Origin of the sequence: Desulfopila sp. IMCC35008 (assembly GCF_010646885.2) — a bacterium.
Taxonomy (GTDB): Bacteria; Desulfobacterota; Desulfobulbia; order Desulfobulbales; family Desulfocapsaceae; genus Desulfopila.
In genome coordinates this window covers 470,001-527,671 of record NZ_CP050700.1, presented here as the reverse complement: position 1 = coordinate 527,671, position 57,671 = coordinate 470,001, and the positions used below count along the sequence as shown (strand labels likewise).

The 57,671-nt window shown below is 47.6% G+C and carries 43 protein-coding genes and 2 tRNA genes (2 of these 45 cut by a window edge); 24 read left to right on the top strand and 21 right to left on the bottom strand.

Going from position 1 to position 57,671, the window contains the following annotated elements; genetic code table 11:
• The 4 genes from GA520_RS02295 to GA520_RS02280 form a co-directional block, all read right to left on the bottom strand.
• Positions 1–511, bottom strand: the 5' portion of a protein-coding gene (locus GA520_RS02295) for a lipopolysaccharide assembly protein LapB (protein WP_163339967.1). Its footprint begins 83 nt before the window's first position; the window shows 511 of its 594 coding nt (coding positions 1–511); the start codon lies at positions 509–511; its stop codon lies beyond the left edge, outside the window.
• A gap of 2 nt (positions 512–513) precedes the next feature.
• Positions 514–1,650 (bottom strand): DVU0298 family protein, encoded by a 1,137-nt coding sequence (locus tag GA520_RS02290; RefSeq protein ID WP_163339966.1) that lies wholly within the window; start codon positions 1,648–1,650, stop codon positions 514–516.
• 4 nt (positions 1,651–1,654) lie between these two features.
• Entirely contained in the window at positions 1,655–2,290 is a 636-nt protein-coding gene (locus GA520_RS02285; RefSeq protein ID WP_163339965.1) for a tetratricopeptide repeat protein, read from the bottom strand.
• Between the two features lie 185 nt (positions 2,291–2,475).
• Complete coding sequence (locus GA520_RS02280; RefSeq protein ID WP_163339964.1) at positions 2,476–3,447, bottom strand: bifunctional riboflavin kinase/FAD synthetase; 972 nt, start codon at positions 3,445–3,447, stop codon at positions 2,476–2,478.
• A gap of 86 nt (positions 3,448–3,533) precedes the next feature.
• On the opposite strand from GA520_RS02280, the gene GA520_RS02275 reads away from it, so the two are divergent.
• The 7 genes from GA520_RS02275 (at position 3,534) to hflC (ending at position 13,579) form a co-directional block, all read left to right on the top strand.
• Positions 3,534–3,620 (top strand) — tRNA-Leu (locus GA520_RS02275).
• A 634-nt stretch (positions 3,621–4,254) separates the two neighbouring features.
• Positions 4,255–5,292 carry an ABC transporter substrate-binding protein gene (locus GA520_RS02270; protein WP_163339963.1) on the top strand — a complete coding sequence of 346 codons (1,038 nt, stop codon included), beginning with the start codon at positions 4,255–4,257 and terminating at the stop codon, positions 5,290–5,292.
• A 46-nt stretch (positions 5,293–5,338) separates the two neighbouring features.
• Positions 5,339–7,861, top strand: coding sequence for an ATP-binding protein (locus tag GA520_RS02265; protein WP_163339962.1), 2,523 nt, complete (start codon positions 5,339–5,341; stop codon positions 7,859–7,861).
• 473 nt (positions 7,862–8,334) lie between these two features.
• Positions 8,335–10,290, top strand: coding sequence for a phosphoenolpyruvate carboxykinase (GTP) (locus tag GA520_RS02260; RefSeq protein ID WP_163339961.1), 1,956 nt, complete (start codon positions 8,335–8,337; stop codon positions 10,288–10,290).
• A gap of 143 nt (positions 10,291–10,433) precedes the next feature.
• Positions 10,434–11,327 (top strand): rhomboid family intramembrane serine protease, encoded by an 894-nt coding sequence (locus GA520_RS02255; RefSeq protein WP_163339960.1) that lies wholly within the window; start codon positions 10,434–10,436, stop codon positions 11,325–11,327.
• Positions 11,328–11,504: 177 nt separating this feature from the next.
• Positions 11,505–12,617: an FtsH protease activity modulator HflK gene (hflK, locus tag GA520_RS02250; RefSeq protein ID WP_163339959.1), complete on the top strand. Its 1,113-nt coding sequence runs from the start codon at positions 11,505–11,507 to the stop codon at positions 12,615–12,617.
• A 23-nt stretch (positions 12,618–12,640) separates the two neighbouring features.
• Positions 12,641–13,579, top strand: a complete 939-nt coding sequence (hflC, locus tag GA520_RS02245) for a protease modulator HflC (protein WP_163339958.1) — start codon at positions 12,641–12,643, stop codon at positions 13,577–13,579.
• Positions 13,580–13,677: 98 nt separating this feature from the next.
• Here hflC and GA520_RS02240 read toward each other — a convergent pair whose 3' ends face one another.
• A complete protein-coding gene (locus tag GA520_RS02240) occupies positions 13,678–14,370 on the bottom strand; it encodes a hypothetical protein (RefSeq protein WP_163339957.1) in 693 nt (230 codons plus the stop codon).
• Positions 14,371–14,816: 446 nt separating this feature from the next.
• On the opposite strand from GA520_RS02240, the gene GA520_RS02235 reads away from it, so the two are divergent.
• The gene (locus GA520_RS02235) at positions 14,817–16,109 is read left to right on the top strand and encodes a citrate synthase (protein ID WP_163339956.1); all 1,293 of its coding nucleotides are present in this window, start codon (positions 14,817–14,819) and stop codon (positions 16,107–16,109) included.
• 143 nt (positions 16,110–16,252) lie between these two features.
• Here the strand turns inward: GA520_RS02235 and polA are convergent, their stop codons facing one another.
• The 3 genes from polA to GA520_RS02220 all read right to left on the bottom strand — a co-directional run bounded on the left by polA (position 16,253) and on the right by GA520_RS02220 (position 19,849).
• Positions 16,253–18,925 carry a DNA polymerase I gene (polA, locus tag GA520_RS02230; RefSeq protein WP_163339955.1) on the bottom strand — a complete coding sequence of 891 codons (2,673 nt, stop codon included), beginning with the start codon at positions 18,923–18,925 and terminating at the stop codon, positions 16,253–16,255.
• A 169-nt stretch (positions 18,926–19,094) separates the two neighbouring features.
• Positions 19,095–19,625, bottom strand: coding sequence for a cold shock domain-containing protein (locus GA520_RS02225; protein WP_163339954.1), 531 nt, complete (start codon positions 19,623–19,625; stop codon positions 19,095–19,097).
• Entirely contained in the window at positions 19,616–19,849 is a 234-nt protein-coding gene (locus tag GA520_RS02220) for a hypothetical protein (protein WP_163339953.1), read from the bottom strand. The genes GA520_RS02225 and GA520_RS02220 overlap by 10 nt, the downstream gene beginning before the upstream one ends.
• 236 nt (positions 19,850–20,085) lie before the next feature.
• Here GA520_RS02220 and hemH point away from each other — a divergent pair, with 236 nt between their 5' ends.
• Positions 20,086–21,009, top strand: a complete 924-nt coding sequence (gene hemH, locus GA520_RS02215) for a ferrochelatase (protein WP_304511284.1) — start codon at positions 20,086–20,088, stop codon at positions 21,007–21,009.
• Positions 21,010–21,015: 6 nt separating this feature from the next.
• Here hemH and rodA read toward each other — a convergent pair whose 3' ends face one another.
• The 5 genes from rodA to GA520_RS02190 all read right to left on the bottom strand — a co-directional run bounded on the left by rodA (position 21,016) and on the right by GA520_RS02190 (position 26,648).
• Entirely contained in the window at positions 21,016–22,143 is a 1,128-nt protein-coding gene (gene rodA, locus GA520_RS02210; RefSeq protein ID WP_163339951.1) for a rod shape-determining protein RodA, read from the bottom strand.
• A 50-nt stretch (positions 22,144–22,193) separates the two neighbouring features.
• On the bottom strand, positions 22,194–24,080 hold the full coding sequence (gene mrdA / locus GA520_RS02205) for a penicillin-binding protein 2 (protein ID WP_163340052.1): 1,887 nt from the start codon (positions 24,078–24,080) through the stop codon (positions 22,194–22,196).
• A 24-nt stretch (positions 24,081–24,104) separates the two neighbouring features.
• Positions 24,105–24,635 carry a hypothetical protein gene (locus GA520_RS02200; RefSeq protein WP_163339950.1) on the bottom strand — a complete coding sequence of 177 codons (531 nt, stop codon included), beginning with the start codon at positions 24,633–24,635 and terminating at the stop codon, positions 24,105–24,107.
• A gap of 9 nt (positions 24,636–24,644) precedes the next feature.
• Positions 24,645–25,523 (bottom strand): rod shape-determining protein MreC, encoded by an 879-nt coding sequence (mreC, locus tag GA520_RS02195; RefSeq protein WP_163339949.1) that lies wholly within the window; start codon positions 25,521–25,523, stop codon positions 24,645–24,647.
• An 87-nt stretch (positions 25,524–25,610) separates the two neighbouring features.
• Entirely contained in the window at positions 25,611–26,648 is a 1,038-nt protein-coding gene (locus tag GA520_RS02190; protein WP_163339948.1) for a rod shape-determining protein, read from the bottom strand.
• Between the two features lie 278 nt (positions 26,649–26,926).
• On the opposite strand from GA520_RS02190, the gene GA520_RS02185 reads away from it, so the two are divergent.
• From GA520_RS02185 to GA520_RS02175, 3 genes are all read left to right on the top strand, one after another.
• Positions 26,927–27,002: transfer RNA gene (locus tag GA520_RS02185), tRNA-Ala, on the top strand.
• Between the two features lie 365 nt (positions 27,003–27,367).
• The gene (locus GA520_RS02180; RefSeq protein ID WP_240910241.1) at positions 27,368–27,532 is read left to right on the top strand and encodes a helix-turn-helix transcriptional regulator; all 165 of its coding nucleotides are present in this window, start codon (positions 27,368–27,370) and stop codon (positions 27,530–27,532) included.
• Positions 27,533–28,127: 595 nt separating this feature from the next.
• Positions 28,128–28,628: a hypothetical protein gene (locus GA520_RS02175; RefSeq protein WP_163339947.1), complete on the top strand. Its 501-nt coding sequence runs from the start codon at positions 28,128–28,130 to the stop codon at positions 28,626–28,628.
• A 251-nt stretch (positions 28,629–28,879) separates the two neighbouring features.
• Here the strand turns inward: GA520_RS02175 and GA520_RS02170 are convergent, their stop codons facing one another.
• The 3 genes from GA520_RS02170 to GA520_RS02160 all read right to left on the bottom strand — a co-directional run bounded on the left by GA520_RS02170 (position 28,880) and on the right by GA520_RS02160 (position 32,975).
• On the bottom strand, positions 28,880–29,749 hold the full coding sequence (locus tag GA520_RS02170) for a hypothetical protein (RefSeq protein ID WP_163339946.1): 870 nt from the start codon (positions 29,747–29,749) through the stop codon (positions 28,880–28,882).
• Positions 29,750–30,017: 268 nt separating this feature from the next.
• Positions 30,018–30,608, bottom strand: coding sequence for a carbonate dehydratase (locus GA520_RS02165; protein WP_163339945.1), 591 nt, complete (start codon positions 30,606–30,608; stop codon positions 30,018–30,020).
• Between the two features lie 300 nt (positions 30,609–30,908).
• Positions 30,909–32,975 (bottom strand): methyl-accepting chemotaxis protein, encoded by a 2,067-nt coding sequence (locus GA520_RS02160; protein WP_163339944.1) that lies wholly within the window; start codon positions 32,973–32,975, stop codon positions 30,909–30,911.
• A 232-nt stretch (positions 32,976–33,207) separates the two neighbouring features.
• Between GA520_RS02160 and zwf the strand changes: the two genes are divergently transcribed.
• The 3 genes from zwf (at position 33,208) to GA520_RS02145 (ending at position 38,066) form a co-directional block, all read left to right on the top strand.
• On the top strand, positions 33,208–34,671 hold the full coding sequence (zwf, locus tag GA520_RS02155) for a glucose-6-phosphate dehydrogenase (protein WP_304511283.1): 1,464 nt from the start codon (positions 33,208–33,210) through the stop codon (positions 34,669–34,671).
• A 1,063-nt stretch (positions 34,672–35,734) separates the two neighbouring features.
• Complete coding sequence (locus tag GA520_RS02150; protein ID WP_163339942.1) at positions 35,735–37,804, top strand: PAS domain-containing sensor histidine kinase; 2,070 nt, start codon at positions 35,735–35,737, stop codon at positions 37,802–37,804.
• Positions 37,805–37,877: 73 nt separating this feature from the next.
• On the top strand, positions 37,878–38,066 hold the full coding sequence (locus tag GA520_RS02145) for a hypothetical protein (RefSeq protein ID WP_163339941.1): 189 nt from the start codon (positions 37,878–37,880) through the stop codon (positions 38,064–38,066).
• Between the two features lie 309 nt (positions 38,067–38,375).
• Here GA520_RS02145 and GA520_RS02140 read toward each other — a convergent pair whose 3' ends face one another.
• Positions 38,376–40,841, bottom strand: a complete 2,466-nt coding sequence (locus GA520_RS02140) for an AAA family ATPase (protein WP_163339940.1) — start codon at positions 40,839–40,841, stop codon at positions 38,376–38,378.
• A 113-nt stretch (positions 40,842–40,954) separates the two neighbouring features.
• Positions 40,955–41,080 carry a hypothetical protein gene (locus tag GA520_RS02135; protein WP_255494428.1) on the bottom strand — a complete coding sequence of 42 codons (126 nt, stop codon included), beginning with the start codon at positions 41,078–41,080 and terminating at the stop codon, positions 40,955–40,957.
• Positions 41,081–41,097: 17 nt separating this feature from the next.
• Here GA520_RS02135 and aat point away from each other — a divergent pair, with 17 nt between their 5' ends.
• Both aat and GA520_RS02125 read left to right on the top strand, forming a co-directional pair.
• Positions 41,098–41,790: a leucyl/phenylalanyl-tRNA--protein transferase gene (aat, locus tag GA520_RS02130; protein ID WP_163339939.1), complete on the top strand. Its 693-nt coding sequence runs from the start codon at positions 41,098–41,100 to the stop codon at positions 41,788–41,790.
• On the top strand, positions 41,774–42,307 hold the full coding sequence (locus tag GA520_RS02125) for a hypothetical protein (protein WP_240910240.1): 534 nt from the start codon (positions 41,774–41,776) through the stop codon (positions 42,305–42,307). The genes aat and GA520_RS02125 overlap by 17 nt, the downstream gene beginning before the upstream one ends.
• A gap of 64 nt (positions 42,308–42,371) precedes the next feature.
• Here the strand turns inward: GA520_RS02125 and GA520_RS02120 are convergent, their stop codons facing one another.
• Entirely contained in the window at positions 42,372–44,477 is a 2,106-nt protein-coding gene (locus tag GA520_RS02120; RefSeq protein ID WP_163339938.1) for an HD domain-containing protein, read from the bottom strand.
• A gap of 170 nt (positions 44,478–44,647) precedes the next feature.
• Between GA520_RS02120 and rnr the strand changes: the two genes are divergently transcribed.
• The 5 genes from rnr to GA520_RS02095 all read left to right on the top strand — a co-directional run bounded on the left by rnr (position 44,648) and on the right by GA520_RS02095 (position 52,631).
• Positions 44,648–46,855, top strand: a complete 2,208-nt coding sequence (gene rnr / locus GA520_RS02115) for a ribonuclease R (protein WP_163339937.1) — start codon at positions 44,648–44,650, stop codon at positions 46,853–46,855.
• 175 nt (positions 46,856–47,030) lie between these two features.
• Complete coding sequence (locus GA520_RS02110) at positions 47,031–47,543, top strand: hypothetical protein (RefSeq protein WP_163339936.1); 513 nt, start codon at positions 47,031–47,033, stop codon at positions 47,541–47,543.
• A gap of 125 nt (positions 47,544–47,668) precedes the next feature.
• Entirely contained in the window at positions 47,669–48,406 is a 738-nt protein-coding gene (locus GA520_RS02105; RefSeq protein WP_240910239.1) for an RNA methyltransferase, read from the top strand.
• 96 nt (positions 48,407–48,502) lie between these two features.
• A complete protein-coding gene (locus GA520_RS02100) occupies positions 48,503–51,820 on the top strand; it encodes a winged helix-turn-helix domain-containing protein (protein ID WP_163339934.1) in 3,318 nt (1,105 codons plus the stop codon).
• Between the two features lie 457 nt (positions 51,821–52,277).
• Positions 52,278–52,631, top strand: a complete 354-nt coding sequence (locus GA520_RS02095) for a flagellar basal body rod C-terminal domain-containing protein (RefSeq protein WP_163340051.1) — start codon at positions 52,278–52,280, stop codon at positions 52,629–52,631.
• Positions 52,632–52,655: 24 nt separating this feature from the next.
• Here the strand turns inward: GA520_RS02095 and GA520_RS02090 are convergent, their stop codons facing one another.
• Positions 52,656–53,315, bottom strand: coding sequence for an endonuclease III domain-containing protein (locus GA520_RS02090; RefSeq protein ID WP_163339933.1), 660 nt, complete (start codon positions 53,313–53,315; stop codon positions 52,656–52,658).
• A gap of 9 nt (positions 53,316–53,324) precedes the next feature.
• The gene (locus GA520_RS02085) at positions 53,325–54,434 is read right to left on the bottom strand and encodes a 6-phosphofructokinase (RefSeq protein WP_163339932.1); all 1,110 of its coding nucleotides are present in this window, start codon (positions 54,432–54,434) and stop codon (positions 53,325–53,327) included.
• A gap of 364 nt (positions 54,435–54,798) precedes the next feature.
• Here GA520_RS02085 and GA520_RS27010 point away from each other — a divergent pair, with 364 nt between their 5' ends.
• Positions 54,799–55,137, top strand: coding sequence for an IscA/HesB family protein (locus GA520_RS27010; RefSeq protein WP_370362737.1), 339 nt, complete (start codon positions 54,799–54,801; stop codon positions 55,135–55,137).
• A gap of 246 nt (positions 55,138–55,383) precedes the next feature.
• A protein-coding gene (clpB, locus tag GA520_RS02070) for an ATP-dependent chaperone ClpB (RefSeq protein ID WP_163339929.1) crosses the window boundary here: on the top strand, positions 55,384–57,671 show its 5' portion. 316 nt of this gene lie beyond the right edge of the window; 2,288 of the gene's 2,604 nt are visible here — the first part of the coding sequence; its start codon is at positions 55,384–55,386; the stop codon falls past the right edge of the window.

The following is a 57,671-nucleotide window of genomic DNA, read 5'->3' as shown; positions in this document are numbered from 1 at the left end:
CAATGGTCATGCAGGTATCGGCTGCCTTATCCTTTTGACCGGCAAGGAGGTAGATATCCGCCATTTTTTCCATTACTTCGATAGCACCACGCGGATCGTTGTTGCCGCGGTATACATCGAGATTATCAAGACAGGTATTGATCGCCTTGTCATATTTCTTCTGGCCAATATACACATCAACAAGGACCTTGGACAGAGCAAAAAGGCTCAACGGGTCGTCCAGCTTTTCACACAACTCCCTGGTCCGGCCATAATGCTCTTCTGCTTTATCAAAATCTTCCCTGGCCACACAGAGATGCCCCAGCTGATTGGACGCGTTAGCCATCCCGACTTCATCATTTTTCTCTTCATAACCGAGGAGGGCGTTGTGGAGGGCTACTGCCGCTTCACCATGCTTCCCCTGTTCAAGCAACTTCTTACCCTTCTCATACTCAGTCTTGATCGGGCCTTGCTCTCCTGCGTCGCCACCGGCCATCGGGCCAATAGATTGAATGTCTTGCAACTTATTCATCTTTACTCTTTACCTCCCTGAATTGCCTCAAGTGCATTTTTCGCCTCAGCGGCAACAGTTGTCGATACCATCCTGCCATCATCCCAGATTACCAACTCCGCCTCATCACCTGTTAACGGCAACATTTGCATCGTCGCTTCAGTGGCGTTAATGCGCCCAAGCAATCGGACCAACATCCCTCGAACCTCAGCATCCGGATGCTGCAGAAAATGAAAAAGTGAGAAAAACGGAGTATCCCGTATCAAATCAGGCCGTGTCTTGGCAATCTCAGCCAGTGCCCAAAGAACCTGACTGCGCGTGGAATCTTGATTAATGAAATTTAACAAATAACGGGTGAAGGCACCGAAGACATCAGGCCTTTCGGATATAACTGCGCCGAGAGTTTCCACCATTCCCCAGTGGGTTGCCGCCGAATCATTACAGGCCTCAAACATCCTGTGTAACAACTCGGACACCTGGCCCGGATCGCGTGTGGACACACGCGATGTGGTCTTACCGATCAACCATGCGACCTTCCACCTTTGCTCATCACTTGGAGCGTAGAGAAGCCGCTGCATGAGCCTCAGCGTCTTCCTATCATCAAGGCAGAGGCCCACCAGTTCATCAACATCTTCCTCATCAACAAGCTTCTTGACAAGTCGTTTGTTGGCCTTTTTTTTCGGCCTGCCAGGATCAGGTGCAGGCTCGACAACCGGTTTGTTTTGCTCGATCAAACGGTTAACATCGCCGGCTACTTCACCTTCCCGTTCTTTACGGTCCTTGATTCGTCTGGCCAGTTCGGCTATTTCGGTATGCAGGCGGACAAAATAAAGTACCCCCCGCACCGGTCGGCCATCCACATTGCCTTTATCAAAAACCTGATGGCTCTCTTCATCGTAATTTTCGATACGTCCCGTCAGGTAATCGTCTTCCGGCAAAAGTTCCCAGGCGAAATCCCAGTTTTCGTTACAGGCATATACAAGAGCCTCCACCATGGCAGCTCCGACATTATGACCGGTAACATCGCAGGCAAAAACAGCTCCGCAACTACACTGGCCAACCGGAAACTCTCCAAGTTTTCGATGAGGAGCCTCAACAGGTTTCCCAACCTTGTGACCACAGAAAGGACACCAGGGGGGATTCTTGATTTTTTCACTCATCCGTTTATGCCTGGTCGGCCTGTTCCTGCAGTCTTGCAGCAAAGGTTGGATCAACAGAATAGCCTAGTTCCTTGGCCCTCTTCATGTGGGTTAATGCTTCCTGGAATTGTTCGCTAAAGTAGAGGGCTACAGCAAGGTTATTGTGGCCCAGTGGAGAATCCGGTTCGATTTCCAGCCCTTTCCTGGCAGCTTTAATAGCCCTTTCATCATCACCTCGCATGGTAAGTACCGATGTGAGGTTTAACCAGGCAGATACCAGTTTCGGATCATACTGCAACGCCTTTTCATAAGCCGCAATTGCCTTTTCCAGTTCATTGCGCTGTTGCCATATAAGTCCGAGATTGGCGTGTCCCTGTGCTGACTCCGGCTGTACTTCAACTGCCTGCTGGTTCAGTTCGAGTGCCTCATCGAGCTTGCCCTGACCAAAATAGACAGCACCCAGGTTGATCATGGAATCGCCATTCAACGGATCTATCTTGATAGCTTGCTTAAGAGAAGCGATAGCATCCTCGATACGGCCTGCTTTCATGTAGACAAGTCCAAGGTGGTGATGTGCCATCACCGAATCCGGATGTTGCTCACATTTCTTTTCAAGTTCTTCAAGGACCTTCTCAAGATCTTCTTTCAGCTGTTCAGTCATAACTCACCTATAATATATTGTTGGAACGCCAATGGTGAATTCCACATCACCCATTGTTACGTTTCATTTATTATTGCTTGAAGTTATCCCGCAATCACCCGGAAAAGCGGCCGAAGATATGCAGATATAAAGCGGACTACAATATAGACACCCTTGATCGACTTGCAAGCAGAAAAGGATTTTGGCTATTGATTAAACTCATCCCCACAGGACAGTACCAGTTCCTTCTGGTGTTCAGAGAGAACCTGCTTTGCCCGTACCACATCTTTTGAAATTTGGGTCGCCAGCTCCTCGATTCCGGAAAATCTTGTTTCGTCCCGCAGAAAATCAAGCAGGTTCACCTTAATCGGTTTACCATATATGTCCTCGTTGAATTCAAAAATATGGGTCTCAGCCACTACTGACTGTTCCCCAAACGTAGGATTGCAACCGATATTAAGCACACCACCGTAACATTTACCGTCACAGATGACCTGCGAGACATACACCCCATGGCGTGGAACCAGATCCTCCTCTGAAAATTTCAGATTAGCCGTGGGAAACCCTATTTCCTTGCCTCCCCGCTGTTTCCCTACCTGAACCTGCCCCCTGATCTGGTAATGCCTGCCAAGCAACTTTCCTGCCTCGACCATATTGCCTTCAGCGAGCAATCGCCGGATCTGGGAAGAACTGACAAGTGTTCCATCCTTAAAATGGGCATCGACAACCGTGACCGAGAACCCGTGCTCCTCACCCTTATTCTGTAAAAACGGGATATTCCCGGCACGCCCTTTGCCAAAAGCATAGTCATACCCTACAACCAGTTCTTCAATACCTATCTTCTGTACCAACAGCTCATCAACAAAAGTGTCGGCACTTGTTGCGGCAAATTCCCTGGTAAAGGGAACAACGACCAGTACATCGATTCCCGCCATACGGATCAGCTCCGCCTTCTGCTGACAGTTCGAAATAAGTTTGATGCCGCCCGGCTTTAAGACCTGTAATGGATGCGGCTCAAATGTTATCGCAATAGAAGTCCCCTGTTGACGATAGGCCCTGTTTGCGACCTCGCCAAATAATTGTTGATGCCCCAGGTGAACCCCGTCAAAATTGCCGATTGTTACACATGCGTGGGAAAACGGGTGGTTAAGCTCTTCAAGTGTTCTGTAAATTTTCATCTATCTCAAAAAAAACCTGAATATTTTATCTGTACGAAAAGAAATTCTTGACAAAAAACAACCAAACTAGCATATTCATCCGCGTTGCCGAAGTGGCGGAATTGGTAGACGCGCTAGGTTCAGGGTCTAGTGGGGGTTTCCCCGTGGAAGTTCGAGTCTTCTCTTCGGCACCATAACTATTAAAGGTGCAGTTCAATGATTTCATTGGGCTGCGCCTTTTTTGTTTTCGACCTTCCCTTTCACCTTAGTCCCCCCCAGTCTACTTTCTTCACACCTCATGCCCCCCACAGCATCTCTTCTAGAGATGGAACCGAGAACGCCGAACATAACAACCAGAAAACTTAATTCTATGCAACCTAAATCATCACTATACGCCAATCGAGACCATACATCCATAGAGCCAGCTGTCAAGGAACACGGCTCCATTACCTGTGCCTGCATTTGCCTCCTTTACCACATGACCGCATCCTATCTGAGTTGCAAGACACAAAAGTCCCCCTTGCCTTGCCCCCAACTCCGCGCCCTAAAACCTCTCCATTGAGACACCTATCATAGTTCCCGTCCTCAAACGACCCTTCTGCCCAATCCCAGTGTTCCGGCTAAATTATTTATCCGATAAATATCGTACACATGCGTGCGGTAAATAATTTAGCCACGCCTCGATATTGAACAGAATGCTGAGTTTTATGATGGGAACTATCATTAATTATTTAGTAGCCCCATCTTTTATTTTTTATAACTATAGGCAACAATACATAGACAAGACGCGTAACCTGCCGGCCCTTCACCACTCAAAAGGATTCACGCATGATTCGATACAGAGGTAACACATTTCTATTTCTCCTCCTCACCCTGCTCGTTACCGTACTGCTATGTGGTTGTGAAAAAAAAGAACCTCACTACACGGTAGGTGTTATACAATGGACCGAACAGATTCAACCCTTCATTCAATCATACAGGGGCATATTGGATAGCCTGAATGACAAAGGATTCCTGGAGGGAGTGAACCTCACCATTGATTATGTCAATGTTGAACAGGATAATGCCAAAGCTCTGATTTCAGCAAAGAGATTCATCGATAATGGCGTAGACCTTATAGTTACTCTTGGCACAGGAAGTACACTCGAAGCGCTTCAGGCCTCACAAGGCAAACCAACTCCTCTTGTGTATTCCATTGTAGGAGCACCCGAAGCAACCGGTATCATAAGGGGACCAAAGAATTCGGGTCCAAACATTACCGGAGTCAGCATGAAGATCCCAATGGGTGAACAGTTTAAGCTTATCCAGGAAATCCTTCCTCAAACAAATCGGCTAGGCATACTCTTTTGCAAAGAGACACCGCAGGCTGTTGCAACAGGCCATGAAGCCACAGACACCGCCATTGACATCGGCTGGCAGCAACAAACGATGTCACTCAGTAGCAGTGAACTAACTCAGCTTCAAGATAAAGTGAGACAACTGGCGGAAGACGTGGATGCAATCTACCTGCCGACCGACCCGATCCTCGGCACCCCTGATAACATACAAACTATTATACGAACGGCCGATCAGCTTGGTGTCCCGGTAATCGGTGTTGCAAGAAATTTTGTAGAAGCTGGAGCTCTTGCTGCTCTGCATTGTGATTTTTATGAGCTCGGAAGACAAACAAGTGAGCTCGTCGTAAAGGTTTTAATGGGCATAGACATACAGACAATTCCGCCTCAAAAACCCATGACCAAAAGAGTATCCATCAACCTTGATAAAGCTCGCAAACTCAACATCGAAATAAACAGAAATGTAATCTTAAAAGCAGATTATATATTTGACGACTTCACTCCTCCCGCTGGTTCAAATACATCACCGTAACTACACAAACCATTTTAGTTTTCACGCGTCGTTTGAGGATATTTTAATGAATTTTTCCACTTTCAAGCCAAAGGATTTCAGCACCCGACTCATATTATTGACCTTCATATCCGGAATTATACCCTTAATAATTTTTTTTATACTGATTCATAATTTCAGCAATCGTCTCCTGCAGGACACAAGCGTTGCCATTGAACAAGGACAGAGTGAGCAGTGGCGAAGGAGTCAGATAATACTCGACCAATTAGCTGAAAATCATATCAGGCAGAAGGCATTGGACGTTGCTCTCCAAATTGAACTCTACTTACAAGCACATCCCACCTTGGATATCTACGCTTTGCAAAAAGACCAATTTTTCAGAGACATCGCCATACAACCTGTGGGCCAAACCGGTTATACAGCCGTCCATGAATCGGAGACGGCCATTAACCGCTTTCACAACAACCCACAAACAGAAAATTCAGACCTTCATGACTTGTCTGAGAAACTTCCTGCTTTCTGGAAAATTATTAAGGGCAGCCTCAACGGCCGCTATTCTCATGGTTATTACAGTTGGCTGGAAAGTGATGGAAAAGAAAGTGAAAAATACATGTATATAGTTCCTGTTCGGCAGAAAACTGCAGATGGCACATTTCTGAGTGTTGGTGCAACAGCATATATGCCGGAATTTAAAAATGCAGTCCAGGCAGCTATAAATGTCTCTAACGGCACAAGTCACCTATTGATAAAAACAACAAGGTCCCAGATTCGCTCATTAAAGGCAACTGGTTACCTTTACATGGGCCTCTCCACCTTATTGATTTTACTCTTCGCATCCTGGACAGGATTTTATTTTTCCCGAACCATCAGGAAATTAAGTGAGGCTACGAATGCTGTCAACAAAGGCAACTTCGACATTCAATTGCAACCTTTGATGTCCGGAGATGTTGGAAAACTCATAGATGATTTCAACAAAATGATCCAACGCCTGGCGGCTACCACTGTTAAAAAGGACAAATTCGAAGAACTGGTTCAGGAACGCACTCAAGAACTTATCGACATCAACCTTAAATTGCAGGATAGTGAGCAAAAAATGCGTGCAATTCTGCAAGCATCTCCGGTAGGCATCGGTTTGATATTAGACAGAGAGTTAAGCTGGGCAAATGAGAAAATGTACCAAATTCTGGGGTATGAAGAAGATAGCCTCGTAGGTCAAGATTCCAGGATTCTCTATCCTTCTGACAGCCACTACGAGGAAGTCGGCCAAAAACTTTATGCCCAATTATCTCGGTCAGAAACTACTCATATTATCACAAAATGGAGACGTAAAAACGGAACGCTCTTCGATTGTAGTCTCAATGGATGTTTTCTTAATCCCAACGAACCGGAAATGGGTGTTATCATAGCAGCAACCGACATTACTGAAGCCAAAAAGCTCGAAGACAAACTTAGCCAAGCCCAAAAGATGGAGGCTTTAGGAACCCTTGCGGGAGGTGTGGCCCACGATCTCAACAATATACTATCTGGCCTGGTAAGCTATCCCGAACTCCTTCTCCTTGACACACCAGAAGACAGTCCATTACGAAAACCACTTCTTACCATTAAGCGCTCAGGAGAAGAAGCTGCTGCAATCGTTCAGGATCTTCTTACCATAACCCGGCGGGGTGTTGCTCAAACAGAAGTGATAAACATTAACAGCGTTATTAAAGCCCAACTTGACAGCCCTGAATATGATGTGTTTCTGGTTCATCACCCGGATACACAGATCATCACTCACCTGGAAGAGAACCTTTCCAACATTAAAGGTTCCGCCCCCCATTTAGCTAAATCATTTATGAATTTGCTGAACAATGCCGCAGAGGCAATTGCTGAAGGGGGCAAGATTGTCATTTCAACTGCAAACATATCCATAACCTCTTCCCTGATTGGTTTTGAAAAAATCGAACCCGGGCAATACGTCTCACTTTCGATAAATGACAATGGAGAAGGGATACCAGAAGACGACCTTGGAAAAATATTTGAACCCTTTTTTACTAAAAAGAAAATGGGCCGAAGTGGCAGCGGCCTTGGTATGACTGTTGTGTGGGGTACGGTAAAAGATTTGAATGGCTATATCGACATCAACAGTTCACCTGGTGAGGGGACAATTATCACCCTCTATTTCCCAATCACCGATGATTTGAAGCCACCTTCCAAAAACAACTTCACCTTGAGCACCTACCAGGGAGATCTGCAAAAGATTCTTGTTGTTGATGATTCTGAATCACAAAGAGAAATAGCCCAATCCATTTTAGAATCTCTGAACTACCATGTTATCAGTCTGCCTTCCGGAGAAGATGCTGTACGCTATCTTAGGGATCATGATGTCGATCTTCTCTTTCTGGACATGATAATGGACCCTGGAATAGACGGCCTGGAAACCTATTGCAAGATCAAGGTATTCAAACCAGGCATCAAAACGATCATTGCAAGTGGGTACTCGGAAAGTGTCCGCCTGAAAGAAGTTCAGAAATTGAGTAACGCGATTTTCCTCAAAAAGCCCTATACTCTGGAACGAATCAGCGAAGCTGTTCATTCCACATTGTACTAACTGACGAAAGTGAAAGACCATTAACTACACGTAAAGGATCATTGTTCATAAATATCCTCTTTCATACTGCGATTCCAACCTCCCCCCCCTCTCTACACAATAAAGCCTATGTCTCGCAGTGACACAGGCAGCCCCCTTAAGCACCACTCCCTTTCCCAAACTCCTACCTTTGGCTCCACCCAGAACTACCTCAACAATCCTAACAAGCGCCACCTCCATATATCATCACTGCTGATAAAGAACTATACTGAAAATTAAATGCAAATTTTATAGATTCCGAAAGAAAGAGACCATGATTCAATATATTAGTGAAACTATAAGGCCTTAGACAATCTATACTGAGAATATTTATCATCACTTGAGCTTGACTGAATAATAAAATAAATCTATTATGGTGCCTCTTTTTACAGAACCGGATGTTTCCGACATTTTGATGGAGTAGTTTTTTTATTTTCTCAACGAAGGAGTCAAGAATGCTTGAACTCAAGAAAGGTGCTGATATTCTCGCCACTGTCGGCGAGGTAACCACCATTTCCGATGCCAAGTCTGTTTTCGAACAAAATCTGGATAGCATCAATCAGCAAAAACTCGCAAAAATCACAAATGAAGATGCCCTTATCAAAGTAGCCAATGCTATCTCAATGTGTCGGCCCTCTTCCGTTTTTATTAATACAGGGAGCCCGGATGACGTACAGTGGATCCGTGAACACTCTTTAAGAAAAGGGGAAGAGGAAAAACTCGCCAAGGAAGGTCACACAATCCATTTTGACCTGCCGCAGGATCAAGCACGACTGGTTAACCAGACATTCTATATCATCAATGAAGATGAGAAGATGAGTTCACTCGCCAAATCACTGCTGCGAGATGATGCGCTTGCCTATATAAAGGAATTCATGCCAGGCATTATGGCAGACAAAGTAATGATGGTCGGCTTCTACAGTCGTGGCCCGGTAGGTGCCCCCGCCGCGATTCCAGCCATCGAGATCTCTTCCTCAACCTATGTCCTTCATTCAGCTGAACTACTCTACCGGAATTGCTACGCTGATTTTGACAGTGAAGTACTACGTGCCGGACTTTTTTACACCAACGTCCACGCCGAAGGTGATAACACCCCGGAAGATGTTCCCAATGCCCGCATCCTGATGGACAGAAGCTGGCAAACGACTTTTTCCACCTTCTGTACCTATGCAGGAAACACCCTGCTGCTCAAAAAAGGAAATCATAGATTCTCTGTCGATTATGCTACCTACTATAAGCTCGGCCAACAACTCTCTGAGCATATGTTTATCACCGGCATGACCGGTCCAAATGGCCGCAAGACCTTCTTTGCCGGTGCAGCCCCCTCAGGCTGCGGAAAGACAACTACCGCCATGGTTGGAACTGACTTTATCGGGGATGATCTGGCCCAGATGTGGATAGCCGATGACGGCACCCTTCGCGCCATCAACCCTGAAAAAGGAATTTTTGGTATTGTTGAGGATGTCAATCGCGAAGGCGACCCATATCTCATGGATTGCTTACGTGGTGACGGCACCGAAGTTATCTGGTCTAATGTACTCATCGACGACAATCGTGTTCCACACTGGGTCGGTAATGGCGAAAACGCCCCCGAAAGGGGCATCAATTTCCAGGGAGAGTGGTTCAAAGGTAAGACGGATGCTGATGGCAAACCTGTCCCCATGTCCCACAAAAATTCACGCTGCACCCTCCTCGCCTCCGCTATTGCCAACCATGCAACAGAAATCGCCGAGGACCCAGCCGGTGCACCGATAAAAGTAATTACCTATTCAGGTCGAGATGCCGATACCATGCCCCCTGTATGGATAGCCAAATCTATGAACGAAGGTGTCGCCATTGGGGCTTCCATCGTTTCCCAGGCTACGGCTACTGAAGTCGGCGCCACTGGTGTACGTAGGCAACCGTGGGCCAACGCCCCATTCATACCCGGCTCTCTCGCCGATTACATGGAAGCACAGTTCACCCTCTTTAACTCCACTAATCTGAGCGATGCCGGACGCCCAGTCATGGCCGGCCTCAATTACTTCCTTACCCATGCCAACAGGGGCAGTTCAGGTGACGGCCTGCTGGGTGAAAAAAAAGACGTCCGGGTGTGGCTCGGCTGGCTTGAGCTTTATGCCCATGGTGATGTTGAGGCAATCGAGACCCCGATTGGCATGTTGCCAAAATATGAAGACCTCAAAACGCTTTTCGGGGCTATCAACAAGGAATACCCGAAAGAGCTCTACGACATGCAGTTCGCTCTCTATATCGACAAGATTGTCTCCCGCATCGACCTGCAGACTGAAGCCTACTCCGAGGAAAAAGGTGTACCGCAGACGCTCTTTGACGTTTATAAGAAGCAGAAAGAGGAACTCCTGCAATTAAAGGATAAATTCGGTGCCATTGTCGCTATTGGCAACCTCTGCTGATCCGACCTGAACAACCCGATCAGACAAGCCGGTGGATTCGTTCCACCGGCTTTTTGTTTTTTTGCCGTTCATAATCAAGATTTGCTTCTTCCATACATGGTGACTACGATAAGGGGAACCTATTCTGGCAGAAAACTTTACCTATGAAAGAAGATCAATCAGACATGGATACTCCCCTCGAAACCGTGGCGGAAGACAATTTGCACCTCTACTCCCTGGTTCTCTCGGCCTGTGACATCAACCACAAGGTACGCCCCGGACCGGCCGAAGGATTCACCATACAGGTTGCGGAAAAAGATCTGTTGCGCGCCGAGTATGAATTGCACCTGTTTAAAACAGAAAACGATAACTGGCCGCCATCAGAGGCCAAAGTTCTTTCCTATTCGCCTCTCTTTCGAGCCAATGCATTTCTCGTTACCGGCTTACTAGTCCTTCTCTACACTGTAACAGGCCCCTGGTCTGATCACTCCGCCTGGTTTACTGCGGGGTCAGCCAATTCCGAAGCCATTCTCGCACATGGTGAGTATTTCCGACTCATCACTGCACTTACCCTGCACGCTGACGTCGTACACCTACTCGGCAACTGTTTCCTCGGCGGAATACTGCTTCATTACTTTCTCTTGCTCACCGGTAATGGCCTTGGCATGATATCCGTATTGTTCGCCTCAACAGTCGCCAATCTCATTAATGCTGCAGCGCATGGACCAGGACATAACAGTGTCGGTTTTTCTACCGCTGTATTTGCCGTGATCGGCATATTGAGCATCCTTAATTACCGTCAATACCGTTTCAGCCGACCCCTTCGGGTGATGATGCCACTTATGGCTGGCAGCGCCTTGTTGGCCATGCTTGGAAGCAGCGGGGAACGTACCGATCTCGGTGCTCATTTTTTTGGCCTGGTTGCAGGATTTGGGACAGGTACACTGCTTCTTGTACTGCATTTCACGAAACTCCGTGAAAAAGTAACACTACAGTTCATGTTGGGCATCCTCGCAATCGGACTGCCATTTTATGCCTGGTACCTCGCGTTATCATGATATTTTTACTCATTCTTTCTTAATAATCACAATTTAGATAGCATTCTGACTCCGGAATACTTACCTTTGATGGCAACATAATAATTGTCCATTCACATTCACCCACCGTTGTTTACCGTCGTTGCCGAAAGGCCTCAGACAAAAGCAAGGGTACAGACCTGATGAGGAGATTTACCCATGTCCAACCAGGACCAGCAACCTCCCTGGGGAAGAAAGAACAAGCCTCAGACACCTGAGGAAATGGTAGCCCAGATCATTAAAAAACTTCAGGATTTTTTTTCTGAAAACAAAAACCAGTCATCCGGACCAGGGGAACCACCAACCGGCAACAAACCGGCAAACCCGCTTGCATCTATCGGCAAGATCCTTGCTTTCGGGCTCGTCCTAATACTGCTAGGCGGCGTCTACAGCTCCGTCTACAAAATTGCGCCAAGTGAAGTTGGGGTCATTCTTCGTCTTGGAAAATATGCCCGGACCACCCAGGCCGGTCTTCATTTCAAGATTCCGTACATGGAAAACCTCTACAAGGTTAACGTAGAGAAGATCCGCGTTCAGGAATTTGGCTTCCGTACGCGTTATCCCGGCCAACAAACCTCTTTCGATCGACAAGGGTACAATATCGAATCACTGATGCTCACTGCCGATAAAAACGTTATCGATGTGGCCTGGATTGTACAGTACAAGGTCAACAAGCCCTATGAGTATCTCTTCAAGATCAAAGATGTGAAGCAGGCTGTGCACGACGCCTCTGAATCCGTAACCCGGCGGATCGTCGGTAATATGGATTTTGATTATGTTCTCAGTAATCGTGACTTGCTCGCCGCATCTGTCAAACAAGAACTTCAGGCTGAACTCGATAACCTCGAAGCAGGTATTTATCTGGTTACGGTGCAGTTCCAGGATATTAATCCGCCGGACAAAGTGAAACCCGCTTTTAACGAAGTTAACGAGGCTGATCAGGATATGAAGCGATTGGTCAACGAGGCCCAGGAACAATACAACAAAGTCATCCCCAAAGCTCGCGGTAGTGCCAAACAGATCATTGAAGAAGCATATGGCTATGCCTCAGAGCGGCTCAATGATGCCAAAGGCCAGAGCGGCAGATTCCTTGACATTCTCGCCGAATATAAGGGAGCACCCGATGTAACCCGCAAGCGGATGTATCTTGAAACCATGAAGGACGTATTGCCCAATGTAGAATCCATCTACATTATTGACAAGGACCAACAGGCACCTTTGCCATTGCTTAATATTTCCGGCAAGGGACTCGATGTAGCGCCTTCAAAATAGCCGAATCACATAAAGGAAACGATATGAAACAGATAGCACAATTTTTCCTGGTCGGCCTGGTACTTCTTGCGGCCGCCGTTGTTTACGATGGTTTTTATATCCTGGAAGAAGGAAAGCAGGTCGTTGTCACCCAGTTTGGTGCGCCTGTTGGAGAGCCGGTTACTGACGCCGGACTTCACCTCAAGATGCCTTTCCTGCAGCAGGTGAATACCTTCGATAAAAGAATACAGATCTGGGATGGTGACCCCAACCAGATCCCGACCAACGACAAGACCTTTGTATTTCTCGATGTAACTGCCAGGTGGCGAATTTCCGACGCCCTGAAATACCTCCAGTCGACTGGTGGCACCGAGGCCCGTGCCCAATCGCTGCTGGATAACATTATTGATGGTACCGTTCGTGACATGGTGAACAAAAACAATCTCATCGAGATTATCAGAAGCTCTGACTGGTCAGAAGATACCATGACCACAGGCAGAAATGAATCAATGGGCTTAACGCCTAAAATGGGTCGTGACAAGATTTCAGATCAGATCCTTGAGATTGCCGCTAAGGCAACACCTGGATACGGCATCGAACTGATCGATGTAATGTTTAAACGTGTCAACTATATCGAATCGGTACGCCTTAAAGTATACGACAGGATGATTTCCGAACGTAAAAGGATTGCTGCCGAGAAGCGTTCTTTCGGTGAAGGCCAAAAGGCAGAGATTCTCGGTACCGTAGAGCGTGAACTGAAAGAGATTGTCTCTGGTGCTAATCGTGAAGCAGTTACCATCAAGGGTAAGGCGGACGCCGAGGCCACTAAAATTTACGGTGACGCCTATTCTCAGGATCCTGACTTTTACTCATTCCTGAAAACCCTGGAGACCTATGAAACCGTTATTGCTGGGAATACCTCTCTAATACTGTCTTCAGATTCTGATCTGTACAGAATGCTTAAAAACGTTGAAGGGAAATAGCAATCCCCTCTACCGAGCTGATCACAAAAAGGCGTCGTGCTCTACAAGGAGCACGACGCCTTTTTTTTTCAGGGAGCATGTGGAGTCCGGGTAATATGCTATCCCCTCTCGTCCTCTCCTTCATCAAGCCCGGCACTTGTCCCTGGATAAGCAGGCTTTTGCTCAACCTCATAGGGAATCCGCCCTTTACCCTCCAGTTTATCCTGGAACTCCTGTAACTGATCCTCATTCTCCAGTTCATCGGCCTCCAGTTCTTCAAAACGGCAGTCACAGCGACTTAGCTGCCCCTGACACCAGGGACAAACCTCCACCGGACAGCCCAGCAGGTGCAGCTCACCTGGAGAGACGCTGCAGACAGGACAGAGCTCATCTGATTTCTCCACTCCATATTTTGCAAGACTTTCCAGCGGCGGGAATTTCTTTACGAATTCATCATTATCTGTGTATCCAAAGAAATTGAGCAACTCTGCGGGAAGTTCCTGCTTGCCCACTTCACCAAGAATGTGAACCTCATCTTCGGAAGCCACCACATTATATGCGTAGCTTTCTGTCGTCAGAACCAACAATAACACCCCCTGCTGATTCATAAATAGAGAAATTTTTTCCACCGCCTCTTCACGAACTTCTGGCAGTACTGTATAAAACTCTTTCAAGACTGCAAGAGCGAGCGGGTCGTTCCTGTATTCGGCAACCAGTTTCTTTGCCATGGGCCGTGCCACTTCATCGACACTAAAGTCAATGAACAACTCGATCTCTTCGACAAGCCTTGTCTGTATTTTTTCCGGCAACATAATCAGCTTAACTCCACCCATCCGGGACCATATATTTAAGTATTGCCCACATTATTAAGGGCCAAAACATGGATAATCATCGTAGCCCTGTTGGGCAACTCTAATTGTGCATCAGGCGCCCATCCTTACCGACATATTGGTACTACCAAACTACCGAGTCTGCCTTCTCAAAAGAAAACTTGCATAATCCACAGCTTTATAATAAGATATCGCCAATTAATGATAAATACAGTCCATATCTGGTCTTCTGAATATACCTGTTCAGATACCTTGCCGCACCCCTTGGACTACCCCCCGGCAGCATCTTTTTTTGCACCCAGACATACTCATTGTACTTCAATCGCAACGTCTGTGCATTATTGGTTCCTTTCACCAGTTGCCGGCAAGTAAAACAAAAGCGTGTTTTACTAAACAAACACCTTTTTACAACTACGAGGTAAAAGACAATGGCGGATTTTGCAAAATTATCTATTGAAGGTCAAACCTACACTCTCCCCATCATCGAGGGGACAGCCGGACAAAAGGCCATAGACATCCGTAACCTACTCAAAGAGACGGGCTACATCACCCTCGACAGCGGCTACATGAACACCGGTTCATGTATCAGCAATATAACCTATCTCGACGGAGCCAAAGGCATTCTCGATTATCGCGGATACGCCATTGAAGACCTTGCCGACAATTGCTTCTTTATCGAAGTCGCATACCTGATCCTCAACGGTGAACTTCCCAATTTTGACCAGCTTGAACAGTTCAAGAGGGACATGCGGCGTTTTGCCCTCATCCATGAGGACATGATCCACTTCTTTGATCATTTTCCACCAAATGCCTCACCTATGTCCATCCTATCAACTATGGTGGGGACATTACATAACTTCTATCCTGAGATGGATGAAGAGGATGACCCTTACGGTGGCCTCACCGTGGCCACCGCCAGACTGCTCTCGAAGATTCGTACGATTGCTGCGTTCTCATATAAGAAGAGTATCGGTCATCCGCTTGTTTACCCCAATGCCAAGTTGAACTATGTACAAAATTTTCTCAACATGATGTTCGACCGACCCAATATTCCATATATAATAAAGCCTGAAGTCGCATCAGCCTTGAACAAACTGCTCATCCTCCATGCGGATCATGAACAAAACTGTTCCACCTCCACCGTTCGGCTGGTGGGTAGCGCCGGAGGCAACCTTTACGCCTCGATCTCTGCAGGGGTTAATGCGTTATGGGGACCTTTACATGGAGGAGCCAACCAAGCAGTAGTTGAAATGCTGGAGTTGATTTACGCTGATGACCGTGATTTTGATAAATACATTAGAAAAGCAAAAGACAAAAACGACCCCTTCCGTCTCTCCGGTTTCGGTCACAGGGTATATAAAACATTTGATCCCCGCGCGAAAATTATAAAGGAGGCCTGCGACCACGTACTGCGAGCCCTGGAGGTTGAAGACCCCTTGCTCGATATCGCCAGGGAGCTTGAGGAGCGGGTCTCTAACGACGATTATTTCATCTCCAGAAACCTCTATCCGAACGTGGATTTTTACAGCGGAATCATCTATCGTGCCATCGGCATCCCGACCAACATGTTTACGGTCATGTTCGCCCTCGGCCGAATTCCCGGCTGGATTGCCCAGTGGAATGAGATGAAACAGGACCAGGACCAGAAAATCGGCAGGCCCCGTCAGGTATATACAGGTTATACCAGAAGGAAGTTCATTCCTATGCACCAAAGAGCCTAATCCGACTTTTCATGAACAATATGTTGATTGAATTTTAATCACGCCATTGCCTGACATGCAGCACCGCCTGCACTGATGAGAAATTCGGACGAACCTAAACCGAACAGGACATCTGAAAAATACAGGTGTCCTGTTCATTCCGGTCAGTCTTTTGCCAGGCTGTTACCGACATCTGCATTTACTACCAGTGGCACATCGAGGATCATGGCCTGTTCCATGGCCGTCACTATTACTCCTTTTGCTTCCTCAACCTCTGACTCAGGCACCTCAAACACCAATTCATCATGAATCTGCAGCAACAGGTTTGCCCTGATACCGGAAGTAACCAATACCCTTTCGACCTCAACCATGGCCAGTTTTATTATGTCGGCAGCCGTTCCCTGAATGGGTGTATTAATGGCCATGCGTTCAGCAAATTCCCTTCTCATCTTATTTTTTGCATCAATCTCCGGCACCTCACGCCGACGATGCATCAGCGTTGTCACATACCCGTCTTTTCGCGCCTTTTCAACAATATCGTGCATAAACTGTTTGACCCCTGCATAGTGCTCAAAGTACCGGTCAATAAAAGTCTGGGCATCCTTCCTGCTAATGCCAAGCTGGTTTGAGAGACCGAAACTGGACATGCCGTAAACAATGCCGAAGTTTATCGACTTTGCCACTCGTCTCATGTCCGAGGTGATAAGGAGAGGTGACACACCGAACACCTGAGCCGCCGTCCTGGCGTGGATATCATCACCAGCCCGGAAGGCATCGATCAATGCCTTATCCTGCGAGTAATGCGCGAGTACGCGCAGGTCTATCTGGGAATAGTCAGCAGCGATAAAGAGTTGTCCCTTCTCTGGTACAAAAGCCCTGCGGATCCTGTTACCCTCTTCTCCGCGTATGGGAATATTCTGGAGATTAGGGTTAGAGCTGGACAACCGCCCTGTAGCCGTCACTGCCTGGTTAAAAGAGGTGTGAACCCTGCCGGACTCGGGATCACGCAAGCCTGCAAGCTTTTCCACATAGGTAGAGAGTAACTTGGCGAGTGTTCTGTACTCCAGCACCAGGGCTGGAAGATCGTGTTTGGGGGCCAGTTTTTCCAGAACTTTCACATCAGTCGAATAACCGGTTTTAGTCTTCCGGCCATGTGGAAGCTCCAGCTCTTCAAAGAGAATCTGACCTAATTGGCGAGGTGAATTGACATTGAACTCACGCCCTGCCAAAGTGTAAATCTGTTGTTCTATATCCTGCAATTTCGCACGAAATTCATCTGATAAATTCGCGAGGATATCTTTATCTACACATATGCCGCGAATCTCCATCGCTGCTAAAATCGGGATCAAAACCATCTCAAGCTTATAAAATAACTCCTGAAGGTTCTTCTCTGCTAAGAGTGGGCAAAACTCCTCCCATAACTTAAGCGTCCCGTATACGTCCTCACAACTATAGGTACACGCCGCCTCAAGTGGCACCCGGGCAAAACTGTCTTCGCGCTTATCGCCTGCGACAACCTCACTAAAGGGAGTTAGTTTCATGCCCCGAAGCTGGCAAAGATCATCGAGCTTAAGTGAATTGCCTCCAACCTCAAGCAAATGTGCGGCAACCATGGTATCGGCAAGTTGACCTTCCATGGCCAGCCCCCAGTGCTGGCGGATGACAGTATAATCATATTTCAGGTTATGACCGATCTTCATGACCTCAGTCGAGGATAGCAGTGTCTGCAATACGTCCTTGACCTCTTCCTCATTCAGCTGACCTGCAAGAGGCCTTGACTCCTCATCGCAGTGGCCGAACGGCACGTACCAGGCAGCATCGGAATCACAGCAAAGTGAGATGCCGACTAATTTTGCACTACGGGCATCCAGCGAGGTGGTTTCGGTATCAACCACGACCTGCCCAGCCCGTAAACATTTTTCTACAACAGACTGTAGCTCTTCAAGAGTATCTATCAAAGAGAAAGAGTCTGCCGGCACCGGCTTGGACGTATCCACCTCTTTCAGCATAGAAGTAAATTCAAGTTCCTCATAGAGGGCAACGAGTCTGTCCGCATCCCCCTGCTGGTATCGGTAAGCGTCTAACTGCCTTGGGACCTCCGCATCTTCCTTCAACCGAATCAGGTCTTTTGACAAGTAGGCATCTTTACGGTGAGCGATGAGTTTTTCCTTCATCTTGGATTTCTTCAGCTGATCGATATTGTCATACAATCCATCCAGAGAAAGGTATTCGTTTATCAGCTTCTCCGCAGTCTTCGGTCCCACACCCGGTACACCAGGTATATTATCAGAACTGTCTCCAATCAGTGCAAACAGTTCTAACAGGTTTTCAGGGCCGACCTTATATTTCTCGGTAACCCCTTCCCTGTCCAACACCTTATCCTTCATAGGGTCCCACATGACCACACCATCATCCACCAACTGCAGCAGGTCTTTATCGCCGGAAACAATCACAACCTCATGCCCATTGTTTTTCAACCATGTCGTCGCAGAAGCGATAAGATCATCGGCCTCCACTCCCTGTTCTTCCAGAACCGGGATATTCGAGGCGCTTACATATTCTTTTATAAACGGAATCTGCTCGGCCAGATCATCAGGCATCGGAGGTCTGTTCGCTTTATATTCGGGATACATTTCATGCCGGAAGACCTTACCTCGACTATCAAAAGCAACGAGCAGGAATTCAGGCGCTTTATCACGAATCAGCTTTCGTAAAATATTAATAAACCCAAAAACAGCATGGGTATGTACACCTTTGCTGTTAGATAGTGGCCTTACGCCATGATATGCCCTGTAAATATATGCACTGCCGTCAATAAGATATACTTTTTGCTTCACTGCTGTCGGCTCCTTAAAATGCTATTATCTGAACTCTTTATTTATGTATACCATCTATACTCCATTGGCAGTTGCAACGCATCGTGAAATGGATAACCTTTCTATCTGCCGCATAAAAAAAGCCGTGGATGTCTCCATCCACGGCTTTGAAGTTCTATTGTGGTTGTGTTTAATTTGCGCTTCTTACCCATGATGCCTGGGGACCTTTATCTCCGACGGTCTCCCCGTAAAACACGCTATCTCCTTCAGTCAGTTCTTCCATATTGACATTTTTCAGGGCATTTTCATGAAAATATATATCCCTGTTATCGACGGACGTAATAAAACCGTATGACTCAAATGGTGATAACTTCCTTATAATACCAACCTTATCGACATCTGCAGCAGCCGGAGTCTTGATGTTTTTACGTTTTTTCCGGGCTTTTTCCTTAAGCTGCAGGGCTAATACATCGAAGGCTTCGGTAAGCAGTGCTCGAACAGCTTCTCCTTTTCTGGCTACAACGACTGTGTCGTTTGGAATGGTTGCAACTACCTTGATCTCAAACCCACCTTCTTTATGGTGAGAAGTCGCTTCGATGCAAACCCTAAGATGAAGGACTATACCGGCATAGTGCCGAATAACCTTGTTCTTCTCTTCCTCGATCTTTGTTTGCCATCCTTTACGCAACTCAACATTCCGGGCTTCGATCTTCAGTTCCATAGAGTTCCTCCGGTTAGTGGCACCTTGAAAAATGTACCTTTCGTCCAGATCCTGAACTGCCAGGATACACTTTCATAGAGCCCTGATGCTTCTGCAGCAGAACAGAGCTGCTGCCCCTGCATGCACACCAGACGGCCTGATAAAATTTCCGCCCGGCTGTACATTCCCTGGCAAGCCGATTCTGGCTGAAGTAAACGTGCCGCTTCAACCAGGCAAACAAACATGCACAAATCGTCTTACTCTTCTTTTATTATATTGCCAGAAGGCACAGAATCAAGTCGAGGTCTCTTGTTTCATGGTGATGGAACATACCCAAAAGGTTAAATAGGGGGTGCAACACTACTATTTATGGTATTTCCATTTTCAATCTAGTAGAATACTTCTGCTTGATAAATTTGATCCCTTTTATTTCCACTTTCCGCCAATGACTATCAACCGAGCAGGGATACTTCTGCTACAGATGGGTGGCCCGGACACGCTAGAAGACGTCCCCGCCTTTCTCTACAATCTCTTCTCAGACCGTGATATCATAAAACTTGGCCCGGCCCTGTTGCAAAAACCGCTGGCACGTTTGATCTCCAGACGCCGAGCGGCCAAAAGTAAAGCAATCTATTCGAAGATTGGTGGAGGTTCCCCTTTACTGAAGATCACCACGGATCAGGCGCAGGAACTGCAAAAGAGGCTTTCTGCAACACACGACTGCGAGGTCGATGTGGCCATGCGCTACTGGCAGCCGAGAGCCGATGAAGCGCTGCAGAAATTATGCAATCGTGACATCGATATACTTGTCGCCCTGCCGCTCTATCCACACTACACCAAAGCCACTTCCGGTTCTTCATTAAAGGATCTGCGCAGTGTTCATAAGCAACTCGTACCCGACATCCCGCTGGTTGAAATACCCTCGTGGCCAACGCAGGAAAAATATCTCCAGGCCCTCGCAGCCAAGATACGGCAAGGGGCACGAAAGTTTGGTGATGAATCTTTCCAACTCGTTTACAGCGCTCACAGCCTGCCTGTCACTTTTATACAGGAAGGGGATCCATATGTGGAAGAGTTGAAAAAAACGATACAGGGGCTGGAGGGAATAACCGGGATACAGGGGCAACTCTGTTACCAGAGCAGAAGTGGCCCGGTTGAATGGTTGTCCCCCTCAACATCGGAGACCATTGAAGCGCTGGGCAGCGAAGGATGCAAAAATATCCTTATGGTGCCCGTCAGTTTTGTCTCGGACCACGTCGAGACGCTCTATGAAATCAATATGCTGTTTAGGGATAAGGCAGCCGATCTTGGTATGCGACTATACTCCACCGAGTCACTCAACAGTGATCCACTTTTTATCGATGGCCTAAGGGATCTTGTCGTCGCAACGCTTGAGCAGCAATAGAGAGCATCAGCCAACATCCTGACCGTGTCCCACATGAAAACGCCGCATCCTCACATTCATGAGGATGCCGAGAGCCAGCAGGGTCGTCAACAAGGAAGAACCACCGTAGGAGACCAGGGGCAAAGGAATCCCGACAACCGGCAGAAATCCCAGAATCATCAGGAGATTAATAACCGCCTGCCAGAAGATCAACATCACGACCCCATAGGCGAGTAAGACCCCGAACCTGTCCCGTGCATGCAAAGCGACATGCAAGCCCCACAGCAGCATGAAAAAATAGCAACCAAGGAAAAATAGACTACCGACAAACCCCCACTCCTCCCCCCAGACAGAAAAGGCAAAATCCGTATGCCGTTCGGGCAGGAAATGCAGATGCCCCTGGGTTCCTTCCATATAGCCCTTGCCCAACTTACCGCCACTCCCCACAGCGATCTTTGACTGCATAATCTGATACCCATGCCCCATCTGGTCCGCTTCCGGGTTGAGAAATGTCTGAATACGCTGTTTCTGATATGGCTTCAACAGTTTTTCCCAGGCAAACAAAACACAGGAAAGCCCTGTTCCGCCAAGTATGGCGTAGGTAGAGAACTTGAGCTTTACGAAAACAGTCATCGACACAAAAATAATCCCCAGCATTAATGCCGTGCCCAGATCGGGCTGCATGAGAATCAGCAGAAAAGGCAGGGCCGTGAGGGTAATCGGCATGATGAGTTGTTTCAAGGAATAGCCACCCAACTCTTCCTTTCTGGAATAATAGCTGGCAAGTGAAATTACCAGCATCAGCTTGGCCGGCTCAGACGGCTGCAGCTTGAAAAAACCAAGGTTAATCCAACGTTGAGCGCCACCCGCCTCGGAGCCGACAAAATAAGCCACCAACAGCAAAATAACAATGAGCGCATAGCAGGGGTAATTCAGCACATGCAGGTTTTGGTAGTCGAAACTAAGCAGAAACAGGCAGGCCGCAAATCCCATAAGCAGAAAATATAACTGTTTCAGGTAGGGAGGTGTCCCAAAAACCTTTGGCGGATAAGAGGCACTGTAGAGATTAAACATGGCCATCCCACACACAAGCAGGATCAGCAACAGCAGAATAAAATCAAAATGCTCGAATAATCGACGATCCATTCGCAACATAACCGGTTACTCCTGCCTCTCTGCTCTATGTACCATTTCAATATGCATCCCTATTGTTTCTCCTTTTCTGCCGCTTCCTGCATTGCTGCAAGTCTGGGGCCGAAGTATTTCTGCATCACCGCCCTGGCAATGGGGCCGGCACCGGAGCCACCATGCAGTCCATGCTCCACAAGCACTGTTACGGCTATCTCCGGGTCGTCAGCGGGTGCAAAACAGGTAAACCAGGCATGATCCCTATATTTATAGGGTATGTCTTCTTCCTTTAAACCACGATACTGCGCCACCCTGACGACTTGGGCCGTGCCGGTCTTGCCGCCTATGGTCAACCCCTTTATTTTCACCTTCCGTGCGGTTCCCTTCTTGCCATGGACGACTTCCACCATGCCATCGAGGACCATCTTGAGATGACGCTTGTTGATCTTTATCTCAGCGGTCACCTCCGGAGTAAACTCCTCCACAACCTCTCCACTGGGGTCCGTTACCCGCTCAATCAGTTGGGGTTTCATCCGCTTGCCCTTGTTGGCTAGGGTCGCAGTCATCAGGCAAATCTGAAGGGGTGTTGCCAGGTTATACCCTTGACCAATGGCGACAGAGAGCGTTTCCCCCTCATGCCATTTTGTCTTGTACCGTTTGCGTTTCCAGTCTTTTGTGGGGGTCAACCCGCTTCTTTCATGCTCTATTTCCACTCCGCTTTTATGACCAAGCCCGAACTGATTCGCCATCTCGGCCAAGCCATCAACACCAACCCACTGTCCCACCTGGTAGAAATAAACGTCGCAGGACTCTGAAATAGCGCGTTTGAGATTCACAGCACCATGACCACTGTGTTTCCAACAACGAAAACGTCGGTTGCCAAATGAATAATAACCGGGACAGTACATGGCAGTGTTTTCATCGATAACCCCTTTAGCAAGACCGGCCAATGCCGTTATCATCTTGTAGGTGGAGCCCGGAGGGTACGCGCCCTGGACAACCTTGTTTATGAGAGGATTCTTTTCATTTTCGCGTAACGCGTTCCAGTTATTATGGGAAATGCCGCCGACAAAATCTTCCAGATGGATGGATGGTGTGGATACCAGGGTAAGCAAACGTCCCGTTTTCACTTCCATGGTGACCACTGCACCCGCTTTACCATCTGCATTCATCAGGTCCTCGGCAACCTTTTGTAATTCTGCATCCAGGGTCAGGCGAAGTTCACGTCCCGGTAATGGTTCAATGGCCTTAAGCTGTTTCTGTTCGAACCCTCTGGCATTCACCTCGGTAAAACGATATCCTTTTTCGCCACGCAGGTCTGCTTCGCGCAGACGTTCCAATCCCTGCTTACCGATAAGGTCATTGCCGCCGTAAATTGTTTTATCTGCTTTTTCGAGCTCTTGCTTTGAGATCGAACCGAGATAACCAATATTATTGGCAGCCAGGTCCTGGTAGTTATAGACCCTGACCGGCTGCACCTCGATCCGTATACCAGAAAACTTCTGGTTATGATTTTCCAGGTAAGCCAACGTCTCCCAATCAATATCCTCTTTTAAGGTGATCGGCATATATCGAGGTGTACCCTCCGCTTCACGTATCCTGTCCCAGAGAGTTGAAATATCCTCCTTTAAAACAGGGGCAAGACGCTTGACCACATCATCAATATTATCCGAATCCTCACGAATCATTACCACATTGAACGACGGCCTGTTGGTGACTATTTCCCGGCCAAACCTGTCCAGAATGTGACCCCGTGGCGGGGCTATCTCCTGCTTGCGAACGCGGTTCGAGTCGGCACGTTTTTTATACTCCTCACCATGATGGATTTGCAAGGACCAAAGCCGTAACATAATCAGGCTAAAGAATATAACTATAACGACAACACCACCTAGAAGACGCTTACGCAGCAGGTCTGCAGACTCCTCATCACGTTCTGAAAATTCGTCAACTTCCTTAAAAAACATTTTCACGACCTACTCCTCCCCTCGTCACTTCTGCCTGACAGAATGTCTGCGGGCAGGTTTCGATCGTTTTGCGCGATCTTCAAGATATTGATACAGGCTGTTAAAAAGAAGAAAGCTCGGTATCGCTGCAAGGACAAGTAGAAAGGTATCCTGAATGATCCTTCCCCAGGACCACTCTGGCAGATTCTCCGGAATTGTCAGTGATGAAAAAAAGAAAACCAGCATTTGTAATAGAAAGTAACTTACACCAACCAGCGGAATTTCATAGGCACTTGATCGAATAGGGCTATTAGTCGCAACTATCTTTAAACAGCAGAACACAAACATACACTCAAGAGGGTAAACACCTAGATTTACACCTATAAGGACATCGAAAATCCAGCCGACGGTAAAGGAAAGAATAATACCGGGAAGCCAGGCGAACCTGTAAGCAGCAAAGGCAACAAGCAGATATATTATGTCAGGCCTGCCGAAGTTACCGGGCAAATCCTGCAATATTGTTGTCTGGAAGACGATCAGCAGGATACCCACTGCCATGAAAACGATGGTTATCATGTCTCGTTTCTACCTTGCAATCTCCAGGTTCATCTCCTGCATTAGCTTTCGTGAATCGTTCAGATCGACAAACAGAACTTCAAGCTTCTGGAAATCAACACTCGGTTCAACTTCAATTTCCAGGAACATGCCGCGCTCGCGACGATGTACAGCCGAAACCTGGCCAAGGGGAAGACCCGATCCGAAAACACCACCAATACCTGCAGTAACGATATGATCCCCCACAGCAACATCAGCATTTTTCAACACATATTGCAGAGAGTACCCTTTCTGCCCGGCCCCTTTCAGAATACCGCGCACCCTGTTTTTCTGAACAAGGGCATCAATGGCACTGGAAGGTGCATTGGCCAGCAGAATTTTGCTATAATGATCAGCGGTATGTATCACCTGGCCAACAACTCCTTTCGGGCTTAAGGCGACCATACCCTCCACGACGTCATCTTCCCGGCCCCTGTCTACCACAATAGTCTGGTACCAGAAGGCGGGGTCCCTTCCCACAACCCTGGCTGTAAGCAAACCGAACCCCTGTTCCTCCTTGAAATCAAGAAGCTCCTGGTAATGGCGATATTTGCGGAATCCTTCCCGGTACTCACTCAGTTCCTGGAGATATTTTTTATTGAGTTCGTGCAAATGCTTATTTTCTGCCCTCACATTCCATAAAACAATATAATCGTCCTTTATGGAGGCAAGGCCATCGGATGCCCGGGTTGCCAGATTCTGCAGGGGCCCAATCAGATCAAGCGTGAATTGCTGTAAGGCACCAAACCGCCCCCCCAGCATAGAGACCAGCAGCAGCACCCCGACCACAATTAGGGTTGCCAGAAACAACACTAATCGCCCGGAAAAAGCACGTGACCTATCTTTTCTGGTGCTCGCTCGTTTTCTCACGGATCACAGCCTGATAAATCGGCAATGCCCCCGCCGATAAAGATCTGTATGGAAAGGGGTATTGCCGGAAATGAAGACAACTGTCAGTTAGTCGATGGTGACTTCCCGCAGGATATCGAGGTTATCCAGAGCCTTGCCTGAGCCAAGAACCACGGATGACAAAGGATCGTCCGCTACAATAATAGGCATACCGGTGGCTTCTTTCAGGCACTTATCAAGATTCTTCAATAAAGCCCCGCCACCTGTCAGCACAATACCCTGATCGACGATATCGGCCGCAAGCTCGGGAGGGGTAACTTCAAGTGCCACCCGCACAGCCTCCACAATGACATCCACCTGTTCGGCAATGGCAGACTGGATCTCGTCAGCAGTTATGGTAAGTGTCTTCGGTACCCCGGAGACAAGGTCACGCCCCTTAATTTCCATTGTCTCAAACGGCTCTTCCGGCATAACATTGCCGATGGTTGTCTTGATGAGTTCGGCGGTACGCTCACCAATGGCGAGGTTGTGCTTTCGCTTGATATACTGGAGTATCGCCTCATCCATTTTATCCCCGGCAACCCTTACGGACTTTGCATAGACAATTCCGGCCAGTGAAATGACAGCAACTTCAGTGGTACCACCACCAATATCGATAATCATATTGGCAGTCGGCTCCGTAATCGGCAAATCGGCACCTATTGCTGCCGCCATCGGCTCTTCAATCAGGTACACTTCACGGGCACCTGCTGACTCGGCGGACTCTTTAACAGCACGTTTTTCAACCTGGGTAATGCCTGAGGGAACAGAAATCATGATTCGTGGATGAACCAAGGTTCTACGATTGTGAACCTTGTTAATAAAATACCGAAGCATCGCCTCGGTTACTTCAAAATCGGCGATAACCCCATCCTTGATGGGACGGATCGCATTGATATTGCCAGGCGTTTTGCCAAGCATCATTTTCGCTTCCTGGCCAACTGCCAGCACCTTGCTCATCCTGCCGTCCTGCCGCACTGCAACTACAGACGGTTCACGCAGGACAATGCCTTTACCTTTGACATATAAAACAGTATTGGCAGTTCCAAGATCAATGGCAAGATCGTTGGAGAGCCAGCCAAAAAGAAAATTGAAAGGTGAATACATTCAGCTACCTCAGCGTATAAACCACATTTTGTGGTGGTATATCAGAATCAACACTGGCCCAACACATAAATATTGAGGCCCGTAATTGCGTAAAATTTCTTGTCTCATAGATACTTCTCTCAAAAGATCGAAACATAACAAACCTCACTATCGATGGCAACAAATATGCAATTCCACCCTCAGAATATCGAAATTTCGTTGACAGCCCCGTCAATCCCTGTTAATTAAGCTCAACAATTCCAGAGACACAAATACTCTGGACATGAAATAACACCTTTGGGGCTATAGCTCAGCTGGGAGAGCGCTTGAATGGCATTCAAGAGGTCGGCGGTTCGATCCCGCCTAGCTCCACCATGATAAACAAAAGCGATTACAGGATATTTCTGTAATCGCTTTTGTTGTTTCAGGGACCTGAATTTGGACTCCATAGACGATTTTCATTTTCAGCATCTCAAATCTCCTGTTACACCACTTCACATTGAATAAGAACTGTCACCTTGTGAGCCCCTGAACACTTTCATTACTCTCTTTGTTTCGATATCAATTTCACATTTTCATCAGGTTGATTCTTGCGATAAAACGCATCCAACCCAAACCCAACATGGGCATATTATCACGTTTTATTATAGACTTAATTAAATCACTGCAATAGGTTACTATTCAGAGAATGAAAGAGGTCAAAGAAATTGCTGACTCATAAAGAACTACGTGAGAAAATAATGCGAAATCCTGAAGTCCAGAAGGAATTCGCAAAACAAGAAGAGTTTTTTCTATTTGATCAACTCATCAAAGCACGGATAGAAGCGGGTCTGACCCAAGCAGAAGTCGCAGAGCGTATAGGAACCAAAACACCTGTTGTGGCCAGACTGGAATCTGGTGGTTGAATGAAAAAACACTCCCTTTCAATCTCAACACTTCGCAAATATGCCAAGGCTGTTGGCTGCAATCTTGAAATAAAACTAGTTCAGAACAGATCTACCAATAAAGAGAGAAGAGCTTCATTCATTTTAGCTTAGCAGCATTTCTAGCTGGCCTGTAGTAACTAACGGCCTATTCTCTTCCAGAAAAAGAACGTGGGAAAAATTACTCTATTCCTGCACTACCCTGATTTCTGATTTTACTCCCTATACCTTGTTATTGATTGAGCATGAGTGTGGCAGGCAAGATGGAAGATTTTTCGTAGTCTCGATCTTGAACATTTCGAGGAGACCGAATTGTTCGAAAATATCCCACTCACCCGTGCTTAGCCATAGCAAGATCTTAAACAAAGGTTAGTGGTCTTTTGGAAATTTGGACCGCTCGTGCTCACCCGGTCGTTGATAAAAGCTGGATCTGAACATCATTTCGGTTGAGCATTTTCAGATAAAAATCATCATCACCTGCAAAAGGATTTCTGATTACCTCTCAAAACCGTTATGATAAGCAAAATACCAGTGGTACGACAGTTACAGGTAAAACAGAAATAAAAAGAGGACTACAATGAAACAACAACTCACGGTTGGATTACTTCTCGTGTGCGGCATCCTTCTTGCGGCACCTATCTACACCTTGGCCGGTGATTGTCCCGGCGGATGGAGCAGGCTTTCCAATTACAAAAAGGGGAGCGGAGGAGCCTGCCGCCAGATGGGCCTTGACTCCAAAAGAGGTACCTGCCAGCCGGGACAAATGTATGAGACGCTTTGCGACGACTCTTCGGGAGGGAAATATAAGATTTGCCAGGGACCACGAAGATGCAGCGGAGGCGGCAGCAGCTACTCACAAGCCGCACCACCGCAAAATACGGATTGTACAAGATGGGACTACAAGCGCAACAGACCCTGTCCCAACGGCTATGTCAATAACGACTGCATAGGGACATGCGAATCACTGCCGTCACCTCCCCAGCAGCAGAACAATAATTGCCAGAACTGGGATTATAAACGAAACCAGCCCTGCCCCCCTGGATATGTGAACAGTGACTGCCGTGGTGGCTGCGAATAAGAACCAGGACAGCTTACCTCAGGAGGCAGAATAGTGCATTCGGGGTAAGCGGTCCCGATACATTCATGAGCAATGTTTCGATTTTGTTCAATACCTGCGCATTGCAAGGAATTCAGCACGTTAGCGTCGATAAGAAATCGTTGAATGGCTGGTAACAAAAAGATGCAATCTCTCGGTAACCGCAGTTATTGACCCCTGCTGTTAGCCCCAATATTTCATGAAAAAGCCACTGGGAGCGTGAAATATTGGGGTTAGTCATAATCCTGTCTTTGTATACGTGACACGACTTCCCGGCGAATATTTAAGGGAGTTGCAGTGTTATTTTCCAAATTGCGAAGCGTGTACTCATTTCGGGAATTTGCCAGCGCAACCAGGATATGAGTCGGGGCATTTACGTTGTGTGACAGCCCCCATTCAATCAGGTAGGCAGATGTACCGCTGTTATCTATTTCCTGGTAAATCCTCTCCAGAGTGACCTGGGGAGTTTTACCATTACCTGCAATATCACCGAGGAGATAAGGCTCTGTCTTTTTCGCCAGTTCCGTCAATATTTCTTCTGTGACATTTGGATGAAACACAACCAGGCGCATGACCGCATAACCTCTTCTGTTCCCGCCCATTATCTCAGGCGAAGACCACATCTTCGTATAGAGCTCAGGATCCCTTTTAGCCGCTATTTTTGCAAGTGTCTCTGCACTGGCTTGTTGATTGAGGCAGACTACTCCAAGGGCAAACTTGTTGTCTCGTAAATCAGAACTGGTGACAAAACTGTCAAGCTGTGCTGCATTCATCTGCTCTATGGCCTTGACCGTGTCAGTTAGACGTGAATTGGTCATGTACCCGGAAGACGCATAACCGATATAGCAAAGAGAAAGCACTCCGCCGACAACGGCAATAATCAGATGTTTCCTGCTCCTGGTTGCTCTTGCCTTGATACCGTAGCCAAAGGTGCCTCCAACTACCAACCAAGGCAGGCACACAAATGCCGAAGCCAGAGGAAGGAAGATATATCCGATGGCCGCGGTGGATGAGTTTGAGTAACTAATAGCGGGGAGCTCTCTAAGCAGGTACACAATATTGGCGAAAATATAGAAGAGTAGTGCCCACTTAAAAGGCTTCATTGGAGGTATTTTCTCATTTATCACGTTGCACACCCAATAACTGACAGAAGCGGTATCAGCCAATCAAGCAGATATTCAAAATCGGGAATGGTCCAGAGCTTGTTATTACGGGGCAAAACCCTAGAGTTATTACAAGAGGTTATTCTGCAACACACCTTCAGGAACCATTCTGCAGCAATGTCTCAAAAGACTATAAATCACCGAGACTCTTTGTTTCACATAACAAATGAGCAACTTCAATTAGGGCAACAGCTGGTCCTGATCGACATCAGTCCTTTTCGGCAGATGCGATAAGCATCCGTCTGTAATCTTCCCTTAATCGATTCGTTGCCAGAAGTACATTTTCCATATACGCCCTCTCTTTATCCGATACAAGCCGCAAATCCCAGACATCGCGATTCGACCGAATAACAGCTCCAGCAGGGACATAGGTGTAAGCTTCAAGGTTGACAGTTATAATCGTTGCATTCATCCCCACCCAGACTCCCGCCTCCAAGCTGGCACTGTACAAGGTACTTCGCATGGCAATAAAGCAACCTTCCCTGATCTGACAGGGTCCGTGAATGGCTGCTCCGTGGGCTACGGTTGTCCTTGCCCCTATAAGAACCTCATCCCCCCCATGGCTGTGCATGATCACCCCGTCCTGGATATTACACTCCTCCTCTAGAACAATAGGGCTCACTTTGCCGTCATGACCTGGCTCGTCTGAACGGACAACCGCCAATGGCGCGATAAAAACGTTTTTCCCGACTTTCACGTTTCCGATAACCTGTGCAGATGGATCAATAAGAGCCGTCGGATGAATTTCGGGGAAATCACCTACAAGATTAGGCCGGATATTGTTACATGGGCTTATCATTGCATTCTCTCCTTACAGATATTCACCCCCATCATGGGTTTACTTTCAATTCAACGCATCATTACTTATTATGTCAAATAATGAGTTTGATAGTACCAAGCGATAAAATTATTAAACCTTCATGACACAAGCGCAGTTCATTCTTCACACTTCAACTGTTACGATTACCCGCCTTGTGCTATATTATCCTGCTTTCCCTATGATGTTCAGCTGAGGGGCCAGCCTCCGTATAGGTTGCTGACAGTCAGCTGTAATCAGACATAGTTTTAGGATGAAAACTAAATACCAAACAAGCCTGAGTTATACTTTAAACCGCATAACCAGAGCAGAAAGATTTTCAGCCAGCTTAGATAATTCATCAGCCGCAACCTGCACATTTTCACTACTTAGTTTTACATCGGTTGAGCGCTCCTTCACCTGAACAACCCCTTCAGACAGCTCGTTGGCCATCTGACTGCTACCTGCAATATTTTCGTTAACTTCTGAAATACCTGTCGATGCCTGGCCGACGTTCTGGACAATTTCATTCGTTGTGATTGATTGTTCCTCAACAGCGGTTACGATACCCTGTACTATCTCGTTTACCTCAGCAATAACCTTCGATATACCGCCGATATCTGTAATAGTGGCGTTGGTTTGTGTCTGGATTTCTGTAATCGCCTCACGAATGCTTCCTGTTGCTTCTGCAGTTTGTTTGGCCAACTCCTTTATTTCATTAGCGACAACAGCAAACCCCTTACCTGCTTCACCAGCCCTTGCAGCCTCTATAGTGGCATTCAACGCCAAAAGATTTGTCTGCTCGGATATCTCGGTAATGGTTTCCGTTATCTTGCCAATGGAGTCAGCTGCTCCTCCAAGAGCTTGTACTGCCCGTTGTGAACGCTCTGTATTCTGCACAGCTTCCGTTGTTGTTGTGCTGGCCCGCGAACTATTCTCAGCTATCTCCCTGATCGTGTTGCCCATCTCTTCAGTTGCCGCCGCTATCATGTTCAGGTTGGTTGCTGACTCCTCAGAGGCTGCGGCAACAGTGCTCATATTACTTGAGACCTCGTGGGCGTGAGCAGCAGACTGGTCCGCGACCGTTGTCGTTTGGTCTGCATTATTGACGAGTTGATCCGCTATTGCTGCTAGTTCTGTCGCCGCAGAAGCCAGAGACTCTGACGAGTTATTAATTTCTTTTAGAACATTACTCGAACTTCCAACCATTTCATTCAAAGATTTCGACAAATCCCCCAAGGCATCGTTTGACATTATATCAAATGTTACCCGATAATCCCCTTCCCCAACCTTGGCGGCAGTTTCTGCAATAGATTGAACCCTACCGTTCACGAGTTTAACCAAAAAGAAGTTCAGAATGAGACCGGCAACCAGGATAATCACCCCAATAACCAGAGATTGAGTAATTAACTTCTTGTCTATGCCACTGATGATATCGACATGATTCATCCCTATTCCAACCCACATGCCCCAATCTTCAAAAAATGTAACATAGGAGATTTTATTCTGGCCATTCCAGACATACGTAATAAAACCGCCTTTATGATTTTCAAACAGCTCACCAATATCAGGAAGTGAGAAGATATTGTCTGTTATCCCCAGAGAAGGGTGAACAATATATCTGCCTATTTCGTCATACACAAAGAAGTAACCCGGGCCCATCTTGGTCTTACTCAGAAGTTCTTTCACCGATGGTGTTATGATGTTTTGCTTGATATGTACGGCACCAATTATGTTGCCCCCTGCATCTTTTACCGGGGCAATGGTAACAAAATCGTAATGGTTGTTATTATGGAAGTATACTTTAAAATAGGTAGTTCCATTCCTTAAAGCTGAAACAATATCACCAGTCCAGGTCAACCCAACATACCGTTCTCCATCCTGCTTTCCAGTAGTCGCAATCGTAATGAGCTCATTATTGTGAAGCTGAAGAACTGACAAGGTGAGGCCAGTGGCATTTACCGAAGCTAAGGCATTATCGACAAACTCTGTAGAATTTGTCACTACGAAATCCCCTGTTCGCATAATCGGGAGGTTGACTTCTCCCTTTGCTGCTCCAGTTTCAGTTAATGTTTTTATCGTTACAGTTTCCGCTGGGTCAAGCTCAGGGGTTCCAGGCGCCCCCAGTTCGTCCCTGAACATGTTAACATCGGCAGTCATCCTTGATTTTAGATCAGTTGTATACATTTGTAGCGAATTGATCATCGATGTCTGTATGTTCTGCAGGGCAGATTCCCCCAGATGGTATAATCCACTTTTAGAGGCAGTAAGCGATGTTATCGACAAAACAGCAATGGTCAGGACACAGATAAAAGCGATGACTACGAACATCAATGTTGTGAATTTGATACGCCTGAGTTTATTAAACATGTATTCCCCCTCCCAATCACTTTGGTTTCATTGATAATTGTCACTGCAGTGTATCACAGTTGCACTGGCATTGTTAAATTATTTTGATACAAAAGTCTAACAAATGTGATTAGCACATGAAAGAAGGCTCCACCCTACTCAATTCGCAGATGCCATAACAAGAATAGCCTGGTAGGATAATGGCACAAATCTCTCACTATTCTTTATTGACCCATTCAGAGGTTAACGACCTATGACTTTAGAATCACAAATGATTATAATTTTTGGCGCAACAGGAGACCTGAACAGGAGGAAGTTGATCCCTTCTCTTTATCATCTTGTAGCAAAGCACCGACTGACCGAGTGTACCCCTATCATCTGTATCGGCCGTAAAAACCTGAGTCGTGATGAGTTCATTACACACCTTTCAGTTGAAGACTTCATAAAAGCTCCAACTGCAGAGAGCATGAAAGATCTGCTTCGGCGCATAGAGTACGTATGTTTTGATATCACAAGCGGTAGTTCTGAACTCTTTGCTCATAAAATCATGCAAATTCAACAGCAATATGGGTGCACCGATAACAAGCTTATATACCTTGCCCTTCCTACCTCAGTATTTCATACATCGGCGCAACTGATAGACGCTCTCGACTCTAAAACTGGCTGGAAAAGAGTCGTCTTTGAAAAACCTTTTGGCGCCGACCTGCACAGCGCCCAACTCTTGAATGACAATATTAGAAATATTCTTAAAGAAGATGAAATTTACCGCGTCGATCACTACCTGGGCAAAGAACTGGTTCAAAACATTCTTACCTTACGATTCGCGAACGATATATTTAGCGGAGCCTGGAATAATGAAGCAATTGATCATGTACAGATTACGGTATCTGAAACCCTGGGGGTTGAAAAAAGAGCTGGATATTATGATCAAATTGGAGCAGTACGTGATATGCTCCAGAATCATCTACTGCAGCTGTTATCGTTTGTTGCCATGGAGCCACCCATAGAAAACTCGACCGACGGCCTCAGGGATGAAGCTCTTTCAGTGATGCAGTCATTACGTCCACTTGACAAAACAGATATTGTGCTTGGTCAATATGGCCCCGGCACCATCAACTCAAAGCCAGTTAACAGCTACCTCGCCGAGGCTGGGGTTAAGAAAAACTCCACCACCGAGACCTTTGTGGCAATACGTGCCTTTATTGACACCAATCGATGGCAAGGGGTACCATTTTACCTGCGAACGGGTAAACGGTTAGAACAGCGTTATGCAGATATCAAAATTGTCTTCAAGCAGCGTAAGCACCATATCATCAATAGAACAGGACAGCCAAATACAATTATCATTCGCATCCAACCCAATAGCGGTATTGCCATCGCTTTCAACGTGCAGAAACCGGGGGAGGAAGATAGCACAGAATCAGTCCTCATGGATTTCTGTCATCACTGTCATTTCGGGCCCAACACTCCAGAGGCATATGAATCCATTCTTTATAATATCATGCTGGGAGATCACAGTCTTTTCCCACGTCGTGACTGGATTGAGGCAAGCTGGGCATACATTGACAGGCTGCGCTCTATTGCCGATCTGCCTGTTATCTACAGTGCAGGATCACTCGGGCCGGCGAAAGCGGATACTCTTTTGACTGATGATGGCCGGGAATGGCTTCATGAAAAGTCAGAAGCACAGGCCCTTACTCTTGCCAACCTCAAATAGCGACCACGTCAATCATATTTTCATTCTGTTCAGCACCCCGGACTTGTAATGGTAGCTGAATCCCTGCTGATTACTCACGCTAATGCAGACACTTCCGTCGCCTTCATTACCCGGGAACCGTCTACAACTTTCTATACTTCGAGAGGGCAGGATATCCTTTACAAAACTGATGAGTACATAGTGAACTTCTATCTTGCAATTATTGCCACCAGAACAAGATTTACATTATACTACTTTTCCATATATTTTATGGTGTGCCCGCTTGGGTCGATATTGACCGATCCTGATAACAGCAGGACATTATGAACCCTAAAGAGCTTGAAGCCGTCATATCCAATTGGGAAATTCAGAGTAAAGCTGAGCGCATGAGTCTAAAAATATAATGTGCCGAGGAAAATTCTGCCCATTTCTGCATAAAGAGGTCTACGGTATTTTTGAAGGAACGCCACCCTGAGCCCTCTTCTGTCATGAAGAGAGAAGGTATTAGAATTGTCCAGAAACACAGAGGGTGCCCCCACCCGCATCGTGCGCGGGTAGAGGCATTGGGGGAGAAGAGATACATAGGTACTGATAAGCGACACCCATGGATTTATCCAAAGGTTACTTAAAGCATATACTACTTTGTGGTAGTTTGTACATGTTTTTTGTCAGAACTTTGTTTTTATCCGATGCAACTTACTCTATCTCTTCTACCTCGTTTTCATAAACATAGACACTTCTGATGATTTTGCTCTTTTATCAATAGCGCGTAAACCTTGAAATCCAACAATCGTATCAGTAATTTCCACTCAACCGTTATCGTTACACTCCCCGGCAATCTCCGGCAGCAATAGACAAGACAGATTACTATTGCAGGGTCGAAGATCCTTCAATCATCTGCAGCCTTGGTTGTGCAAGATCAGGCATGGTCGCATGATATCCTTATTCTCAGAAAAGGCTTGAATTTCTCATTCTTGCTTCCTCTCCTTCCACTTTCCCATACAAAGAACTATAATGAGCTATAGATCTTTACTATCCATTCCCATTTACAAATGCGCTTTGTTTCTTCTTTACTCATGAGAAAATGAATAAACCGACCTACCAGGAACTTGAAGAAAAAGTCCGTTCACTTGAAAGCCAATTGGGGCAACAGGGAATACCAAAAAGAGCGAATCAGGCAGGAGATGAAAGTTCAGGGATTCCCTCTTCGTTGATGCGCCTTATGCTTGATACAGTCCCGGACCTGATCTGGGCCAAGGATCTGGACAACAGATACCTCTATACCAACCAGGAAATATGCGACACATTGCTGCATTGCGAATCAATGGAGCAAGCACTTGGCAAAAACGATCTTTTTTTTGCTGAACGGGAACGCACCAAAGGGTACCAGCATACCTTCGGGGAAATATGTGTCGATTCAGATGAGATCGTCAAACTATCAGGACAACCCGGCCGCTTTCTGGAATATGGGCTGGTCCGAGGGATAAACCTTATCCTCGACGTTCATAAGGCCCCCTTTTTTGATACAGATGGGAACATGATAGGTACTGTCGGTTGCGGCAGGGATATAACCAGGGAAAAGATAGCGGAGCAGGCCCTCCAAAATGCTGTTGGTATATTTCATAGAATTGCTGACGATGTGGCAGGCATTGCCATTCAGGGCTATGACGAAGAACGCAAGGTAACCCTCTGGAACGAGGCAAGTGAACAGATTTATGGTTACAGCCGGGACGAGGCCCTCGGTCAAAAGCTCGAGGATTTGATCATCCCTGACTTTATGCGGGATGATGTAATCAGGCTGCATCAAAGATGGATTCATTTCGGGGAAAAAATCCCGGCCGGAGAACTGGTACTGAAAAGGAAAGACGGGAAAGATGTACATGTTTATTCATCTCATATTCTGCAGGATACCATTGCTGGAAAGGAGATGTATTGCATCGATATCAACCTGACTCCTTACCACAGGGCCGAGGAGGAGAAACGGGCCCTGGCGGAGCAACTTGAGCAGGCACACAGACTCGAGGCCATCGGCAATCTTGCGGGTGGTATAGCCCATGATTTCAACAACATACTTGCAGCCATTACCGGATATTCTGAACTGGCGATGAGCGAAATCCCAGCGGGAACCAACGCCGGGCAGAGCCTTGATGCCGTTCTCAAAGCGGCTGACCGGGCCTCTGAGCTGGTACGGCAAATCCTCACTTTCAGCAGAAAATCCAATCAGGAGAAAAAAGCGATCCGCATCCAGCCGATTGTCCAGGAAGCAATGAACATGATGCGTTCGTCCCTGCCCTCGTCTGTCGATATCACAAGCAGGTTATCTCTCGATAATACTCTGGTGCTTGCCAACCCCACTGCAATCCACCAGGTAGTGGTCAATCTGTGTACTAACGCCCTGCACGCCATGAACAACCAGAAAGGGGTGCTCCAGGTAACACTTGAAAAAATTCAGGTAACACAGGAGCAGATACCCAGGGACTGGCAGGCCGATGCTGGCCCCTACTGCCTGTTGAAGGTTGCAGATAACGGCATCGGCATAGATGAAGAGACTCTCAAGCAAATTTTCGTGCCCTACTTTACCACCAAGGAGCGGGGCGAAGGCACAGGCCTCGGTCTTTCAACAGTTCATGGAATTATTAATGAACATAACGGCTTTATACAGTTAGAAAGTTTACCGGGCAAAGGAACCGTTTTTGAGGTCTTTCTGCCGGTCCTTGAGCAAGACCACTGCACTCTTTTGCCCAAGCAAGAGGTCTTGCCCCTGCCCACCGGAAAGGAACACATCCTGCTTGTGGATGATGAAGCCGCCCTCTGCCGGGTTGGCAAATCAATCCTTTCCAGCCTCGGATACCAGGTCACTGCCGAAAGTGACAGCGGCAAAGCGTTAGATCTTTTTACAAACAACCCGGATCGTTTCCAGCTCATCATTTCCGATCAGACCATGCCGGGTTTGACCGGTGCCGAACTCGCCCGACTGGTTTTCAACCAGCGACCGGATATCCCTTTCATTCTCTGTACCGGCTATTCTTCCAGCATCTCAGAAGAAGAGGCTCTTGCTATGGGTATCAGCAGATATATAGAGAAACCCTTCTCCAAACAGTTACTGGCGGAAAACGTCCGCGCCGCCCTTGATGAAGGCTCGAACAAGGTGTAACATAGCCGAATGAGTGAGCCTGCATTCCCACCAATGCACCGTAAATATCTTCACAAAAAAGGGTACGGAAAATATGAATTCAATTCTGGAGACCATTTCCTCACTGGCGCCTTTCGGCATCGGCATCGTTGGCATGCTCTACTGGAAGATCCTGCCACAAGAGTCAAAAGAAAGAAAAAGATTCATGTTTGTGGGGGGCTGCTGCCTCTGTGTGGCCTGGGGCGTCGTTTTATACCAACACCTTCACCCGGCAACTCAGTAAGCACCAGCTGCATATCACCAGTTAAGCGAGAAGGCAGGAAAAACCATTCCCATCATCACCCTCTGATTTACAATGGGGCGATCTGAAAGAGAGAGACACGTCATTACGGTTAAATTTTGACAGGGCAAACGGGAACTATGCCAGGCATATCCTTAAGTTAACACAGGTGGAATTGCATCCCCCCTAACCCGAGTTCTCATTATCTCAGGGGACGTCAGGTTCGATGTTTTTTTTTTGCAGTGAACCATAGCTGGCTCTGTTGATTGTGAAAATACTGGAGAGTGTGATGGCGCATGGACTGACCTTTGGTTAATACTTTACCTTCCTCATAGCACTCGGTACAGACAGCACATAAGGCCGGTGGTTCCGCAAAAATACCGGTATCTCATTTCTGGCTTTACGCGCCTCTGTCACATTCCCGTATTCCCCGTAAAAGACAAAATAGACGGGTGGTGAACTATTCTTTCTGAATATATAAAAATTATCCGACGCCCTCTTGTATTCACGCTGGGAGAGGATACCCTTGATCTTCGCCTCGGCCTCGTCTGAAGAGAGCATCATAAGCTGCATAGTATAACTGCCGTCTCGTCTCCCGGCCAGCCATGGAAAACCCGCTTCCATCCTGTTTTCGAGAAGCGTATCCCCGGTACCAGAAGTAGCAACAGAAATCTCTGTATTTTCAGCAACAGGCGGGGCAGCCGCTTCCTCAACAACAATGGCCTGGCTGAGTATCGGCTTCTTAATCTTTTCCTCAACAGGTTGTTCTTCCTGCTGAATAGCCATTCCGCCCGCAGCCTCCGCAAAAGATTCTTCAGCTGCTGGTTCCGACGGGACTATTTCCAACTCCCCGGTTTCGGCTATAGTCGATTCAGTAAGAGGCTCAACCGTTTTGAGTATTTTATATGGAGTGCTTGAAATAACCTGTATTTCCCGCTTTTCAGACTCGGCCAGGGTTGAAATCACGATGTTCGACTCACCACTGTCCGCCGGCTCAGCAACTTCAGCAACGATCTGCTTATACGTGGTCGGAGCAATCAGGGGAGTCTCACCAGTCGTTACCTGATTGACTTCTTCCTCTTCAACCTGTGACATTGCAGGAGAAATTTCATGAGGCTCAGGTAACGGTTCGGAAACGGTTTCTTTCTTAGCAATATCAGAATTCTCGATACCTGAGGCTTCCGGTTCCTCGATTTTGACTGGTTCGCTCACTGTTACTGAATCACCAGCAATTTGTTCTGTTTGCGCCGCAGGTTCTTTAACAGCACTTTCAGGGTACGCGAACGGCTTGGCGACAACTTCTGGAGCCGTTTCCACAAGTAGAGGATCCGGTTCTCTATCTAGCGGAGCAACCTGTTGCTCTTCACTCTCCAGTGGCATTGCAGCTTCCGGTTCCTCGATTTTGACTGGTTCGCTCACTGTTATTGAATCACCAGCAATTTGTTCTGTTTGCGCCGCAGGTTCTTTAACAGCACTTTCAGGGTACGCGAACGGCTTGGCGACAACTTCTGGAGCCGTTTCCACAGGTAGAGGATCCGGTTCTCTATCTAGCGGAGCAACCTGTTGCTCTTCACTCTCCAGTGGCATTGCAGCTTCCGGCTCTTCATGAGGCTGAGCGGCCTGAGTATCCACAACCTCCTGAATTTGCCCAATATGCTCCTCACGCTTTTCATGAGCAGTCTTTGCCGGTGCAGGTACAGATTCCCTCACCTTCTCCGGTACAGGAGCACCAGTTATTTCTTCTATCGGAGCAGTAGCCTGGTCAACCGTCTCCTGCCCAGCCTCGCCAACGGACCCACCCTCCTGTTTATCACCTCCCGAAAAAAGTAGTATGAACACCAGGAGAGTTACACAAACACCGACACCGATTATCTGGTTTCGACGGGAAAGTTTTGTTACCGTATCAGCAATGCGCTGAACGCCCCTTTGAAACTGCCGTATGCTCCTTTGAAGCGTAACGGCAACATCAAGAGTCTTTTTTTTCTGTGTGGTCCCAGCCGCCATTTCCGCCAAGGCAGCATCACGGTCATCACTGGAACTGATCCGAACCGCACAATCATAGATCCTGTTAATATTGCCACCGGTGATGTCGTGTATCTGCTGAATTGCCGCTGGCAGATACGAGCCGGAAACGCCGCTGGTCTGGTTATGTGCCAGAAAATCAAGATATGTCCCGGTATCTGCAACACTCAATGGCTTGACGAAATATCGTTTCTCAGGCACTTCCCTGAAATTGACAATACTTAGTTGTTTCAGGTTTTCCAGGAGCAGAGGGCGGCCACACAGGACAACCTGCATTTTCACACCCTCCAGATTCAGCTGGTCAAGCATTTTCCTGATCCGCTCGAGGGTGGCCAGGTAAATCTTTTCAGCTCCATCAAAGACGGTTACAACCTGTTTACCTATTTGTTGCAGCCTTTCACCAATGATCTCGATTGATGAACTCATCCCGCTCCGGGATACATCAACTTCGCCACAACCTATTGTCCGGGCAACTTCACGAACGACATCTTCGAACGACTCTACGGTCCTGTCGAAAACAACCGTCAACCAGTCGGACGGTATTTCCTTGACGGCCATACGGCAAAGGGTACTCTTCCCCTCACCTTTTTCGCCACTGATCACAATCACAGGGATCATATTGCAGATATCACGCACAATATCCTCTGCGATAGCTAAACGTACGGCACTGCCATAAAGCAATTCAGACTCGGGACCAATAGTGTCGTCATTCCCTGTTTGAGAGGACATCATTTCTGTATCGCTATCGGTATTCATCGATACTATCGTCATACAATTTCACAGTATACTTACAAAAATTAAGGAGCTATAACGGCCAAATAGACCACTATCTCCCCAAACTTGCCAAAATGGCAACAAACTTTTCCATTCTACCACTGCCCGCCTGATGCTTCAACAACTACTCCATACCCGCTTTTCATGATGTGCCATCCTCCCGCAATGTATGGATTTCCCGCATTTTCAGCACCACCTGTAATATTGACATCTTCATCCACGGCAGGTAAGGTCCGTCATGCCAGTTTTTCAGCTCAACCGTCAACCATTTTTCCCCGATCCTGATCTCGCCGAGGAGAACGGACTCCTTGCCATCGGTGGGGACCTTCGCCCTGAGCGGTTGATCGCCGCTTACAGGCAGGGAATTTTCCCCTGGTACTCTAAAGGGGACCCCTTACTGTGGTGGTTCACTTCACCAAGGCTGGTGTTATTTCCCGAAGAATTTCACACTCCCCGTCGACTGGCGAGAAAAATTCGGCAGCAACCGTTCACCATCCGTTTCGACACAGCGTTTGAGAAGGTAATCACAGCTTGTGCAGGATCAAGAATCAGGCATGGGGAAGAGACCTGGATATTACCGGAAATGAAGGAGGCTTATTTGTCCCTACATCAACTCGGGTACGCCCATTCTGTGGAGTGCTGGCAGGGTGATCGTCTCGCGGGGGGATTATACGGTGTACAAATGGACAGGGTTTTCTTTGGAGAATCAATGTTTACTATAGTCTCAGACGCCTCAAAAATTGCGCTGGCGGCCCTCGTCGACAGATGCCTCGACAAGGGTATGAAAATGATCGACTGCCAGATGACAACCCAGCACCTTGTCAATTTCGGTGCCCGTGAACTCTTGAAAAAAGATTTTATTTACAATATTGCTCAATGGATTCAATCAACAGAACCTGAAGGGAAGTGGATATATGACAAAGACAACTAACACGACATGCCCAGGCTGTTCCCGCAAGAAAGCGGTAAAACCTTACGGTGAGACAGAACTCTGTTCTGAGTGCCGGGCCATTGCCAGCGCCCTTGAGGATCGCCCTGGGCAGATAGACAACATCGGCAGGCTACTGAGCCTCGACGAAAGACCGGAAGAATTGCCGGAAGTTCTTGATGCTGTCCGGTACCGAACCTGTGATCGCGACCGCAACACCTGGTATGTCTCCGTCAGTGAACTGGAAGGAGACCCGGTCGAGATATTTGCCTCAACCGCATTTGACAGGGATCAGCACCTGCAATCGAGAATTTCCAACCTGACCACTATTACCAGGCTTATCTCTCTCATCCTGCGTCATATATCCCTTGGTGAAAAGCTCACGTTAGAGAAAACCCTGACCCAACTCTACCGGAGTTCACGCCAGCGAAATGACCTTCCGGAAATGCTTGTGGATGTATTGAGTAAATACTGTGGCAGACCAGATGAAATCAAGAAGGAAGAGCACGAGACCCCTTGATATGGACTGATAAGAAATCCAGGTTAACGCAGTACTCAAAAATTTACTGAAAGACAAAAAGGGATTAACATTCCAGAGAAAATTCATACAGCAGGTGGGAACGATCAAGGTGGCGTAACGCCCTTTGTAATACATAAAGATTGGGCACTTTGAAATTCACCTGCCAGGCGGGTTGCCGGGTCGAATAACTGCTCAGCATCTGCAGGTCGGTCACCTCCACATCGGCCGGAATTGCTCCCAATACCCGCATCACCTCCGCTCGCGAGGCCTTCAGGATATGTAACTCCTGCTTGAGGTAGACCTTGGTCACCCGTATCCGCCAGAGGATATCCACGGCATCTTCACGGCGAAATTTAATAGACTGTAGTCTCTCACATTTTTTATGATGTACGGAGAGACCCATTTCAGTCAGCAGAGCGCAGTTGTCCTTGGCCGTCGGATTCGGTTTACAGCAAGAAGAAAGTTTGACACAAACCGGATCCAGGGTGGTCAGTTCAATCTTGTTGAAGGCCCCGGTCGGAGTATACAGAGGGGACTCGCCTCCAAACATTTCGGTTTTCAACCGCATCATCACATCGTACAATCTTAACCGCCCTTCACCAAGCCGCCCATACAATTCGTCGATATTTTCCAGACGGAACAATTTGAGAACCATCTCCAGCTTTTCGCCTTCGAAGATGGTAAAGGGAAACCCGTACCGCAGCATCTCCTGTCTCAGCAGGGACTCACCAACCCGGCCTGTTACTTTTCGCCTGCGTACCCGGAACCCCTTGGCCAGCTCAGCCCGAGCCCGCGGGGTCTGGCAGATGTTGATCATATGCTGTTCAAAACGAACCGGCTTGGGAGCCCTGATAATCCGCACCATTGCTCCATCGGAGAGCACATGATTAACACTGACTCGACTGTTACGAATCATAGCCCCCAGGCAGGTCCGCCCGATCTCGGTATGAACACGAAAAGCAAAATCAAGAACTGTGGAGCGATGTGGCAGACAGATAAGGTCTCCCTGCGGGGTGTAGGTGTACACCTCCTTTTTCCCACTGGCCGCGATAACTTCCCGGTAGGAAAACGACTCATTGGTACTCAGCACATCGAACAACTCCTGAATCTCCTTGACAAACCTCTGGGGAGTCCCACTTCTCGAACTCCAGTTCCGGAACAGTCCGCGTTGCGCCTTCCGGGCCATATCCTGGGTGCGAATCTTGAACAGGAACTTCTGGCCCTGAATAATGGCCCTGGCATGTAACCCCTGGTATCCAGTCGGTTTCGGATTGGCTATAAAGTCCCGTATCGTTCTGGGAATCGGTCGAAATGTCTCATTGACGACTCCAAGCGCCCTGTAGCAGGAGTGACGGTCATCCACCACAATGAGAACTTCCATAGGGGTTTCAATACGTTTAAGGAGAATTCTGTTCGGGGCATCGTAGTAGGCCCAGAGATCCTTGGTGCGCAGTGTAATTGTTGCAGGCAGTTCATACTCTTTTGCCGACTGCCTGAGTGCCTGGACAATTTCCAGGCCAAGTGGCGAATTTGCCATCTGGCGGATCTGTCCATTGAGTTTCGCACCCTGCTTGGGGTACTTATACAAAAGCGCGAGATTATACATCTCGCGCTTTAAACTAAACAGACCGAACACCGTTGCCAACGGAGCATAGATATCGATGGTTTCATCGGCTATTCGTTGACGCTTTCGTTTCGGCAAGGCCTGCAAGGTACGCAGATTGTGAAGCCTGTCCGCCAGTTTCACCAGCATAACCTCAGGTCTCAGTGCAGCACCGGAGAATATTTTACGATGGGTCCTTTGGGAGTTTTGCTGCTTATCCCCGGAAACATGAGTCACCTTGGTGCACCCTTCAACAATAGCCTGCACATAAGCGCCAAAACGCTGTTGCACAACCTCCCCCGTAACTTCTTCCACATCCTCCACAGTATCGTGAAGCAATGCGGCTGCAAGTATCTCGGGGTGAGAGATATCCATCTCTTCAATCATGATCTTGGCAACGGAACAGGGATGCAGGATGTAGGCATCTCCCGACTTGCGCCACTGGTTGTGGTGGGCCTCTACGGCAAAATCAAGGGCGTCCCAGAAAACTTCCTGGAGTGGGGTATCGGCAAGCAGATCCTGCATCTGCTTCCGGTAAGAGTCTATATCGAAGGGGGTTTGTCGCATTCTTCCGCTGATGCAAAACTAACACGAGCCAAACACATCACAGGTATGATGACTCGTTAATCCTTCCCCTGTGTGACAGAGCATGCTACACTGGGGAAAACAATACAAAAATTACACAATATATTTTAATCTAACAGAATTCTGCCAAGAGAGGTAAAGAAAAAGAGTAAATGGCCAAAAAAAGACAAGCAAGGACACGTTCCCGGGTTAAAAACGACAAACGACGCAGTCAACCACAATTACGGGCACGTTCCAGGGCCATTGAGAATTCGATTATACGCTTTCTTTATGCTTCCGGCTCACCTGCAACAATCCAGGAACTTACCAGAGAGATTTCAGGCAAGCGGCGTCCTGACAGCGATATACATACCGTGCTTACAGGCTTACTTAATGACCGAATCGTTGTCAAGGCAGGAAAAAGCCGATATACCCTGGCTGATAATGCCCCACTCTACACCGGCACCCTGCAGCTCCACCCTCGCGGATTCGGATTTATTCCCGTTGAAAGGCAATGCACCAAAGCTCCCAAGCCGGAACATGATATTTATGTCTCGGCCAGAAAAATGGGATCTGCCATGCAGGGTGATAAGCTCCTAATCCGGTTATTGACCCCGCACACCTCAGATCGCCCCGAAGGTTCTGTAATATCAATAATCGAAAGGGGGCCGGACACCGTTGCAGGACTCTTCAAAAGAGAAGGAAAGCATGGGTTGGTATACCCTGAAGACCCCAGATTTCCATTTGTCATCCGGGTTTCGCAAAAACAACATCCTGATCTGAAGGATAACATCTACGTTATTGCCCGATTTGTCCAACCGGAAAAACCGGACCGATACCTCACCGGCACCATCACCGAGATCCTCGGTTCACCTGATAATATCGATGTCCAGATGCGACTGGTCATCGAAAAACATCGACTTCCCCATTTATTTAGTGACGAAACAATAGCAGAGGCGAAAGCACTTCCAGAGGTAATTGAGACAAGCGGAGACAGAGAGGATCTTCGCTCGATCCTACATGTCACCATCGATGGTGAAACCGCCAAGGATTTTGATGATGCAATTGCCGTTGAAAAAAACAGAAATGGATATCGGCTGTATGTCTCCATCGCTGACGTATCCCATTTTGTCCAACCAGGGAGCGCCCTGGATCGGGATGCATACCAACGAGGAACGTCCATCTATTTCCCGGGACGGGTCATCCCCATGCTACCGGAAAAAATTTCAAATAACCTCTGCAGCCTGGTTCCCGAAGAAGACCGGTTGACAGTGACGGCAATACTCGACTTTGACAGCCAGGGAAAGAGGGTGGCCAAGAGATACTGTCGCTCTGTCATCAGAAGCCATAAGCGCTTTACCTATACCGAAGTACAGGCAATATTAGACGACACCAAGGGTTCGATAGCAAAAGAAAACAAACGTTTTCTGGAAATGTTACAGGATGCTGAACGACTGGCCCGCCAATTACGAGAACAACGTATCGAGCGTGGCTCCATTGGCTTCACTCTGCCGGAACCAGAGATCACATTAAAAGAAGACGGCACAATCGACTCCATCAAAAGGGCCAAAAGGGATTTTTCCCACCAGCTTATCGAGGAATTCATGCTCGCCGCTAACGAAGCGGTGGCAGAAACCTTCACCCAGCACCGGAGGACCTGCCTCTATCGTATCCATGAACTGCCTGATCGAGCCAAGGTAGTGGAATTTGCCACTTTTGCCAAAACACTCGATCTCGACCTGCCCAAACCGGAACTCAAACCTCAATGGTTCGGAATAGTGCTTGATTTGTGCCAGGACTCACCCAAAGAGTACATCGTTAACAACCTGCTGCTCAGAACCATGCAGCAGGCTCGGTATTCAACAGAAAACAAGGGACATTTTGCTCTTGCCTCAGAGGATTACACCCACTTCACCTCACCCATCCGCCGCTATCCTGATCTTATTGTCCATCGGGAATTGTGCCAATTACTTGAGGAGAAACAAAAAGGTATCGCCCGCAAGACATCCTCGCTACCCGCCGAAGACAGCGGGGAATTCCTCTCTGGACGCGAGCGGGCAGCTGTGACGAGTGAGAGGGAAATGAACGACCGGCTCAAAATGCTGTATATGGAAAAAAGGCTCGGCACAACATTTCCTGCCATCATCTCGGGTGTCACCGATTTTGCATTTTTTATCGAATTACTTGACCTTTTTATCAGCGGCTCCGTCCCGATAGAGTCCCTTGAAGATGACTACTATCTCTTTGACGGTAAACACCACAGACTGATCGGGGAGGTCAGTGGTCGTACTTTCCAGATTGGAGATATCATAACCGTCAAGGCCGAAACAATAGATAAAGAAAAAAACCGGATCATTTTCAGTCCCACATCAACGGAATAACGGCATCTACAAACCAAACTACACCAAAACCCTGACACTTAAATTCGCTTCACAGTTGATTGCCGCTTGACTTGCGTGCCAATTTCGAATTAATACTTTATAGAGTAGAAAGAGATTCAAACACACTATCAATCTACGAGGCTTACGTCTCAGTCGCTCAGGAGGAAGTATAAAGATGGAAGAAACCAATTGGTTTATGACAATTATCAGCAATCCCTTCGCCAGGGGACTGGCAATCGGTTTTATCGTATGTGTGATCATTTACCTGCGTGGATTATTACGCAGACGTGAACTCGCCAAGGAAGTAGACAGACTGAGAACTCACCTGCATACTAAGCTTGAAATCGATTCTTCAGAAAATGAACGCCGCAAGAATGAGATGACACGTCTCCAGCAGGAACGTGACAACCTGCGTATCACTGTCCAGTCGCTCAACCAGAAACCTGGTCGTAAAGAGATTCGCCAGTACTACATTTACCAGACAGCTATCGACATTATGTTCGAGAAGGCACCTGGTTTCGCTCCGGCCTGGCAGGTTACCTTAAAAGAGGCGGAGAGCCTTTTTGAGAAATCAGAGAGCGGTGTTGTACCGTTGCTCAAGAGACTTATGCCCACCTCTGCTGACAAGCAGGCTGAGGAATATGAAAAAATCAGTAAAATTTCAATGGATACACAGAAAACAAATTAACTGAAAACCAAAATATTTCTGATACAGCATTTACCGTTATAAGAGGGATTGGTCTTCAACCGATCCCTCTTTTTTCTTTTCCCCCATCCACGGTTACTACGCTCCCCTCTACCGGTTTCATGTCAATGCACCACGAAAATTCATTACTTAGCCACGCCGCTATCGTTCTTGTACGTCCGAAATACGCCGAAAATGTCGGGGCTGCAGCCCGGGTTGCCTTCAACATGGGCATTTCCAGACTTATCCTTGTCAGGGACGAAATGCCAGATCAGGAAGCCATGGCAAAAATGGCCACTCATAAGGCGGCTCACATCCTGGAACGGATGGAATTACACCACAGTCTTGAAGACGCTCTGGCACCATTTTCCATTATTGCCGCAACAACCGCCAGAAGAGGCAGGAAAAGGATTCTTGAAAAAACCCCACGCGAACTCATCGAAACTGTAATACCGGATCTCCACAATAACCAATTGGCGATCATGTTCGGTCCGGAAAATACAGGACTGACGAATGACGAGATAAAATATTGTCAGTATGTCTCGGCAATCCCCACTGCCGAATTTTCCTCTCTGAACCTGGCGCAGGCTGTGGCCATTCACTGTTACGAGCTGTATTACCAGATCGTTCACCAACCTAATGCAATTATACCCAACCCATCGGTAGCCTCCTCCTTTGAGCTTGAAGGCATGTATGAACATGTAGAGGATGCACTATTACGTATTGATTTTCTCGAGGAAAAAAGTCATACATACTGGATGAATAATATTCGCCAGTTCCTGGGACGCATACGACTCACACCCAAGGATGCGAAAATTATCAGGGGGATATGCCGGCAGTTTCTCTGGCATCAGGATAATAGATAATTTGGGAGAACGGATTCTTTGTTTTCCCTGGTTTGAGCAGGGACGCTCGGCCTTCGGTGCAGAACGACCTGCATGTACAAGGGGGGATTACCACCGATGATGGACCAAATGACCAGCACCTTGCCGTTCGCCATCCCATCGAACAAGTTTTACCCGCCGCATATCGACCCGTCCCAATCCCTGTTACGTGAAGACCTCCTCAGCCAAAAGCTCCCTCAACAGATAACAGCCAAAAAAGCCATTATTGTTGAAGCCCAGGCGGGACAGGGCAAAACGACCCTGATTTCCCAATTCCTTGATCATAACGGCTTCTGCTATCTCTGGTACCAGGTTGGCCCGGAAGATTCAGATCCGGTTATGCTCCTCTCTTCACTGCTGGCCAATTTCACCCTCAAATACCCTGAGTTCAGCTCACCGCAACTGGCGACCATCCTGAGTGAAGGTTCGGTAGGCCCTTTAGATCTCCAGACCTGTGCCAACATCCTGCTGGGTGATATCAACAACTTTCTTGACCATGACCTGTACATCGTCTTCGATGACCTGCACCTGATATCAGGTGCCATGCTCACCAAAAATCTGCTTGAATACCTGCTCGACACCTCACCGCCCCGGCTTCATTTTGTCCTCTCCAGTCGACATCCGCTGGAAATGAAATGTAAGACATTGCGCGACGCCAACCGCATCAGCTATCTCAACACCAGCGACCTGGCCCTTTCAGATATCGAAATTGAGGACCTGTTCAACTCGGTACTGAACACCTCTATCACCCGCAAAGATGCAATGGACATCTACCGGGTTACCAATGGCTGGATCATGGGTATTGTCCTGGCCAGCCACCCAATGTCAGGCCGGGCCCGTTTCTGGCAGCAATCAAATCTCGATGAGCTGCAGCAATCCCCTGACAGCCAGGGTCATATGCTTGATTACTTCCAAGACGAGATATTCGACAAAATACCTGAATCATTACACAACGCTTTTCTAAAGCTTGCCTTTATAGGTGAAATACCGGTTGACCTCGCAACGAAGCTTACAGGCATTGAGAATTTTGACACGATCCTCTCAGAAATGGCGAGAGAGAATTTCTTTGTCTACCATCTTGACGATTCTAAATCGGTGTTCAGGTTCCATCATTTTTTCCAGGAATTTTTGCAACTGCGTGCTCAACAGACACTGAATCAGGAGGAGATCAACCAGATCTACACTGATGAAGCCGAGTACTATCTGGCTAAAAATATGCTGGAGAAAGCATTAGCCAGTTACAAACATGGCGGCGACTACCTGACCATGGAACGACTCCTCCGTGAGCAGGGTATGGAGTTGATAGCTAAAAACCGTACTCTTACCATCCTGGCCCTGCTCGACTCTCTGCCTGAAGATATTCTGTTTCAACACAGCTGGCTTACCCTGTACGCCGGCCTCTTGCGGAATGACTTCACTCCTCAGGTGACCCTGCCCTACTATGAAAAGGCAAAGGAAATTTTCATTGTCGATGGTGATGAAACCGGAGAGCTGCTCTGCCTGTCTCAGATGATTTATTTCCATTTTGTCATTTCCGGGCTCTATAATATCGGTGCCACACTCCTGCCCAGAACTGCTGAATTACTGAAAAAGAATAAAGAGACCTTACCGGACCATGTACAGATAATCGCCGCCAGGAACCTCGCTTCAGGTTACTGCTTTTTCACCAGCGATATGGAGCGCGCCCGCTCATCCATCAACCTGGCCTCAATCCTCGCAACCCGCCAGAACAGTAAAAACTTCATCGCCTCTGTCTCTTTCATCAAGGGATATATCGAACTGTTCAGCGGCAACCAGGCACGATACCTTCGGGAAGCAGAAACCTGCTATGAACTGCTCAACGATCCTCTGGTCGGCATGTCCAATAAACTGACCATCAGGATCATGTATCTGGCGTACCTCTCCATGACCGGAGATTTCCTTAACTTCAAGATTCATCAGCAAGCATTGCAGGAGTCCATTGATGAAAGGGTAGTCGAACAGACTGTTGCAGCACCTTACATGTATGTATGGGGGGCCATCTGCTATCTCTCAATGGGGCAAACAGAAACTGGCATGGAACTGCTCAACAAGGGTTTTGGCATTACCTCAACCGCCTCAACCAGTCATATGCATAGCCAGATCCTGCAGTGGATGGCCTTTGGTTCCGCCATCCAGGGTGATACTGAACATTCACTTGAGCTTATTGCAGAATCTGGTGAAAACCGGCAAAAGGCAGGTGGTCCTTTTTATATCGCCTTCCACCATATTATGGCAGGGGGAGTCTATACCCGGGCCGGAGAGCCGGAATCAGCACTAAAAGCCATTAATGAAGGTCTTCGGGTGGCTGAGTCCATACCATCCACCTTTCTCTCCATGTGCGGCTACTTTAACCGTGCCTACTACCGCCTCTTAACGGATGGCCCTGAAGATTCACTCGATGACCTGGACAAAGGTCTCTCCCTGATGAAAAATAACGGGTACACTCATTTTTGGGGATGGGAACCAAAGATGATGATGCAGCTTCTTACCACAGCCATCCGGTTCGATATTGAGAAGAGCTTCTCCCAGGCGTTGTGTCGGGCACGACTTATACATAATATAGATGATGAAGGAACATTGTTGCCCCTGCTCAACTTCACCCTGCTCGATAGATTTCAGCTGCAACTTGGTGAATCAGTTGTCTGCCGGGCCAAAGATCTTACCCCTTCCCAAAGAGAACTTCTTGGTTTGTTGATTACCGCCAAAGGACAGCGTATCAGCCAGGAAAGAATCCAGCTCGAACTCTGGCCGGATAACAGTCCGGAAAATGCCCGCAAAAGTTTCGACACCCTCTTAACCAGGCTGAGAAAGGAACTTACCAAGAATTCAGAGTTGCCCGTTAAACAGTATATTTTCATGCAGAAAGGAATCCTCTGCCTCGACAATTACCAGATGGATGCCCTGCAATTTTCTGAAGCCGCCCGCAAAGGTATGGTCCATGCAAAGAATGACGACTGGTGGCAGGCTGGAAATGCTTTTCACCAGGCACTCTACCACTGGAAAGGCGTTCTGCCAGAAGATACCTTCAAAAACGAGCAGGTCCTCACCTACAACGATCAACTCGTCAACATCCTTATTGAATTCACCAAAATATGGGCCAAACACGTGGCGGCATCTGGCAGGACAGATGAGGCGATAAAGCTGATTGAGCGTGCCCTCGGAGTGACATCACTGGAAGAACAACTCATAACCCTGCTCTATGGCTTGCACCTCAAGAACAATAATCCCCTGAAAGCAAGTGAGACCCTTGAACGCTATAAAACAGCGCTCCTGAAAATCGAATACTCAGAAGAAGAAGTCGAGGACTACCTTCGCGATGTCGTACACACTGCCCAGGAGATTGTGCGTAACCTGGGGTCAGTTTCAATTCTGTAATCGAACGAACCCTTTCGAATTACCACAACGTGAAAACTCGCCAGAGCCCCCTTTTTTCACCAGATCAGGCGGTGCTCGAGGCACAGTTATAGCAGTAGCTGGCAGAAGACTTTATATTCGGTTCAAACGGCGACCTCAGAACGCACGGAACGGACTGCCTCCCCCATTTCAAGACACCTTTGGAGACCATTGTGCATGAGCCGGTGACATCACAACTTCGCTTAATTCCAGGAAATATATGGAATAAGGCAAGTCGGCCCATTGAGCATGAGAGATTCTGGATAGCAATGGCCCAGGCATTTCAGATCAGTTAAAATTCACAACTGAAAAAACGCGGCAAGGAGCAACATCGTGACGCACGACCTGCTCAATCCCCACAATACGCCACGTACTGGTTCGATATTTGCAAGTCCAACACAAACTGTCATAAATCAAAACCATTTCCAAAGGGAAATTGATGATATCAGCACAACATTCAGCACTGTCGGCCTTGCAAGCATTCTCCACCCGGGTCCACTCAAATGCCAACAACATAGCCAACACCAACACTGAATCCTTCAAAAGAACACGGGTTACCCTGGCATCAACTGAACCGCAGGGAGTGAAGGCAAATGTTGAGAAGGTGAACACTCCTGGCGCCGTGGTATTTGAAGAAGGCCCGGAGGGCACGGAACAGAAAGAATTATCCAATGTGGAAATCTCGACGGAGTTTCCGGAAATGAACCTGAATTCAGCCCTGTACAAGGCCAACCTGAAAACTCTCCAAGTTGCCGATGATATGACAGGAACCCTACTCGAGCTTAAGGCGTAACGTCCCCAAACTCCTCCTCTCACCTTAAGCCGGGTAGTTGTTAACCCCCTTTAGCGGGCATGCTTCGCAAAGGGGGTTCTTTTTTTTGCAGTACTCTTTGGACACCATGACTATCAGTGCATGATATTCATTAAACAACTGATGGTCATTCGGCAACCGGTCTATGAACTCCTGCTGCATCTCGTGATAATCAGACTCTTCCGGAAATAAACCATGACGTGAAAAGACCCGGTGCGTATACGTATCGATGACAAAGACTGGATGGTTCCCAGCGTACAGCAGAATTGCATCGGCAGTTTCCGGCCCCACCCCTTTTACTGAGAGCAAGTTATGACGGGCGCTTTCTGTTTTATCCGAGAGCAAAAAAGAGAGCTCACCGTCATACTCCCGGCTTATCATAGCCAAGAGGTTCTTCAACCTGCGGGCCTTGAGATTATAATACCCTGATGGCCGAATAGCCTCCGCCAGTTCCTCCATGGGAGCGACGGCCAACGCCTCATAAGAAAGCCAATTCATAACCTTGAGGTTATCGATCGCCTTGGCCACATTTTGCCAGTTGGTATTCTGGGTAAGCACTGCTCCAACCGCTATCTCAAAAGGCGTCTCACCAGGCCACCAGCCCTGATACCCGAAATGATCCAGCAATAATTCGTAAACATAGGTGAAAGCATCTGTATTTGCCATGAAGCCTGATTAGAACTCCCGCCACTTGCCTTCTGAGTCACCCAGACAGATCCCGATATCCTGGGCGGTCAGCACCTTGTCGCTGTCTAGATTCACTTTTTTGCGAGCCTTGATGGCATCGGCCAACGGCACGGCAACCATTTTCGAATTGGCCAAGGCGACCATCTGGCCAAAAATATTTTCCTGGACCAGACGAACAGCAGCAGCACCAAAACGAAGAGCCAGCAACCTGTCGAAGGTGGTAGGTGACCCTCCACGCTGCAGGTGGCCGAGAACAAGCGAACGGGTATCCTTTTCTGTACGTTTTCGGATCTCACTTGCTACATACTCACCAACACCGCCAAGGACAACTTCTTCACGGCCGAGCTCCCCCCCACCCTTATTGAATATCTGTCCATCCTTCGTCACAGCTCCCTCAGCGACGACAACAATGGAATACTGTTTTCCATGCAGGTCGTTATCGGCTATTTTTTCGCAAACCTCCTCCATATCAAAAGGTATTTCGGGAATGAGGATAACGTCCGCACCACCTGAAATCCCGGAATAAAGGGCAATCCAACCCGAGTCGCGTCCCATCACCTCTACGACCATCACCCGGTCGTGGGATTTAGCCGTGGAGTGGAGTTTATCCAGCGCCTCCGTAGCTGTCGATACAGCCGTATCAAACCCGAATGTCCGGTCTGTTTCCTGCAGATCATTATCGATTGTCTTGGGAACCCCTATTACCGGCATCCCTTTTTCCGCAAACCTGTTGGCTATTTCCAGACTGCCGTCACCACCAATAGCGATATGGCAATCGAACCCCATTCTGTTGAAATTACTGAGTATCCTATCTGACATATCAACGACTTGAATCTCACCCGCCAGATTTTCCACAGGTTTGGAAAAAGGATTCCCTTTATTTGTTGAGCCAAGAATCGTCCCTCCCATGGAGTAGATGCCAGCGACCTCCTTTAAGGTCAACCGTTTCATATCATCAATATCCAGAAATCCACCATACCCACTTCGACTGCCATAGACCTCCCAGCCCCTTTTGTAACAGGAGTGTACTACAGCATAAATCACAGCATTCAGGCCAGGAGCATCCCCCCCACCTGTCGATATCACAATTTTTTTCATTTCAACGCCTTTCCTGATAGAGTTAAACTCTCTGTTAACCTGCAATCAATCCTAATTCCAGGAAATGTATATGTTCTTTATGGAATACGAAAAAGTAAGTCATAGAGTCGATATACCAGAAATCTACCACCCCGGTCGACCGTGGTACAGAAAAAAAGCACCAGAAATGACCAGTGAATACCCTGTAAATACATAAGGATTTGCTTAAATATATTACACACAGCTACCACCAATGTCCATTTCGCGATTGACTTATCTGCAGTACACCTTATTTTGTGGGGGAACAGAAAACGGTTCTTGTACCAAGACAAACCCCAAAATAGTACTTTGGTAGCGATAGCCACCATAGTTACAAGGAGGCATTATGTCTGACTTTAATGTGACAGACTTAGCTGTAGAAAAGCTGAAAGAGTATATGGAGCAGAACAATATTGATTCTGCACTCCGTGTTGCTTTAATGCAGGGTGGCTGAGCTGGCCCATCCCTGGGACTGGCTCTGGATGAGCCAAAAGATAATGACAAAGTGTATGAAAACAGCGACCTTAAATTCCTGGTTGAAGAAAGCCTGCTGACCACATGTGGTTCTATCAAGGTTGACTTCGTCGACGCTGGCCCACGTTCAGGTTTTGGAATTACCTCAACCAATCCTATTGGCGGTGGCGGTGGCTGCGCAGGCTCCTGCGATTCAGGTAGCTGCGGCTGATTATCCATCAGCAACTGACGTTTTCTGCACTTCGTCCGGATAAACGTGTCCGGACAACATAGCTGTACGTAAAAGGAGATACGGGACAACCGTATCTCCTTTTTTCATTCCTGCCCACTAGTGTCAATTTCTTGACACCCATATCCTCCATCCTTATCGTATCCGCACATAGGAAATGACAGTAAATCTCTTCCTATATTCTCTGGAGAGTAATGATAGTTCACCCGCAGTAAACAGGAGAGAAAGATGCAATTTGATAAATTTACCCTCAAATCGCAGGAGGCTATCCAGTCAGCCCAGAAGATAGCCCGCGACAGCTCACACCAGGAGATCAGGCCGGCCCATCTCATCAAGGCGATACTCGAACAGCCAGGTGGCGTGGTTGTACCGGTTTTGAAAAAGATGGAGATTGATCCCTCTTTAGTACTCATGGACTGCAACCAAAAAATCGAGCAGCTTCCGAAAGTATCAGGCAGCGGCGCGGGACAGGTATATGCCTCCGCCGCCCTCCAAAAGATACTTGATAAGGCCTTCTCAATCGCTTCCTCCATGCAGGACGATTATGTCAGCCAGGAACATCTTTTCCTTGCTGCACTTCAGGGAAAAGACAGTGAAATAAGCAGTGCTCTTGCCGCTCGAGGCATCACTGAAAAATCTTTTCTTGAAGCATTGCAAACAATCCGTGGGGAACACCGGGTTACAGACCAGTACCCCGAAGAAAAATACCAGGCCCTGGAAAAGTATGGTCGCAACCTCACTGATCTTGCCAAACAAGGCAAACTCGACCCGGTAATTGGTCGGGATGACGAGGTTCGGCGTATCATCCAGGTGCTTTCCCGGCGAACGAAAAATAACCCGATCCTCATAGGCGAACCAGGAGTAGGTAAGACCGCAATTGTCGAAGGGCTGGCCCAGCGTATTGTAAATGGTGACATCCCGACCTCACTAAGAGACAAACAGGTAGTTACCCTTGACCTGGGGGCACTCGTTGCAGGGGCGAAATACAGAGGAGAGTTTGAAGACAGGCTGAAAGCAGTTTTGAAAGAAGTCGAACAGCGCAGCGGGGAGATAGTCCTTTTTATTGACGAAATCCACACCCTCGTTGGAGCGGGTGCGGCGGAAGGGTCAATGGACGCGTCAAACATGCTCAAACCCGCCCTGGCGAGGGGCGAACTACATTGTGTGGGCGCAACAACCCTTGACGAATATAAGAAGTATATTGAAAAAGACAGCGCCCTCGAACGAAGATTCCAACCGGTTCTCGTGCAGGAGCCCACCACTGAAGATACCATTGCAATTTTAAGGGGCATCAAGGAAAAATACGAACTTCATCACGGCGTGCGTATCCAGGATGGTGCAACAGTTGCTGCCGTTACCCTCTCAGACCGTTACATCACTGACAGGTTTCTTCCGGACAAAGCGATCGACCTTATAGATGAAGCGGCTTCGCAGCTGCGTATCGAGATCGATTCTATGCCTGTAGAGATAGACGAGCTTGAGCGGCAGCGCATCAAGCTTGAAATAGAGCAGGAGGCCTTAAAAAAAGAAAAGGACAAGGCCTCCCAAATCCGCCTGGAAGATACCAGACGAAAACTTGCCGACCTGGGAGACCGACTGCACGGCATGAAAGGCCAATGGTCTCTTGAGCGAGATACCATTCAGCAAATTCGTGATATCAAGACAGCAATCGATGAAGCACAGGTTGAGGAGCAACTTGCTGAACGCACAGGCGATCTGAGCAAGGTGGCAGAGATACGTTATGGCAGGATTGTGCAGCTGGAAAAGGAGCTTGAAGCAGCAAACGACAAACTCCGAGAAATCCAGTCCGACCATATGATGTTAAAAGAAGAAGTCGGCGCTGAAGATGTTGCCACCGTTGTAGCTAAATGGACTGGTATCCCAACGGATAAACTACTGGAAGGCGAGAAAGAAAAGCTGATAATGGCAGAAAAGGAGCTTTCAAAGCGGGTAATAGGCCAGGAAGAGGCAATCCATTCAGTATCCAATGCTGTTCGCCGGGCCCGGGCCGGCCTGCAGGATCCCGACAGACCGATTGGATCATTTATATTTCTTGGTCCTACCGGTGTGGGGAAAACTGAACTTGCCAGATCACTTGCAGACTTTCTTTTCGACAGTGAGCAGGCAATGATTCGCATAGACATGAGTGAATTCATGGAAAAACATTCCGTTGCCCGACTGATCGGGGCCCCTCCGGGCTATGTCGGTTATGATGAAGGTGGTTATTTAACAGAGGCGGTCCGGAGACGACCATACTCCGTCATCCTGCTCGATGAAATAGAGAAAGCGCATCCTGATGTGTTCAACATACTCCTGCAGGTTCTTGACGATGGGAGGATGACAGACGGTAAGGGGCGAACTGTCGATTTCAAGAATACTATCATGATCATGACGTCAAACCTTGGTAGCCAGTTGATCATGAAAATGACAGAGGACGGATTATCCCCAACTGAGATCAGATCAGGTATTAATGAAATCCTCCATGAAAGATTTAAACCGGAATTCCTCAACAGGAT

What these genes read in the sequence shown, in the direction of transcription:
- GA520_RS02290 (WP_163339966.1), bottom strand. Translation starts at nt 1,650, where the DNA reads ATGAGTGAAAAAATCAAGAATCCCCCCTGGTGTCCTTTCTGTGGTCAC.
- GA520_RS02285 (WP_163339965.1), bottom strand. Translation starts at nt 2,290, where the DNA reads ATGACTGAACAGCTGAAAGAAGATCTTGAGAAGGTCCTTGAAGAACTT.
- GA520_RS02280 (WP_163339964.1), bottom strand. Translation starts at nt 3,447, where the DNA reads ATGAAAATTTACAGAACACTTGAAGAGCTTAACCACCCGTTTTCCCAC.
- GA520_RS02270 (WP_163339963.1), top strand. Translation starts at nt 4,255, where the DNA reads ATGATTCGATACAGAGGTAACACATTTCTATTTCTCCTCCTCACCCTG.
- GA520_RS02265 (WP_163339962.1), top strand. Translation starts at nt 5,339, where the DNA reads ATGAATTTTTCCACTTTCAAGCCAAAGGATTTCAGCACCCGACTCATA.
- GA520_RS02260 (WP_163339961.1), top strand. Translation starts at nt 8,335, where the DNA reads ATGCTTGAACTCAAGAAAGGTGCTGATATTCTCGCCACTGTCGGCGAG.
- GA520_RS02255 (WP_163339960.1), top strand. Translation starts at nt 10,434, where the DNA reads ATGAAAGAAGATCAATCAGACATGGATACTCCCCTCGAAACCGTGGCG.
- hflK (WP_163339959.1), top strand. Translation starts at nt 11,505, where the DNA reads ATGTCCAACCAGGACCAGCAACCTCCCTGGGGAAGAAAGAACAAGCCT.
- hflC (WP_163339958.1), top strand. Translation starts at nt 12,641, where the DNA reads ATGAAACAGATAGCACAATTTTTCCTGGTCGGCCTGGTACTTCTTGCG.
- GA520_RS02240 (WP_163339957.1), bottom strand. Translation starts at nt 14,370, where the DNA reads ATGTTGCCGGAAAAAATACAGACAAGGCTTGTCGAAGAGATCGAGTTG.
- GA520_RS02235 (WP_163339956.1), top strand. Translation starts at nt 14,817, where the DNA reads ATGGCGGATTTTGCAAAATTATCTATTGAAGGTCAAACCTACACTCTC.
- GA520_RS02225 (WP_163339954.1), bottom strand. Translation starts at nt 19,625, where the DNA reads ATGGAACTGAAGATCGAAGCCCGGAATGTTGAGTTGCGTAAAGGATGG.
- GA520_RS02220 (WP_163339953.1), bottom strand. Translation starts at nt 19,849, where the DNA reads ATGTTTGTTTGCCTGGTTGAAGCGGCACGTTTACTTCAGCCAGAATCG.
- hemH (WP_304511284.1), top strand. Translation starts at nt 20,086, where the DNA reads ATGGGTGGCCCGGACACGCTAGAAGACGTCCCCGCCTTTCTCTACAAT.
- rodA (WP_163339951.1), bottom strand. Translation starts at nt 22,143, where the DNA reads ATGTTGCGAATGGATCGTCGATTATTCGAGCATTTTGATTTTATTCTG.
- mrdA (WP_163340052.1), bottom strand. Translation starts at nt 24,080, where the DNA reads ATGTTTTTTAAGGAAGTTGACGAATTTTCAGAACGTGATGAGGAGTCT.
- GA520_RS02200 (WP_163339950.1), bottom strand. Translation starts at nt 24,635, where the DNA reads ATGATAACCATCGTTTTCATGGCAGTGGGTATCCTGCTGATCGTCTTC.
- GA520_RS02190 (WP_163339948.1), bottom strand. Translation starts at nt 26,648, where the DNA reads ATGTATTCACCTTTCAATTTTCTTTTTGGCTGGCTCTCCAACGATCTT.
- GA520_RS02180 (WP_240910241.1), top strand. Translation starts at nt 27,368, where the DNA reads ATGCGAAATCCTGAAGTCCAGAAGGAATTCGCAAAACAAGAAGAGTTT.
- GA520_RS02175 (WP_163339947.1), top strand. Translation starts at nt 28,128, where the DNA reads ATGAAACAACAACTCACGGTTGGATTACTTCTCGTGTGCGGCATCCTT.
- GA520_RS02170 (WP_163339946.1), bottom strand. Translation starts at nt 29,749, where the DNA reads ATGAAGCCTTTTAAGTGGGCACTACTCTTCTATATTTTCGCCAATATT.
- GA520_RS02165 (WP_163339945.1), bottom strand. Translation starts at nt 30,608, where the DNA reads ATGATAAGCCCATGTAACAATATCCGGCCTAATCTTGTAGGTGATTTC.
- GA520_RS02160 (WP_163339944.1), bottom strand. Translation starts at nt 32,975, where the DNA reads ATGTTTAATAAACTCAGGCGTATCAAATTCACAACATTGATGTTCGTA.
- zwf (WP_304511283.1), top strand. Translation starts at nt 33,208, where the DNA reads ATGACTTTAGAATCACAAATGATTATAATTTTTGGCGCAACAGGAGAC.
- GA520_RS02150 (WP_163339942.1), top strand. Translation starts at nt 35,735, where the DNA reads ATGAATAAACCGACCTACCAGGAACTTGAAGAAAAAGTCCGTTCACTT.
- GA520_RS02145 (WP_163339941.1), top strand. Translation starts at nt 37,878, where the DNA reads ATGAATTCAATTCTGGAGACCATTTCCTCACTGGCGCCTTTCGGCATC.
- GA520_RS02140 (WP_163339940.1), bottom strand. Translation starts at nt 40,841, where the DNA reads ATGAATACCGATAGCGATACAGAAATGATGTCCTCTCAAACAGGGAAT.
- aat (WP_163339939.1), top strand. Translation starts at nt 41,098, where the DNA reads ATGCCAGTTTTTCAGCTCAACCGTCAACCATTTTTCCCCGATCCTGAT.
- GA520_RS02125 (WP_240910240.1), top strand. Translation starts at nt 41,774, where the DNA reads ATGACAAAGACAACTAACACGACATGCCCAGGCTGTTCCCGCAAGAAA.
- GA520_RS02120 (WP_163339938.1), bottom strand. Translation starts at nt 44,477, where the DNA reads ATGCGACAAACCCCCTTCGATATAGACTCTTACCGGAAGCAGATGCAG.
- rnr (WP_163339937.1), top strand. Translation starts at nt 44,648, where the DNA reads ATGGCCAAAAAAAGACAAGCAAGGACACGTTCCCGGGTTAAAAACGAC.
- GA520_RS02110 (WP_163339936.1), top strand. Translation starts at nt 47,031, where the DNA reads ATGGAAGAAACCAATTGGTTTATGACAATTATCAGCAATCCCTTCGCC.
- GA520_RS02105 (WP_240910239.1), top strand. Translation starts at nt 47,669, where the DNA reads ATGCACCACGAAAATTCATTACTTAGCCACGCCGCTATCGTTCTTGTA.
- GA520_RS02100 (WP_163339934.1), top strand. Translation starts at nt 48,503, where the DNA reads ATGATGGACCAAATGACCAGCACCTTGCCGTTCGCCATCCCATCGAAC.
- GA520_RS02095 (WP_163340051.1), top strand. Translation starts at nt 52,278, where the DNA reads ATGATATCAGCACAACATTCAGCACTGTCGGCCTTGCAAGCATTCTCC.
- GA520_RS02090 (WP_163339933.1), bottom strand. Translation starts at nt 53,315, where the DNA reads ATGGCAAATACAGATGCTTTCACCTATGTTTACGAATTATTGCTGGAT.
- GA520_RS02085 (WP_163339932.1), bottom strand. Translation starts at nt 54,434, where the DNA reads ATGAAAAAAATTGTGATATCGACAGGTGGGGGGGATGCTCCTGGCCTG.